Source organism: Cytobacillus massiliigabonensis (assembly GCF_900199725.1).
In the GTDB taxonomy this organism is placed as follows: domain Bacteria; phylum Bacillota; class Bacilli; order Bacillales; family Cytobacillaceae; genus Cytobacillus; species Cytobacillus massiliigabonensis.
This window is the reverse complement of record NZ_LT904902.1, coordinates 639,517-695,440: the sequence shown is the minus strand read 5'-3', so window position 1 is coordinate 695,440 and position 55,924 is coordinate 639,517. Positions and strand designations below refer to the sequence as shown.

Sequence of the window (55,924 nt, the reverse complement as noted above, 5' to 3'; positions counted from 1 at the left end):
TCAGTAAAGAGTCTGCAGATCATGAGGAGGAGGGAGGACATTTGAATGAAACAAATTAATATGTATCTCGATTCATTGTTTTATGATCAAGATCCAGTTTTGGAGGAAGTTCTTACATCCATCAAAGAAAATGGCATGCGCAACATTTCTGTTTCACCTGCTTCCGGAAAACTGTTAACCATGCTGGTGTCACTTTCAGGGGCAAATAATGTCCTGGAAATAGGAGCACTAGGAGGATATAGCGGGATTTGCCTAGCCAAAGGCATTGGAGCGGAAGGAAAGTTAACTTCTCTGGAATTAGATGAAAACTTCGCAAAACTGGCATACAGCAATCTATCTAAAGCAGGCTTTGGTGAGCAAGTATCCTATATGACCGGTGCTGCTTTGCAAAGCCTTGAAAAATTAGTTGAGGATCAGAAACGATTTGACTTTTTCTTTATTGATGCTGACAAAGAAAACTATGAGAATTATTTGCAGGTTTGCATTAGACTGGCTGAATCAGGTGCATTAATTGTTGCTGATAACGTTCTTGCAGGAGGCAGTGTAGCGGACGAAGAGGCTCAACTTAAACGTCACACGGAAATAATGAAGAAATTCAACGAAATGGTAGCTAATCATCCTCAATTAGAAACGATTCTTGTTCCAATTGGTGATGGGATGACCGTTTCTAGAGTTAAGAAATAAAGAGTTAAAAAACGAAAATGCTTAGAGCGTAAACTCCAAGCATTTTTTTAGTGTATTGCAGATTTAAACTTGCTTCCATGTGCTTCCTGCGTATCCATAATCGTTGTAAAGGCATTTGTATCAATCTCACCAATGATCGTTTTCAGTTTTGAGATTTCTAATCGAGTAACGACGACATAAATAACTTCTTTTTCGTTATCTTTAAATCCGCCCTTCCCCTTTAGTTTTGTCACTGTTCGCCCTAAGCGATCAATAATAGCGTCGGAAATTTCTTCATAATGGTCTGAAACGATGATGACTGCTTTTGTATCACCCTCTAGCCCCTGGACGACGGAATCAATCATTTTGGAAGCAATATAATAGGTAATGATTGAATACATTGCTTGCTCCCAGCCTAAAACAAAGCCTGCCCAGCCAAATACAAATACATTAAAAAACATGACAAATTCTCCAATTGAAAACGGCAGCTTCTTTGTCAATAGAATACCTAGTATTTCCGTTCCGTCTAAAGCACCGCCATGACGGATAACCATGCCAACCCCTGTTCCTAATAATAATCCGCCAAATACAGTTGCTAATAACGGTTCGGTTGTAAAGGGAGAAATATGATGCAATTGAGGTTCAATAATTGCTAGTGCCACAATACCGAAAAGAGAGGAAAAGGCAAAGTTTTTTCCGATATTTTTATATCCTGAGTAGATAAAAGGGATATTAAATACGAAGACAAGGATCCCAAAACTAATATCTGTCAGATGATTAATAAGGAGGGAGATTCCGATAATTCCGCCATCAATAATTGAATTTGGGATTAAAAAAAGTTCAATTGCCAGTGCTGCAAGCGTTGCGCCGATTAGCAGCATAATGTAACGATAAATAATATGCAGCTTACTTTCCGATCGATGTTTCTTTTCCATCTTTCACCATCCTAATTTTTGACTCGAAAAAAATAATACCGTTTTGAACCTGTTTTTTCAAATGATAACCCTTAGGTAGTATGTAGTTTTCCATTATTTTAAGAAAATAACAGGAGCATGTGAATATTTTTCTTAATTACTGGAAAAATACAGTCCGAGGTGATTATTTGAAGGTAATGAAGTATATGTTCGTTTTAAATTTCCTCTTGATTACAATTGGCAGCAGTTCTGTCTTTGCGCAAGAGGAAAACAAGCTGGAGATTGATTGTGAACGAAAAAAAGATATCCGCAATAAGGAATATAATGAACAGGTAATGGAAGATATATTTTCTAGCTTCGGTCATAAGTATGAAGAAATTATTGATCAGAGTATGTATTTAACGATGATTGACTTAATGAAATATACAGTTCTTACTGGAAAACAGGTTAAGCAGCTTGAGAGTTTAAAGGATCATGTAAGCGGAGAGGCAATTGGGGAAAAGAGAATTTATTTCTTCCATGGGGATCCGAATACGGCATATATTTTTTATAAAGAAAAAAGCAGTAATAATATAGTTATCCATTTAAAACGTGAAGAAAATAAATGGATTATTCTAGATAAGCAAGTTAAAAAGGGAAAGAAGATCAAATATATCCAGGAAAAATGTGAAGATGATTACTTTATGAAGAGGATGTTTCATAATTTATATCCAGAATAGCTAAAGGTGCCGCAATGTTTCGGCACCTTTTTATCTGTTAATGAATTGATTTCTTCTTAAATCTGCCGCCCCTGACTTCCGAAATATTAGCTACAGCTAAAAAGGCATTCGGATCCAGTTCTTCAACAATTGATTTTAATTTTGCTTCTTCCAGCCTGGTGATTACACAGAAAATAACTTTTTTATCATCACCGGTATATGCACCTTCTCCGTTTAAATAGGTGACACCCCGGCCAAGCCTTGCCAAAATGGCATCGCCAATTAATTTATGCTCTTCACTAATGATCCAGGCAGACTTTGATTCATCAAGTCCTTGGATAACCACATCTATCGTCTTGAAAGCAATAAAATAGGCAAGCACTGAATACATCGCTCGATTCCAGCCAAAGACAAAACCAGCGGAAGCGAAGATGAAAATATTAAAAAACATAATAATTTCTCCTACTGAAAAGGGGAGCTTTTTGTTCACGATAATGGCAAGAATTTCAGTCCCATCGAGGGAACCTCCATAACGGATAACGATTCCAACGCCAGTTCCTAGAATGATTCCGCCAAATACAGTTGCTAAGAGGGGATCTTTTGTAAACACCGGAACATCGTGAAGAAGAATGGTAGAAACAGAAAGGACCGCAATTCCTAATAAGGTGGACAAGGCGAAGGTCTTGCCGATCTGTTTGTATCCAATATAGAAGAAGGGGATATTTAAAATGAAGATAAATATGCCAAGCTTTACATGTGTTAAATGAGACAAAATAATAGAAATGCCTACAATCCCGCCATCTAATATTTTGTTAGGCACTAAGAACTCCTCAATTCCTACGCCCATTAAAATAGACCCAAGAATAATAAAGAAGATGCTCTTTACTAGCTTTGTTTTTGTTAAGCCTTTATGAACGGTTTGGATGACAGTGTGTTCTGTTGATGGTTCAATCATATATAGTTTCCCCCAATTGCTTACTTTTGGATGACAAGAAATACTCTTGTCATTTTTATACTCATTTATTCCTTCTATTATAACATTTTTTCAACTATTTCTTAAAAAGGGAAGCTTAGGAAATGTCAAAAATATCACAAAAATAATAGTAAAAAGGTAATATGTTTTTGTTTATAGAAGGAATTTTGTAATAATATGCAGAACTTTTAACCTATATACAAAAAATAGGAGTTATGAATGATGCAAAAGCAATTAAATGTATTAATTTGTGATGACTCTGCCCTTATTAGAAAGAAGCTGAAAAATATATTAGAAGTTTGTAAATGCGGCACGATAGAGGAAGCGGAAGATGGACTTGCTGCCATCCAAAAGGCTAAGGAAATGAAGCCAGATTTGATTTTCATGGACATTGTCATGCCGGGCAAGGATGGAATGGAAGCTTTAGAAGAGATCATGGACGAAGACCCTAGTTTGAAGGTCGTTATGGCTTCATCTGCTGGAACACAGTCCCATTTGAAAAAAGCACTTGATCTGGGTGCATATGATTTTATTCAGAAGCCGATCACTTTAGAAGCTGTAACAGCCATCATTGAAAAGGTGATGAAAGGGGAAAAGGGGGAGAGCACACATGTTTAGTCAATATTTTGGGCATTATTTATTAAACAATGGGCTGCTTACTGCCGATCAGCTTAAAACTGCACTTGACCTTCAAAAAACAACACATGTGAAATTCGGTGTCATTGCTGTTGATGAAGGCTTGCTAACTTTTAAACAAGTGGAAGAAATTCATGAAAAGCAAAAGCAGCAGGATAAACGATTCGGAGAAATTGCAGTGGACCTTGGGTTTCTATCGAATGAACAAGTAGAACACATGTTATCATCACAAAAGAAAAATCATTTATTGCTGGCACAGGCAGTTGTTGATCAAAATTATCTATCGATTGAAGAATTTACCAATGCCCTTAACGAGTACAAGAGAATACATAGTTTGTCAGATGAAAAATTTGAAGCCATTAAGACCGGGGATGTTGATGCAATCGTTGATAGCTTCATTCATATGAATCATCTAGAAAAAGAAAGATTTGCTGAATATATATCTTTATTTGTAAAAAATATTGTTCGGTTTATCGATGATGAAGTGTTTGTAGAAGCAAGCGAGGCTAATCATATAGAAGCGAAATGGCTCGTTTCTCAAGAAATAACAGGGAAAAAACCATTATGGTCTGCGATTGCTGCTGAAGAAAAAGTGTTTTTAGAAATTGCCTCCGTATTTGCTGAGGAGGAATTAACAGAAGCAGATGATCTAGCCCAAGCATCAGTCAGTGAGTTTTTAAATTTACATAATGGTATTTTCTTAGTGAATATGTCAAACAAAGGAACGGAATTACAGATGAAACCACAAAAGGTAAATCATGATTCTGCCATTTCTGTTCTTAAGGAAAATAGTATATGTGTTACCATCCACACTTCAAAAGGAAAGTTTCAGCTAATTCTTTCTCACCTGCCAGAAAAAGTGGTTATATCTGAAAAATCAATAGAAAATCAAACTGTATAATTCATGAGAAGGCTGCCCATAACTTGGGCAGCTTTTCTTATTGCGAAAATTTAAATAAACGAAATAAATATTAAAATTGACTGTTGATTTTGCCTTTGCTAAAATGATGAACATTATATTAGACTCATATTTACCTGTATATGTTCAGTAATATGGACTGGACGTTTCTACCGAGCTGCCGTAAATAGCTTGACTACATGGGAAAAGTGTATTGTTATTCTATTAAACTAGAAAGCAATCCATTCTCTTATGTAATATTTGGCAGCTTCGCTTATAGCGAAGCTTTTTTATTTATGGCACTTTGGTAAATACTAGTATCAGGAAGCCATTTTTATGTAAGGGGATACTTCAATGTCACAATTTTTTCAGTTCCAGCAAAGAGGGACAACGTATAAGCAAGAAACGATCGCTGGATTTACAACTTTTTTATCTATGGCCTATATATTAATTGTAAATCCAATTATTTTAAGCCAAGCAGGCATGGATAAAGGGGCTGTTTTTACTGCGACAGCCTTATCCATTATTATTGGATCTTTATTCATTGGCTTATTAGCAAATTACCCGATTGGCATTGGTCCAAGTATGGGCTTGAACTCTTTCTTTACCTTTTCCGTGTGCATCGGGATGGGCATCCCATGGCAGACTGCATTAACAGGAGTTTTTGTATCTGGTATTCTATTTGTCATCCTGAGCCTGCTTAAAATCCGCGAAAAAATCATCAATGTGATTCCAAAGGATTTAAAGCATGCGATTGGGGCTGGAATTGGGTTTTTTATTGCTTTTATTGGATTGAAGAATGCAGGCATCGTTATGGGAAGCGAAGCGACATTCGTATCGCTCGGTAATTTAAAGGCACCTGCAACGTTACTTGCCATTTTTTGTTTTATCCTAACGATTATTTTAATGGTGAGAAACATAAAAGGGGCTATTTTCTTGGGGATGGCTATTTCCTCCATCATTGGAATGCTTGTAGGAGTGATTGAAACACCTGAAAAAATGATCGGGGCTATTCCAAGCATGGCGCCTACATTTGGTGAAGTTTTTTCACATCTTGATCAAATCTTTACACCTGAAATGATTGCAGTCATATTTACTTTTTTATTTGTTGCTTTTTTTGATACAGCTGGTGCTCTGATTGCCATTGCAAGCCAGGCTGGGCTAATGAAGAATAATGAGATTCCTAACGCGGGGAAGGCACTGCTTGCAGATTCAAGTGCAACTGTAGTTGGAGCAGTTTTAGGAACTTCTACAACAGCAGCGATGATTGAATCAAATGCCGGGATTGCAGCTGGCGGGAGAACAGGATTTACCTCTATTATTATCTCTGCTTGTTTTGCAGTTGCGCTATTCTTTTCACCATTACTAGGTGTCGTTACTGCTGAAGTAACTTCACCTGCTCTCATTATTGTCGGTGCTTTAATGGCAATGGAAGTAAAGCAAATAGACTGGAGCAAGCTTGAAATTGCCGTTCCCGCATTTGTAACAATCTTAATGATGCCATTAACATATAGTGTGGCAACGGGCATTGCGCTAGGGTTTATTCTCTACCCTGTTACGATGCTTGCTTTAGGAAAAGTTAAAGCTATTCATCCAATTATGTATGGTTTATGTATTGCGTTCATTGCTTATTTTATCTATTTATCCTAATGGGTAAGGCTGTCCAGCCTCTGGACAGCCTTTTAGTATAGTGAAAATCATCGCGTTGGATGTAATCGTAGTTTGAAGTGAAAGTTAGTCCTTTATATCCTCTTTTATTTTTCCCATTAAAGCTTTCATTTCTTCATGAATTTTTCCTTTATCAAGATTGAGGCTTTTCTTAATCTCTTGATAGGACTGGCCGCTCATTTTCATTTTTATGAGCTCCTCAAAGTCCTTGTTGCTTGCCTTTGCCAGCGCTGCTCCGCCAACAATAAACCTTAATGGGATTCCTTCATCAACCCAAGCTTGAATTTGGGCTTCTGTTTTCCCAGTATGTTCTGCCACATTTTCAATGACATCCTCTTTATGCTCTTCAAGGAATTTTTCTTTTTGCTCATGGCATTTGTTCTTTAGCTTTTCCATATCTAAGCCATAATGTGCAGCTGTTTTCTCCCAAGAAGAATCGTTTTCTTTATATGTTTTTAGCACATCATCAATCTTCGTATCTGCAAATTTTGCGATGTGTGCAGCTTTAAGGATTTCCTTTTTCGTATAGCCCTGATCCTTGAGGCGCTTAAAATCGGCTTCATTCATAAAATGACGGTGAGGGATATGAGGATTCTCCAGTTGTTTTCCTTCCTCAGCATTCGTTAATGCAGGTGCTTGATGAAAGCCTGAACCTAATAGCAGGAAACTTAACGCACAAACGATCATTGAGAGTTTCTTCATTATTATGCACTCCTTCTTTTTTGTGGTAGACTTGTCCCGGTTATTAGCATATCCAAAAACAAAAAACACATGAGGAAAAAATTGGGTTTTTCATTAAAAAGTTATTTTTATTGAAAAAAAGGTAGTAGTTCGATTAAATAGAAGCAATAGTAGTTTTAGTTAGGGATGGTGTATGATGAAAATTCTTGTCGTTGAAGATAATGAAAGTGTTTGTTCCATGTTAGAAATGTTTTTTATGAAGGAAGGGTATGAAGGCGAGTTTGTGCATAATGGTCAGGATGGCTTTGACCGTTTTAATAAAGGGAAATGGGACTTAATCATTGTTGATTGGATGCTTCCGATTATGGATGGGGTTACTTTATGCAGAAAAATAAGAGATTTAAGTCAGGTGCCAATCATTATGCTGACAGCAAAGGATAGTGAATCTGATCAAGTGCTTGGACTTGAAATGGGGGCAGATGATTATGTAACGAAGCCATTTAGCCCATTAACTTTAATGGCAAGAATAAAGGCAGTTACTCGCCGCTATCATATGGAAGCAGCGGAGAAGGAAGACGGAAATATGATTTCCAGTCAATATTTCCAGATTAGCAAGGATTCAAGGGAGGTTACCTTTAAAGGGCAAATTCTATCTAATTTAACACCAAAGGAGTTCGATTTGCTTTACTATTTCGTGAAAAACCCCAAGCAGGTTTTTTCTAGGGAACAATTATTAGACCGTGTGTGGGGATATGAATTTTACGGAGATGAGCGGACCGTTGATGTGCATATTAAAAGATTAAGGAGAAAAATTGGCACTCCTGAGCAGCCGTTTATCCAAACTGTCTGGGGAATTGGCTATAAGTTTGATGAAACGGAAGTTAAGAATGAAGATTAAGTTTTTTTATCAAATTCTTATCAGCCATATCAGCATTCTCATTCTAGCTTTTCTTATTTTAAGCTTTTCTTTCTCCCAATTTGTTGAAAATTATATTTTTCAAAATAAAGTGGAGGAATTGGATGATTACGGGGAACAAATCTTAAAGGATTTAACTGTAAGACTCGAGGGAACAGAAAGTTTTTTAGAAGAATATAGCCAAATACTGAAAACTAGGCATATCCAATATATTCTTTTTAACTATGAAGGGAATGTCATTTATCCGCAATTACAAAGTGCGCCTCTTATTAAGTTAACCGAGTCTGAGTGGAAGACCATTTCAAAAGGCAATCGGGTGTCAGTGAAGCATGATATTAAACGCTTTGGCCAGGAAGTGACATATGTTGCTTTGCCATTCATGCAAGGCGACCGCTTAGCGGGAGGGGTTCTGCTGCTGTCTCCCATTACAGGGGCGATGGATATGATCAGGCAATTAAACCGGTTTTTATTGTATACGATTGTGATCTCGTTATCGGCATCCATTTTGATCAGCCTAATTTTATCAAAAAGCATCATTAGGAGAATTAAAAATTTCCGCAATGCCACATCAATGATTTCTGCTGGAAATTATGATGTTCATGTCAGTGATACATATCCAGATGAAATAGGTCAGCTCGCAACTGATTTCAATGAAATGGCTGCAAAGCTGAAAGAATCGAATGAAGAAATTGAACGGCTGGAAAATAGACGAAGAAAGTTCATAGCAGATGTTTCTCATGAAATGAGGACCCCGCTAACAACAATTAGCGGACTCGCAGAAGGAATTAAAGATCAGCTGATTCCTGAAGGGGATATCGAAAAAGGGATGATTCTCATAGATCGAGAGGCAAAAAGGCTGATACGTCTTGTCAATGAAAATCTGGATTATGAAAAAATACGATCCAATCAGCTGAAATTAAATAAAATAGAGCTTGAATTAACCGAGATACTTGAGGTAGTAGAGGAACAGCTAGTTTTACAGGCTGGCGAAAAAAATAATCAGATTGTGATTGACTGTGATGAGGAGATTACAGTTATTGCTGATTACGATCGGCTGATTCAAATTATTGTGAATATCGTTAAGAATGCCATTCAATTCACGGACAGCGGGACGATTGCATTAAGGGGAAAGGCAGGAGAGAACGAGACAATTATTGAAATAGAGGATACGGGTGAAGGAATCGATCCTGAGGAAATTGAATCGATTTGGCTCCGGTTTTATAAAGCAGATCTATCTAGAACGAACCAAGCATATGGGGAATTTGGAATTGGGCTTTCAATTGTTAAACAGCTCGTCCAGCTTCATGATGGAGAAATTGAAGTATGGAGTGAAAAGGGGAAAGGAACGAAATTTACCATTCGCTTCCCCAGAATCAATAATGAATAAAGAAACACCCCAGCTTTGAAGGCTGGGGTGTTTCTATTCGCGCAGGCAACTCTATACAACTTGTGTTTCAGTTATCGGCAGTGTTTGCGGCTGCTGATCATTTTCTTGTACACGTGTGACTTCAACGTATTTAATATGATGATCTTCCATATCGATAATTTTAAAAGCATAGGAGTCAAGATAGATAATGTCACCTTGCTTCGCTTCGTAATTTTCCGTTAGGATCCAGCCGCCGATTGTATCAACGTCTTCATCATCGATATCGATTCCTAGCAGATCACTTACTTCACTTACTAGAATTTTCGAATCAAAGATATAGTGCCCCTCTTTAATTTTGCGAACTTCAGGGATTTCATCCATATCGAATTCGTCACGTATCTCACCGACAATTTCTTCAAGAATATCTTCTACTGTTACTAGTCCAGAAGTGCCGCCATATTCATCCATTAAGATAGCCATATGAATTCTTTCCTTCTGCATTTTTAGGAGAAGATCATGAACTGGAATGGTGTCAATGACACGGATAATCGGACGTGTATAAGAATCAAGCGTATTTGTTGTGATTTCTCTATTCTTAATCAGATCAGTCATAACTTCTTTAATATTAACCAATCCGATGATATGGTCTTTATCTCCATCAATGATTGGATAGCGTGTAAATTTTTCCTCATACACAGTTTGTAAAAAGCTTTCTAGTGTATCGTCTTTTGAGAATGAAACAATCTCCGTTCGAGGTACCATAATTTCTTTTGCAATTCGGTTATCAAACTCAAAAATTTTATTTACATACTTAAACTCTGATTGGTTGATTTCGCCGCTTTCATAGCTTTCTGACAAAATGATTCGAAGTTCTTCTTCAGAATGGGCCAATTCGTGTTCGGATGCAGGCTTTAAGCCAAATAACCCTGTAAGGAATCGTGCAGATCCATTTAATGCCCAAATGAATGGGTACATAATTTTGTAAAACAAAATTAAAGGGCGTGCCGTTAACAGAGTTACTAATTCAGCCTTTTGAATCGCTAGTGTTTTTGGCGCCAGCTCTCCAACAACAACGTGCAGAAAAGTAATAAAAGCAAAAGCAATACCAATGGAAAGAATATGTGATGCAGAACTTGGAATGTCGAGCTGGTTGAAAACTGGGCGCAGCATATGTGCAACTGTTGGTTCACCAAGCCACCCAATTCCTAGTGCAGTTATGGTTATTCCTAATTGGCAAGCAGATAAATACTCATCCAAATGACTAATCACTTTCTTTGCAGGTATCGCACTTTTATTGCCCTCTTCAATTAACTGGTCAATTCTTGAACTTCTAATCTTTACAATAGCAAATTCTGAAGTTACAAAAAATGCTGTCAAAGCAATTAAAATGGCTATAATAACCAAGTTTAATATGTCCAAATAAGTTCCCTTAGCCCGAGTATCGGGTAAGGTGTCACCTCCTGATAATTTAAAAAATGTATTAACTTGTTAAGCTCACAAGGGATTTGATTAATGTTGAGCCTTCCGTATTGAGCTTTCTTGATAAATCACTCATCTGTTCCTTATCAAGATGATTTATAAGCGGCAATAATACAGCAATTTCATTATGGAGCTGCTTAATTTGCTTAGTAACCAAATCAATTTGTTTTTCAACATCCCCAGTGTGCATGTCTGTTTTGGACTTTAATTCTAGCTTTCTCTTAATCTCGTCTAATGGAATATGCATAAGCTTGCATTCTTCAATAAATCGTAAATCTGAAAGAACTTCCTCAGAGTAGATTCGGTAGTTTGACTTTGTACGCTTTGCTTGAATAAGTCCGATATTTGTATAGTAATCAATGGTTCTTTTTGATACATTAGCAATATTCGCTAATTCGCCAATACGATAAACTGCCCCATCTTATCACCCCAGTTTAATGTATTTACACATATTATATGTTAGTTCAAACCATACAGTCAAACGTAACAGTTTGATATTATGAATTACTTCTATATTTATTCTTATCTAAGTACGATTATGCGTTTAGATTTTGGAGAATTTAGAGGGATTGCTTTGTAAGGGCAATACCCTCATTAATTAAGTTTCAGAAGAGATATCTTTTTTAACTTCGATATACGAAATGTGGTGGCCTTCAATTTCTTTAATGATAAATTGAAACCCATCTTGAATGATGGAATCCCCTTGTTCTAAATCAAACTTTTGAGTGAGGATCCAACCGCCCAGTGTATCAACCTCTTCCTCATTTAAATTTGTGCCTAGCAAGTCATTTGTTTCTGATATAAGAAGCTTAGCATCTAAAATATAATGATCTTGATCAATCTTTTGCACGAAAGGAAGCTCATCTGCATCGAATTCATCACGGATTTCTCCAACAATTTCTTCGAGAATATCCTCTGCCGTAACTAATCCGGCAGTCCCACCATACTCATCAAATAAAATGGCCATGTGGGAGCGTTCTTTTTGCATTTTCACTAGGAGATCATGGATGGGAATCGTCTCAATTACCCGAATGATTGGTTTAATATACTGAACAACTGGCTTTTCATCTTCACATTTTTTTCTAATACAATCCGTCAGTATTTCTTTTACATTGATTAATCCGAGTATATTATCCTTATCTCCACCTGTTACAGGATATCTGGTATACCGCTCATTCATAATAATGTCAAGTACTTCTGAAAGGGTTGCATCCTCTTCTAGGCTGATGATTTCTGTTCGTGGAACCATAATTTCCTTTGCAATCCGATTATCAAATTCAAAGATCCTGTTGACATATTTATATTCTGATTGGTTAATTTCCCCGCTTTTTAAGCTTTCAGAAAGAATAATTCGCAATTCTTCTTCAGATAGCGCCATTTCCTGTTCAGAAACAGGCTTTAGCCCGAATAATCCAGTTACAAATCTAGCTGAGCCATTTAAGGCCCAGATGAATGGAAACATAATTTTATAAAACCAAATTAATGGTTTAGCAAAAGTTAATGTTATTTCCTCCGCTTTTTGAATCGCAAAAGTTTTTGGAGCAAGCTCTCCAATAACCACATGCAGAAAAGTAACAACAGAAAAAGCGATGATGAAAGATAGGACATGGGTTAACGATGGCTGCAGGTTAAGCTTGGTAAACAAAGGATTCAGAATCCTTTCAACAGTCGGTTCACCGAGCCAACCTAGCCCTAAGGCAGTAATTGTAATACCAAGCTGACAGGCTGATAAATATTCATCAAGATTTGTGACTACCCTTCTTGCCGCATGTGCACGGACATTTCCTTCTGCAATTAATTGGTCAATTCGGGATGAACGCACTTTCACCATTGCAAATTCTGATGCAACAAAAAAAGCGGTCAAAGTAATTAGTAAAATGAGAAGAAAAATATTTAAGGCCATAGTAATTTCCCTACAAAATATGTAAGGGGCGTTCACCTCCTTTAAAATATACTTTTCCCTTAAATTCTTCTTTTTAGTAATTTTGCTGTACGATAATGGAATAATACCCTTTGACGAAATTTGGAACCTGACATAGACTATAGTCAAATATGTCATATATGCATAGAGACAAATTGTTTTTGGCATAAAAAAAGGGGGGACCAAGCGTGGAGCACGCTGCAGTTAAGGAAGACAATAAAAATGTTTACCGTGTTCAAGGCTTTTCATGAATTAGCTGCGCTCAAAAGTTCGAGACGAACGTAAAGCACCTGGATGGTGTCATTGATGCAGCAGTTAATTTTGGTGCCTCCAAGCTGACCGTATATGGAGATACAACGATTAAGGAATTGGAAAAGGCAGGAGCATTTGAAGGATTAAAGCTAATACATGAAAAAGAAAGGTTTGAAATAAGAAAGGAACCTTTTTATAAAAAAAACGGGCATGTGCTATTGTCGGGATTCTTCCTTTTAGTCGGGTGGATGATTGGACATTTTTTAGGCGAAGGTCACATATGGTCTGTTATTGCTTATGCAGCGTCAATTGTTGTAGGCGGCTATCAGTTGTTTATCACTGGACTAAAGAATTTAATAAGGCTTCAATTTGATATGCGAACCTTGATGACCATTGCAATTATTGGTGCTGTTTTCATCGGTGAATGGGGTGAAGGGGCGACAGTCGTTATCCTTTTCGCGATCAGCGAGGTTTTAGAAGCCTATTCAATGAATAAGGCGAGAGCTTCGATTCAATCCCTTATGGATATCGCACCAAAGGAGGCCGAAATTAGTCGAGCTGGCCAAGCATTAACAGTGCCGGTCAATGAGATAATGATTGGCGACATTATGATTGTGAAGCCCGGGCAAAAAATAGCCATGGATGGCGTGGTTCAGAAAGGGATGTCTTCCATAAATCAGGCTGCAATTACTGGAGAATCTATCCCAGTAGCTAAAGCAATCGGCGATGAAGTTTTTGCCGGTACGATGAATGAAGAGGGGCTATTGGAAGTAGCTGTTACAAAGAACGTGGAGGATACAACATTAGCAAAAATTGTGCATCTTGTCGAAGAAGCACAAGCAGAGCGTGCACCCTCACAAGCCTTTGTCGACCGCTTTGCCAAATATTATACTCCCCTTATTATTTTGATTGCTTTTTTTGTAGCTGTTTTGCCGCCTATATTTTTCGATGGCAGCTGGGAGAAATGGATTTATCAAGGCTTAGCTGTTTTAGTAGTTGGCTGTCCCTGCGCTTTAGTCATATCAACCCCTGTTTCAATTGTTACAGCGATCGGGAATGCAGCAAAAAATGGTGTGTTAATAAAGGGAGGCATTTACCTTGAAGAGGCAGGAGCAATAAAGGCTGTTGCTTTTGATAAGACGGGGACGTTAACGAAAGGGGTGCCAACTGTAACCGAAATGAATGTCCTTCAACATGGAATGGAGGATCATGCATTAATCACTGCAGCAGCTTTGGAGAAGGGGTCTCAGCATCCGCTCGCAACTGCGATTCTTTCGAAGGCGGAACAAAAACATCTATCCTATAAAACGATAGAGGTGAAAGATTTCACTTCCATTACCGGGAAAGGAATTAAAGGAACAATAGAAAGAATCACCTATCACCTAGGCAGTCCAAGACTTTTTGAAGATCATCCTGAAGTTCTTATAGCAAAAGATAAAGTAACGCAAATGCAGCAGCAAGGGAAAACAGTCGTATTGCTTGGAACAGAAGAGAAGATTTTAGCAGTGATTGGCATTTCTGATGAGGTGAGAGAGAGCAGTCATTCTGTTATTGAAAGATTGCATGCATTAGGGATAAAAGCAACAATTATGCTTACAGGGGATAATAGCGGGACCGCACAAGCAGTAGGTGCGCAAGTAGGTGTGAAGGATATTGCCTCAGAATTGCTGCCTGAGGAAAAGTTAGCCTATATTAAGAGACTCCGTGAAAAATATGGCAAGGTTGCGATGGTAGGAGATGGAGTGAATGATGCCCCAGCTCTTGCAGCAGCAAACATAGGCATTGCGATGGGAGGAGCAGGTACAGATACTGCATTGGAAACAGCTGATATCGCTTTAATGGGAGATGATCTTAGTAAGCTTCCTTTTACGATCCAGTTGAGCCGAAAAGCATTGCTAATCATTAAGCAAAATATTATTTTCTCTATTGGAATTAAACTGCTGGCTCTGCTGCTTGTTATTCCAGGATGGCTTACATTATGGATAGCTATATTTGCTGATATGGGGGCCACATTGATTGTAACATTGAATGGTCTAAGATTATTAGGCGTTAAGGATAAAGAGAAGGAAGAAGGCTCCTATTAAGGGAGTCTTCTTTCTGTTCATTTTAATGGTGCAGTCTGTTGGGAGTAAGTTAATTTCCCCAATCGCGTGCTAGCATGCCGTAAACCACTAAATCATGATAATGGTCATATAGAAACTCCCCGTCTCTAATGATGCCTTCTTGAATAAATCCTAATCTTTCTGGTATTGCTCGGCTCTTCGAATTGCCAATTCCGCAGCGTATTTCAACACGATTGAGATTAAGATCTAAGAAAGCATAGTTGAGAAGAGCTTGAACACTCCTCGTCATGATTCCTTTCCCTTCGCAGCCGCTTGCTAAATAATAGCCGATGCTCGTTTGTCTGCTATTCCAATCAATTTGGTGAAAGCCAATGGAGCCGACAAGGATCCCTTTATAGCGAATTCCAGCATTAAACCCGTTGTTATCCATAAACTGCTTCAGCCATGTTGGAATAATTGTATGATACTGACTTGGTGAAGACATACTATCGACCCATGGCAGCCATTCCCTTAAATGATTGCGGTTAGCGTCTACCAAATGATAAAGCTCTTCTGCATGATGCAATTGAAATAATTGCAATTCAATTTCTTGGTCAACTTTTAACGTAAACATAAAAGACACTCCTTTTCTGCATGAATTATTTCTATATAATAAATGGTAATTTAGAAGAAGTACACAGAATTTTTGAAAAAGGAGGAAAATAAAACAAGAGGCCGACTCAATATGGGATGAGCCAGCCTCGTTTTAATTTTTATCAGCTATCGGAAGAGTAATTGTGAATACGGTTAAATCCGCTTGCGTTTCACAAGCCAATCTTCCTTTATGTTTCTCAATGATTTCTCTGCACACGAATAGTCCTAACCCTGTACCGAGTTTTTTTGTTGTTACAAATGGTTCAAAAATAGACTGTATAAGATGTTCAGGAATCATGGGACCGTTATTTGCGATTTCAAGCTTAATCCATTTGTTATCCACGGAGTAGCTCTGTATATCGATTAACGGATGTTTTGTATTTGGATTCAGTACGTCGATGGCATTAAAGACAATATTAATGAGCACTTGGCGTATTTCATCGGCATAACCGTATAGACAAATATCTTCTTCTAATTGTTTCTGGATCTTTACTTTTCCGTCTAAAATACTTGGGTATAAGAAGATAAGAACTTCCTCAATTAGCTCATTTAATGAAAAGGCTGTTTTTTCCTTGCCAATTAATTCTTTTTTCGAAAGCAGGAGGAATTGAGAAATGCGAAAATTCAATTGTTCTAATTCAATTGAAATGATGTCTAAATATTTCATGTTTGGATTTTCAGATTTAAGCAGTTGGATGAATCCTTGAACAGAGGTGAGCGGATTGCGAAATTCATGGATAAAACTGGAAGTCATTTGACCTAATAAAGTTAACCGATCCTTATGGCTCGTATCGATAAATTTGGTTTTTTCCTCAATAATTTGATTTTTTGCATCGCTATAATAGGTGACCGAGAAGTAAAGAAATTGGTCTAGACAATCATGAATACGCTCTGAATGAGCTTGATGCTCTTGCCAGTTCATATCCAATTTTTTTAGATATTTTTGAATGATGGACCGCCCTAAGTTTACATTGTGGACAAACTCACCAATATTCATTCCTGCTTTCACTCGCTGATCGGCAATTGAAATAGAAAACTTGCGAATAACCCCTTCTAAATTTTCCTTTACCCTCGTAAGACTTTGAATGACAAGATAAAAAATAACTTCTCCATTTTCCTCCATACGGTCCTTATAAGGATCTTCTGGGGATACGAGAATATTCTCTCTCCACTCATTCAATAATTGAATTTTTTCCCTCTGCAAAAATTCAACAACAGTTTCACTTATTCTCGTTACCATATTAACCTCCAGACTAGTTAAATAACCTATCATTCATATAAACTTCGCTATATTTTGCAAATTTCCTTTGTCGAAAATGTACGAATAAAAAAACAGTACTTCGAGACTACACAGACCCTGTCGAAAAGGAAACGAGAAAGTATGTGATTTTTATCGCAGAATTTATAAAAAAAACTTGGTATAAATAAAGATAATCATTCTCAATTGAAAAAAATAGAAGAAATCGGGTGGACTTCGTGCTTGGGAAATTAAAAAAAGGCGAAAAGTGCAGAATACTGGATATTTCTCGGATTGATCTTTTAGTCCGGAGAAGATTGCTTGATTTAGGAATAACTGAAGGTACAGAAGTTTGTGTAAAATGCTATATGCCATTTGGCGGTCCTATTATGGTTGAGTCTTGCGGGCAATGTATCGGTATACGCAGAGTAGAAGCCGTCCAAATTGAAGTGGAGAGACTATAATGGATATTGCTCTAATCGGTAACCCTAATACTGGAAAAACATCGCTTTTTAATAATCTTACAGGTTCGTATGAATATGTAGGCAACTGGAGCGGGGTAACAGTAGAAAAGAAGGTTGGACAATTTAAGAATAATAAAGATAAATTAATAGATTTGCCAGGAATCTATTCGTTAAACCCTTTATCGAAGGATGAAGGAGTTGTAACACAGTTTCTATTATCAGAGCATGTGGATAAAATGATCAATATTTTGGATGCATCTCAATTGGAAAGAAACCTCCATCTAACGATTCAGCTTTTGGAATATGGCAAACCTGTAGTTATTGGGCTTAATATGATAGATGTTGCACTGAAACGGGGACTTCAGATTGAACCAAATCAACTTGCTAGTCAAATAGGCATTCCGCTTACACCTGTTATTGCAAGAACAGGGAAGGGATGCGATTTACTGGCTGAAGCTGTTACAAGTGAGAGGATGTCTGAACCAAATGCAAGGATTGTCAATTATGGAACAGAAATAGAAGGTGCCGTTTTAAGGTTTGAGCATTTATTAGACAATCAGTCTAGTCTGTCGACAAGATGGCTTGCTTTACAGATGTTTGAGGGAAACGAATATGTAAAAAAATATGTTCAAAATTATATAGAATCAGATAAGCTTAATCAATTCTTACTTGAGGTTAAGAATGCAGTTAAAAAGAGCTCTGATACGTCAATTGATCAATTCATTTTTCAAAAAAGGAAAGAAACCATTGATCAAATCATTGCCGATGCATATATTAAGCGGGAACAAAAAAATGTGCCTTTATCTGAAAAAATTGATGCAATTGTAACAAATAAAATTCTTGGATTGCCAATTTTCTTTTTGCTTATGTATTTAATGTTTATGCTAACCTTTGATTGGCTGGGGTTTCCACTATCTGATATGCTGGATGGCTTCATAACTGGCCCCTTGTCTAATACGATAGAAAACCTATTACATGCTGCTGGCGCCTCTGCTTTTATCCATTCATTAATTCTTGATGGAATTGTAGCGGGTGTAGGCGGGGTTCTTGTTTTTGTTCCACAAATTTTTATTCTATTCTTTTTCATTTCGCTTCTTGAAGACTCGGGTTATATGGCAAGAGTTGCTCTTGTAATGGACCGATTAATGGAGGCAGTAGGGTTAAACGGCAAGGCGTTTATTCCAATGATGATCGGATTTGGCTGTAATGTACCAGGAATTATGGCTGCGAGAACGATTGAGACACCAAAGGAAAGATTGCTAACGATTCTTTTAACTCCATTAATGTCTTGTTCCGCAAGATTGCCTGTGTATGCATTGTTTGTAGGTGCATTCTTTGTCCAGCAAAAGGCGTTTATTGTTCTATCCCTATATATACTAGGGATTGCGGTAGCACTTGTTTTGGCGAAGCTTTTCTCTTCCACCATTTTAAAAGGGGAGACCTCTTTCTTTGTGATTGAATTGCCTCCATACCGTCTTCCGCAATTTCAAGCGCTATGGAGAAGCACATGGGATAAGGGCAAGGGATTTGTAAAAAAAGCTGGTACATTTATTTTTGCTGGTTCTGTATTTATTTGGCTTTTATCATATATTGGACCAGGTGGGGTAGATGTAGCCTTAGATGATAGCTATTTAGCAGCAATTGGCGGTTTCATTGCACCGCTATTTGAACCAATTGGTTTTAATACATGGCAGGCTGGCGCTTCTCTTATTACAGGATTTTTGGCTAAAGAAGCAATTATTTCGACAATGAACATTATCTATTTTGTACCAGATGAAGCGAGTCTGCAAGGATTGCTGTCAGATTACTTCACGCCGCTGGCAGGCTACAGCTTTATGGTATTCATCCTATTATATATTCCTTGCCTGGCAACTGTTGCAACGATATATAAAGAAACTGGCTCGAAAAAATGGACGGCATTTTCTATGGGCTATGCACTCATTATCGCTTATTTATTAGCTTTTATAATCTATCAGGGCGGTAAGCTGCTAGGATTTATGTAAGTTATTTTACTCTTTTTAGTTTGGAGTGAATGAGATGTTCGTAAACATTATAATTGGCGGTCTTATTTTTGGGTATGCGAGCTGGTCTCTAATAAAATTTATTAAAAAATCAAAGCAAGGAAAATGTGCAGGATGTTCAGTAAAAAATTCCTGTTCTAGCTCCTGTCATTCAATATCTGATGTCTCATTAAAAAAGTGACTTTTAATATAAGGAACTGTTGTCTTTTTTGACAGCAGTTTTTTTAAATTTGCTATGTTTGCTCTTGCTCTTTTATAATTATAAAAAAGTGTAATAATACACAAAATGAATATAGGGAATGAGGAATCCATGACACGTGATGAAATTATTTCTAAAGTATCGGAAAAAATACGCCTGATCCGTACCGAGGCAGGATATACACAGGATAAAATGGCAGAAATCATTGGACTTTCGAAAAAAACACTTGTTCAAATTGAAAAGGGGCGGGTGGATGCTGGTTGGTCTACGGTTGTCGTTGTATGTGCCCTGTTTAGGGAAACAGAAACCGTTCGATTTTTATTTGGGGATGAACCGCTGGAAGTGTTGGAAACAATCGCTCGCGAAGGGATAGACTATCGCAGGGAAAAAACAATGGGCGGGAAAATTTGGTGGAAGGAAATAGACAGGAAAAATGGTCTGCTTTTACAGCAAAATATAATCAGTCAGCACTTTCGGATTATTGATGAGGATCATTTTCGCATATACAGCAGCTTTGATGAAGCTTCTTCAAAGGAACGTTTTATGGAATTAGTGTTTGAAGCAAGGGAAAATAACTGAAAAAATTTTTTTAAAAAAAAATGAACGATTTATATACATAAGCGTCTTATAGTTGAAACAATAGTTAACGGAAATGGGATGATGGAAAGAGAGGAATAGAAGCCATGGAAGAGGAAGAGCTCATAAAAAGCGCAAAAAGTGGAGATAAACGCGCTTTTGCCATGCTTTTTCATCATAATTATTCCTTCTTGGTCAAGTATTTATTGAAAGTAACAATGAATCCTGATACAGCAGAAGAGCTTGCCCAGGAGACAATGGCGAGGTGTGTGGAAAAGATCCATTTATATCAGGGGAAATCGAAATTTTCCTCCTGGCTTATCTCAATCGCGACAAATTTATATATCGACCAGCAGCGGAAAAAGAAAAGAGAAAAAGATTGGCAGCAGCAAGAAGAAATATACAGGAAGCTGAAATGGCAGATTGAAAGCAGGAACGAAGAATGGACTGATGCATTGTCGGCACTAGGAAAATTGGCAGATGATGTTCGCATACCAATTATTTTAAAGCATTATTATGGGTATTCTTATGACGAAATTGGCGAGTTGATGAAGCTTTCTTCAGGGACAATCAAGTCAAGGGTTCATAATGGAATCCTTGCTGTTAGAAAGGAGCTGAGGCTAAATGGATGAACAGAAAGAGAGAATGGAAAACGAATATATAGATGAAAGCTTCCTGACGATTATTAAAGAAATTGAAGATGGTTTGGAATCAGTTGAGCAGCACATACCAGTATACTCCCCAAATCTAGACTGGTTTGAAAACATGGTAACTGAAAAGAAAAAGCAATTAAGAAAAAAACTTATTTTCGATGTATCCATTTTTTCTATTGTTGCCCTCCTAGTCTTAAGTGCAGTCCTTTTTACTTTATATAATATTCCTGCGGTATTCTTTGCTGTACAAGGATTGGTAGCTATTTTCATCATCGGCTACATTTCACTCCGGCTTATTAAGCAGGTGAAAGAAACGTGAATGAAGAGATTCCAGTTCCACTGCTCATCATTGTTGCTGTTATTCTTATAAGCCAAAGTATCTTTCTGTTCATACATGCGAGGAAGTATGGCCATAATTATTGGCTTTGGGGCATTATCGGTCTCATTCAGGCACCGATGCCCACTCTTGCTTATCTCATCTTTGTACGGAAAGTATTTCATAAAAAGAATCCTGAAGGAATGAACGAATAATGGGAATAGTCAAGCGGATTTTCCTTCTTATTGCAGGTGTTGGACAGCTTTTGGCAATCATTTTGCTATTCATTCATTTAAAGGCAGCAATTATTTTCTATCTGATTTATATTTTATTAATAGTTGGTATTTTTATCTTATTATTAATTGAACGGATGAAAGAGAAAGAGGAGGACGATCGAAATGATTATCGTGACTACTGAAAATGTTCCTGGAAAAGAAATTAAAGAATTAAAAGGCTTTGTTAGAGGGAGTACTGTTCAAACAAAGCATATCGGAAAAGACATCTTGGCTGGCCTAAAAACAATTGTTGGTGGAGAAATTGGAGAATATACAGAAATGATGGATGAGGCAAGACAAAAAGCAATTGGCCGAATGGCTGACGATGCGAAAGCCAAAGGGGCAAATGCGATTGTCAGTATGCGCTTGCAAACATCTGCAGTCATGCAAAATGCAGCTGAAATTATTGCCTATGGGACGGCTGTTGTTGTAGAATAAAAAGTTCATAAAATTTTCACCATCCTGTCACAGAATGCAAAGAGTCCTTCCTAACTTGTGTGGTACTTTTAAAGTATGAATTTCATTTGTTAGGAGGCTTTAAAATGGAATTATTATCAGTTACTTTTGCTATTGCTAGTATTATGGTATTAGGATACTTTATTGGCTATACAATTAATAACTACTAAAAACTGCTTGCTTATGCAAAGCAGTTTTTTTTTATAAATAAATTTCTGGTCTGATAAATTGAACAAGCCTATATGTATGAAGTAATAACAAACACAGTGAAATGAAGCAGACCGACATTTGCATACGTGGTTTTGAGCATATGCTCATGTGTGTCTTTTAAAAAAATAAAGTGAATGGATAAAGTTCCCCTTGGAACTATAATTGTTGGCGAAAGAGGGAATAGATTATAGAGAGTTAAAAAGTTGTGAAACAATGTAGAGGAGGTTTGCAATGACTAAATTTCGAATGGAAAGAGATACACTAGGAGAGGTAAAGGTTCCTGCTGGAAAATATTGGGGGGCGCAAACAGAAAGAAGCAAGCAAAATTTTAAAATTGGTTCTGAAAAAATGCCGTTGGAAGTCATACATGCCTTAGCAAAAGTAAAAAAAGCTGCAGCCATAGTAAACAACAAGCTTGGAAAATTAGCTGAGGGAAAGAAAGCGGCCATAATTGCGGCAGCTGAAGAAATTATTCAAGGGAAATTTGATGATCATTTTCCTCTCGCGGTATGGCAGACAGGAAGCGGTACACAAACGAATATGAATGTTAATGAAGTCATTGCAAGAAGGGCAAATGAACAATTGATGGAAGAGGATACTAAAATTCATCCGAATGACGATGTGAATATGTCCCAAAGCTCTAATGATACCTTTCCAACAGCAATGCATATTGCAGCTTATATAGAGGTTGCGGAAACATTAATCCCTTCACTCCAAGCATTGAAAAAAACGATTCAAACAAAGGAAGAAGCCTACAATCATATCATAAAAATAGGCCGAACACATTTACAAGATGCAACCCCATTAACATTAGGGCAGGAGATAAGCGGCTGGCGAGCTATGCTTGATAAGAATGAACGAATGCTAAAAGAAGCAAATTCTTATTTGCTTGATTTGGCAATTGGCGGAACAGCGGTTGGAACAGGGATCAATGCTGATCCAATGTTTGGGGAGAAAGCTGCGAAGGAAATTGCTGCACAAACTGGATTTCCGTTTCGGTCCTCGACTAATAAGTTTCAAGCATTGACGAGTCATAATGAGCTTGTACATGTTCATGGGGCATTGAAAGCATTAGCGGCAGACCTTATGAAAATAGCGAATGATGTCAGATGGCTTGCAAGTGGACCTAGAAGCGGGATAGGCGAGCTTGCCATTCCAGCAAATGAACCGGGAAGCTCCATTATGCCTGGGAAGGTAAACCCTACACAAAGTGAGGCACTAACAATGGTAGCCTGTCAGGTATTTGGGAATGATGCAACAATAGGTTTTGCTGCAAGTCAGGGGAATTTTGAATTAAATGTGTTTAAGCCAGTAATAATTTATAATTTTATTCAAAGTGTCCAATTATTAGCGGATGGAATGAAATCCTTTAATGACAAATGCATAAAAGGCTTGGAAGCAAATGAAGAGGTAATTAATGAACATGTCGAGAAATCCCTCATGCTCGTTACTGCCTTAAATCCGCATATTGGCTATGAGAAAGCGGCAGAAATTGCAAAGCTTGCATTTAAAGAACATACGACTTTAAGAGAAGCAGCTCTGAAAACTGGTTATGTTTCAAATGTACAATTTGATGAATGGGTAAATCCTAAAAAGATGATATAAAATATAGAAATGCGTAATCGCCTTCGGAACAACCTAAATGCAGATTGTTCTTGCGAGGGTTATTCATAGGAGCCTTCCTTAATGCCACCCCCGACAAGCACAAGATGAGCCTCACGGAAAGGTGTACTTTCCCCTACTGGGAGGCTTGGCTTGTGACCTCGAGGAGGTAGGCAATGAAGCTATACAAAATAAATGGCCCCCTGATGAAGGGGGCCAAGCCATATGCTATTTAATTGTTCACTAATTATGATTGAAATCTGCCTGCCATTTGTTGTTGAGCGGATTGAACAAGTCGCTTTGTAATCTCTCCACCAACAGAACCATTTGCACGAGATGTCGTATCCGCGCCAAGGTTTACACCAAATTCATTGGCGATTTCGTACTTCATTTGATCGAGTGCTTGCGCTACTCCTGGTACTAATAATTGGTTTGAGGAATTGCTGTTTGATTGGTTTGCCATTTGCATCTTCATCTCCTCATAAATTTTTTTGGTAATGGCTGGGTTATCCGGAATTGCACCGGTACAAGCTTTCTTGTTACCACTTAAAGGTCTAACCCATTGATGTTAGAAGTTGAAGCGGTTGTTGCTGTGTGTACTCTCTATTATGTTTGTTTTTCGCTTTTATATTCCTGCATTCATAATGGGAATTGTTTCCTAATGATAATTACATAACAAACGGGATAGATACGAACCTTAAGAGTAGTGTCAAGTGAGCTTTTCATTACATATATATGGAGCTGATCGTATGGCTATTTGTCCAATTTGCAATGGATTTGAGGAATTGAAGGCGAATTGCTCATTGTGTGGAAATGAATTAATCGATAGCGGGAGAATCATGGATTATTACGATGATTACAGTGCTTATATGCCCATTGATCAAATGAAAATGGAAGACGGCTACCCAAATGATTATGAAGATAAGGAGTGCCCTCATTTGTTAAAATGCAGTGTTTGCGGGAATGAAGCAGTAAGCTTGATTAAAGAATAAGAAAAAGAAACCCGTTGCATTCCTAAAAAGAGCAACGGGTTTACTTCATTTCACCTATCAATTATCCTAAAAATTAATGGTTATACACATGAAAAAGCATGAGCTCATGTATTTGTTCAATCAGCCTAATTTCATCCTCTTCTCTTGGGGGCTGTGAAGTCCATTCGATCTGCCCGTTTTGATGATAAATTCCATGAAACTTTTGTTTATGAAAATAAAAGGAGATGTTCCATCCAGGTATTTCTGTATTGGCATATAACTTTTTATATTGAAAGTGTGTGAGCATGTCCCTTCCTCCTTATTCTTATTTTACCTGTTCTTCTTCATAAACCCAATAACAAATCACGTGTTTTTTCCTTCAAAAAGGGTAAAAGATATATGTACGGGAATTTAATATGGGAGGGATATAAAGTATGAAACGCAGCAATATGGCAATGACTGCTTTAGCATTAGGAGCAGCCTATTTAATGAGGAATGACAAAGCAAGAGAGAAATTAAAAAATCAATTCCAAGCACTAGGTGGTCCTTCGAAAAGAAGAAGATAATTGAATCTGCCCGGTAACAATTAAGGATTGTTACTGGGCAAATTCTCTCTATTTGCTAGATGAATGAACAGATGGACAAGGCTGCTGATTCTCTTTTTTTCTATACTTATTTCGTCGAACCGCATCGGTTTGGAGTTTATTTCGTATATGACATATTTTCCATCCTCAGAAAGCCCAGCATCGATGGAAAACTCGCCAAAAAAGCCTAATTCCTTTGATAAGATTTTCCCTGCACGTTCGGCAACTAAGGCAAAGAACTGATCATGATCTTCCATTTGAATGTCTTCATAAGGAATAATGCAGCCGCCATTTAGGACATGTGTTGTAATTTCCTGATCACCGGATTGACGGATGCCTGCTCCGGTCACTTGATACCCTTCTTCAGTAAAATGGGCAAGAATTCGAAAGTCATATCGTTTTCCTCTAATAAGTGCTGGTTTTACCGATTCTTGAGCAATATAGTTTTTTTCCAAAAGGGGTTGCTCCCACTCCTTCCAAAAAGTCTGGATATCTTTAAATATGTGCTTATCCTTTAAACTGAACAGTACAACTGTTTGATTATTCTGTTGGCATAGCTTGTAAATGCCGACTCCTTTAGCTCCTTGAGCAGGCTTCAAATAAATGGTTTTATATCTCTCTAAAAAGCGTAAAAAAGCTGTTCTTTCAGTAATCTTGATTGTATCTGGCAAAAAGGGCTGAAGAATGGGATCATGTGAAAACCATTCAAATAGTGAATATTTATCAAGAAATCCTGGATTGAAAAAGGGGATGTTCCTTCTTTGAAAAAATAGAAAGGCTTTATGAAAGGATTCAGTTGATTCTAGGTTTCTTGTCGGCACACGATTAAATACAATATGCGGAATCGGGCAGGTAACTGGTGTCCATTTATCAAGTTCAGGTGAATAGATAACTCCAGCAATTGTTTTTTCTTTTATATCATCAGGAGTGAAAACGACTGAGATTCCTCCATTTTTTAGGATTTCCCTTTGCAGTTCTCTAAAAAAAGGACCATTTCCGATAACGGACTGATTCTTTCCTTTGCCGGCTAATATGCCGATTAGGGGACCATGATGATTCTGCAAGTCAATAGACATCACTTGAAAATCTCCTCTGGCTGTGAGATTGATCTTTCAGTCAAGTAGATGGCAAATGCAAGCGACAGCTTTCGTGTAAGATGATCATACTCCTTCAGCTGAGGATTTGAAAAGATGGACCTTCCTGGTTTAGAGTTCGCTTCAAACAGCCAAACAGCCCCATTTCGGTCGACTCCAAGGTCAAAGCCAATTTCTCCGATTATTCCTTCCATTGTTTCTTCTAACGCTTTGCTTAGTTTTACGGCGGCATCCGCTAATTTCTCTTTTACTTCTCTTTGCTCCTCTACACTAGGGAAGACTTCTTCAATGGTTTTAATAACTCCGCCGCTTTTAACATGAGTCGTTACACTCCCAGCACCAGCAATCTTAGCTGCAATCGCTGTCACCACCCAGTTTCCTTCTGCATCCTTATTTGTATGAACCCTAAAATCAACTGGGCGTTTATCCGTCCGCAGCAAATAAATTCCTTGTTGGATAAGCATGCGATTAAGTTTCTTTCCTTTAAAAATATGCCTCATTAATGATTCCAAGCTGCTGAACTTTATTAGCTTATTTCCTCCAGCGTAATCTCGGTAGCGGCAAAAATAGCTGCCCTCCACTTTATCGAATAGAATTTGGTGTATGCCAAGACCAAGGCTTCCATTTATTGGTTTGATAAAAACATGGCCATATTTTGATAGCATCTGTTCAATGTCTGAAAAGGAAGAGAAGGCAAAAGTCTCTGGTAAGAATGTATGAATATTTTCATGTTGCTGCAGCCGGTCATTTACATCCAATTTATTGAAGAATCCAGGGTTATACCACGGGATCATGTATTCTGTTTGCAGCCGTTCTTTTACGAGCCTTAATGCTTTGTGTCTTTCGCTTTTTCGATTGGGCAGTCTGTCATAAACAACATTTGGAATAGGAACTTCATATGTCTCCCATCCATCCGAATGATAGAATAAACCATTTATCGTACCTTTTTCCCAATTGATATGCTGTTCTCCAAATACAAATGGAAGTGCCCCGACAGATTTTTTAACAGAAAGAAGCTTTGCAAAGAATAGGCTTCTTTCACCAATCGGGCGCAAAAGAAACGGGGTAAATCCAGATGTGAAAACACCAACAAGAGGGCCGATGATTACTGTTTCATTCGTGATAAAAAGATGCATGGGAACTTTTATCGGAGGAATCAGAAGTTTTTCAGCAATATCTTTGCTTAATGTAATTGACTGCCGGTTATGCTGTTCAATCTCCGTTTCGATCATGTGGGTGCCGAACGCAATTTTTGTTAATTTAACATTTGATTTGATGTGACTAGGAATACAAACCTTTTGGGTACTATTATCTAGAATTTCGACTGGAAAATATTTTCTCATCTAAATGGCTCCTTTCTCGCTGATTAACGGGTTGTAAGACTCCTGCTGATTGATGTTTCACTATTTGCAGATTTTAGCGTTTTTCCGTATAGCAGGGGGGCATTAAACAATGTTTCAGTTAGTTCAGGTTTCAGTGTGAGGGCGACTGTTCTGCCGGGCTTTGAATTAATATCAAGTACCCAGATGGCCCCGTTGTCACTTATCCCTATGTCTACTCCTAATTCGAATAAAGGGGGAAATTTCTGTTCCAGTATGATTGGAATCTTTGTTAATACATCATCAAGCTCTTTCCTAATAAATTCCCTTTGTGGCATGGGAAGTTTTTGAATCCATGATTCAAAGCTTGTTATCGATCCGCCTGCACTTAAATTGGAAATAATTCCATCCTTCATTCCTGTTCGAATTCCTCTGCAAATTTCCCGCCAGTTTCCCTTCTCGTCCTTTTGGATAAGTGTCCGTATATCAAAAGGAAGGTTTCCTTCATACCTTAAATTTACATACGGCTGAACAAAATAGTCTTGCCTGCTAGTAAGACTAGTCAACCATGCTATAGCCGATTGGAAGTTTGCAAATGTCCGTGATAAATGAGTATCCTGTTTATCTGTTTGAACATGTAGCTCACTGGATGTTTTCTCAAGCAAGTATATTCCTCTTCCTTGGGATCCGTTTACTGGTTTAATCATGACAGATTGTTGCGGTGATAACGATTGAATTAGCTTTTCACCAGAAGATAGTGGCTTTGAGTGCAGTAAATACGGGGATAAGGAAGTATTGGCAAGGACTTCATATAATTTAAGTTTGTTAGGGAGGCCATGTCCTAGAAATAAAGTATCCTTTCTAGTTTTCAGCCATTTAACAATCGCCTTACAATGAGAGGAGTGGGAATCATTCATGTAAAAGCAGCGGTCATAGATAATCTCTGGTATTGGAAATTCACATGGTTCCCACTTATCCTTTGTCGGGTTGTATTGTTCACCTGTTACTTTTTGGGTGAAAGGGTGAATGGATGAAGGGACAAAACGAAAGCAGCGAATATTGTGGAATTGTGCCCGCTTCGCCAGTTCATAGAAATATCCTTTTTCATTATTTAAGCTCAATGTCATTAAACCGAATGAAAGCATTATTCATATCTCCCTTTATTAAAGGATAGGAATGTACAATATTCCAGCAAGGCTTTTGCCGAAGGGCGAATCTTATTTGATTCTTCCTCAAAATTTTTAGAAGGCTTAGAGTTTATCTCGATAATCCAAAGTTTCCCTTCCTCATCTACCCCAATATCTACACCTAGTTCGCCAATCACCCCATCAGATATTTGGCTGACTAATGAGGAGGCTTCGATGGCGAGCTCTTTCATTAACTTTAGCTGCTGAACGGCCGTTTCCCGATTGGATAGCAAGGAAAGAACATGAACTGGTTTCATTACATCTCCGCCTCTTGCAATATTTGAAACAAATTGCTGGTCAGCAGATAGTCTGGCAACTGCTGAGGTTACTTTCCAAGTGTTTTGAAAGTTTTTATGGCAAAGGATTCGAAAATCTAGCAGCTTCTTTTTATAGGCTATTAATGGAATCGCTTGCTGAATAAGATACGTTCTTTTTTCCAGATGAGGCAGCAGCCATTTATAAAACTGCATGTGATCATTAAACTGAAATGTACGATCTTTATTTGTTCCAGTCGACATTTTTACTTTCAGGACGTCATTTTCTATAAATACTTTGATAATATTCCTGCCTTGACTCCCATGAATCGGTTTAATGAAAATGGAAGAATATTTTTTCAGCATGTCTTGAAGAGAATGCTCGGTAAGCATCCAAGTATCAGGTAAATAAGGCTTCATGTACTCTTCGGAATATAATAAATGATGCACCATTTCTTTTGATAAAAAACGGTCATTGAAAATCGCAATATTTTTCCCCGTTATTTCAGTTTTAAATGTTTCAAACAAACGACTTGCTTCAAGTCTTCGTGAATGAATACGATTATAGATCACATTTGGAAGGGGAACGGACGCTTTTTGCCAATGCTTATTCTGATAATAATAGCCATTTATCGCAGTATCAGTCCAATCAGCTAGTTGAAATACAAAAAGAAATCCGCCGATTTCGGAAACAAGGTCATGCAATTCTTTACAAAAAGCATGTATACTGCGAAAGTGAGGCTCTTTTTCTGTTTCCGTGTATTCGGTAAGAATACCAATGACTGGTCCTAATGTGAGTGTATGATTCATATGTGAAAAGCTGGCAATCCATGGGGATTCTTGTACGGGAATCGATAGCTTCTGAAAAAGCCCCTCCTCGAAAATGATTTCATCTTTTGTAATAGCTGCACCTACAACCATTGCAAATGTTTGGTTTCCACCAACAGAAATGGTTATCGGTTTACTTGTGTCGATATCCCAATAATGAATGAGTGAGTGGCTTATTTTTAAACTTTCATCATTAGGATGAAACGTTTGAGCTGGAATAATCGTAATAGGTAGTAATGAAAAAGTCATGATCATTCCTCATTTATATGGGGTTTATGGTACATTATTATATAGGCAAAAGCTGATTAAGGCATCATATGAATAAAATGATAAATTGGTGCGAAAGCCCAGATGGAAGGTAGATGTAAAAATTTATGCAAATAGCACTGACAATTACGATGATGATCGCAATAGGGGCGATTATCGGAGGCTTTACCAACTATTTAGCGATTAAAATGCTCTTTAGGCCATATAAAACTTTATATATCGGCAAATGGAGAGTCCCTTTTACACCAGGCTTAATTCCGAAGAGACAAGATGAGCTTGCTGAACAGATGGGAAAAGTTGTTACTCGTCATTTATTAACACCTGAAGGAATAAAGAAAAAATTTCTAAACGAGACCTTCCAAAGAGAAATGACTGGTTTTGTTCAGCGAGAGATGGAAAACTTTATTTGTTCGGAAAAGACTCCTGCTGAGCTGCTCGAAACTTTAGGGTTAACAGATATACATGTGAAAGCAGAAGTTCGCATAAACGAAATGATTGATAAAAAATATGAAAGGATAATGGAAAAATATCGTCATCAATCATTAAGGATGATTATTCCTGAAAATATGATTGAAAAGGTGGATGCAAAACTTCCTGTCATTAGTGAATTTATTATTCAAAAAGGGGTCGACTATTTCTCAAGCTATGAAGGAAATCGGCGGATTCAAAAAATGGCAGATGATTTTCTAAAGGAACGAAGCGGTGTTCTTGGAAACATGATGCAAATGTTTATGGGGAATATGAACATCGCTGATAAAATTCAGCCGGAAATCATTAAGTTTCTGAAAAATGAAGGAACTGCAGAAATGATTACAGCTCTCCTTAAAAAGGAATGGAACAATGTCCTTGAATGGGAAGCTGAGAAGATTGAAAATCAGTTTAAAAAAGATGACATCCTCACAATGATTAAAAACAATGTAAGGAAATTGCTGAATTTGGAGCAAGTACTCCAAACGCCTCTGTCCACATTAACGGCATCCTTTCGAACAGAAATCGTTGAAACCGTTGCAAATAATGGTGTACAGTTTTTTATGGAATGGCTGTCAAACCGTATTGATAATTTAATGGAAAGACTTCGCCTCCAAGAAATTGTCCGCCAGCAGGTTGAAACGTTCTCTTTAGAGCAGCTAGAGGAAATGGTCATGACAATTATCAATAAGGAATTAAAAATGATTACATTTTTAGGCGCCTTACTTGGCGGTATCATTGGACTTTTTCAAGGGATTCTTGCCATTCTTATGAACTAACGTGTAATTTCTCGCATTTCGTAACATAGTTTGTTATATTGAAGTCATTCTCGTTTAGAATAAGGAGTGTCATACATGCCAGTTAATTTATACGATTCAGCGTACGAGCTTGAGAAGTCTGTTAGACAAAGTGAAGAATACAGCCTTTTAAAGCAGGCTTATGATGAAGTAAACGCAGACAAATCTGCAAAGGATATGTTTGAAAACTTCCGAAACATCCAATTGCAGCTGCAGCAGAAACAAATGATGGGACAGGATATTTCGGAAGAAGAAGTTATGCAGGCACAAAAATCTGTCGCACTCGTACAGCAAAATGCTAAAATTTCTAAGCTGATGGAAGCAGAGCAGCGAATGAGCATGGTTATTGCCGAAATGAACAAAATAATAATGAAGCCTTTAGAAGAGCTTTACGGATCCGTACAATAAGACAGTTAGCAAAAAACAACCGCTCCACTTAGGAACGGTTGTTTTTTATTTTAGTATAGGTTTATTTAAAATCTTCCGCCAAGCTGCTGTTCAGCCATTTGAACAAGACGCTTTGTAATCTCTCCACCAACAGAACCATTTGCTCTTGAAGATGTTTCTGGACCAAGATTTACGCCAAATTCTGATGCGATTTCTACCTTCATTTGATCAATTGCTTGAGAAACGCCTGGTACTAAAAGCTGATTTGAACTGTTGTTACTTGCCATGTAAATCATCTCCTTTGGTGTTTTAGTAGCTACATTTCTATTTTTAAAATAATAATCACTATTTATGCATTGTTTATAGTGGTAAATTTTTCATAAGAAATTATCCCTTTCGTTTTGATAAGTGGGATACATGAAGTGATATTATTTAAATCGTGTTATTGTCCATGTCCTGTTCTATTCCTTTTTATTTTCTCATAAAAGTGTAGTAGAGATATTTACACCAGGAATAGGGGGCAATGAGATGATCTATCGGCTGTTAGCTGTTAATATTGACGGAACACTCCTTCAATCGAATGGAAGACTTCATAAATCTACAAAAGAAGCCATTGAATATGTGCAGCAGAAAGGAATTTATGTGACCTTAGTGACTGCAAGAAGCTACCCATCTGCTAAAAAGGTGGCAAAAGCATTAAAGCTAAATACACTTCTTGTTGCCCATAGCGGAGCTTATATTGCAGGACAAGAGGAGAAGCCGATATTTGTTAAACGGTTAGCCGAGGATGTTACTTATGAACTTGTTCGATTACTTGAGGGATTTCCAAGCCAAATTCGATTAGTGCATGAGAAATTTGCGTTGGCAAATAAATCGAAGCTAAATCATAATATGCTGGCAAAGACGGTCTTTTCTTCAGGTGATCCGATTTTTTATTCACAGCAATTTGTGGATTCGGTTAGCGAGACAATTCTCGAAGAACCGGTCACACCGCCTAAAATAGAAGTGTATTTTGAGGATAAATCAGATCTCATAGATGCTAAAACAGCCATAAAAGGCATGTTCGGGGAAGTTGACATGATTCAATTAAATGAGCTTCGAATGGATATTATGCCAGCAGGAGTTTCAAAGCTTAATGGATTATTGTATTTAGGCGAACGATTAGGAATTGGCCGCAATGAAATGGTGGTCATTGGTGATGGAGTTGATGACCTGGAAATGATCGAAGCTGCCGGGCTTGGTGTAGCAATGGGAAATGCACCTGCAGAAGTGAAAAAAGCTGCTGACTGGATCACTCGTCCGAATGACCAGCAGGGAGTCACCTACATGGTGAAGGAGCACTTCAGAAAACAGCAGCCGATTGAGTTTTTGAAGAAAATGAATATTTTGAAATAAATGCTCTGGCGAAGGGCTGATCGTAGAGATCGGCTCTTCTTTTGATTTGCCAGTTGATGTTGTCGAAAAATCGATAAGTTATAAATTTCGGAGATAAATCAGCTGTTTTCGTAGATATATTTTAAATTTCGTAGATATATTCTAAATTTCGCATATAAATCGTTAGAATCACAATTATATTTCTGAATTTACCTCCCAGCTATAAACAATTGACCTTGTATAGTCATTTCTGTACACTTAAAGAGGTTTATACACGACATTTAAGCTGCCATCCTCTTAACAAAGATGATGGTAGTTTCATTATATCTAATAAAAGGTGATTATTTTGCATATTTCAATTAAAGGATTAGAAGATGAACGCTTTCAGCGTCCGCTTCAGCTGATCGCGAATTTATTTTTTGAGGAAAGTGAGATATTTTTCGAGCCGCTTGATCAGAAAGATTTAAATATAGAATTTAAAGTGGAAATTAGCAAGACTATTCATGTGAATGGCATTCTTATAGACACAGAGGACAAAAGTATATCAGCTTCTTATGAAAAAGAGCTTACGCCAGCTTCAACAGAAAAAGAGCATTTCAAACAGGTGAAGCATGCTGTTGCCCATGTATATTTGACCGTGCTTCAGGATTGGACTGGCATTACGCAGAAATGGGGAATTCTAACAGGCATCCGGCCGACGAAGCTTCTTCACCGCCAGATGCAAAAGAAAACACCAAAGTCTATTGCCCATCAGCAGCTGAAGGATGAGTACTTAATAACGGATGAAAAAATTCAGCTGATGCAGCAAATCGTAGATCGGCAGCTATCTGTTGTTCCTGACCTTTATGAGCTGCAAAATGAAGTAAGTATTTATATCGGCATTCCGTTTTGTCCGACGAAGTGTGCCTATTGTACTTTTCCCGCTTATGCGATTAATGGGCGGCAGGGATCTGTTGATTCCTTCTTAGGTGGACTGCATTATGAAATGAGAAAGGTTGGGGAATGGCTCAAAGAGAACAACATTAGAATTACAACCGTCTATTATGGAGGAGGCACACCGACAAGCATTACAGCTGAAGAGATGGATATGCTATATGAGGAAATGTATGATTCCTTCCCTGATGTAGATAAGATTCGTGAAGTTACGGTAGAAGCCGGGAGACCGGATACGATAACTCCTGAAAAACTTGAAGTCCTGAAAAAGTGGAAAATTGATCGGATCAGTATTAATCCACAGTCATATACGCAGGAAACATTAAAGGCGATCGGAAGACACCACACGGTAGAGGAGACAATTGAAAAGTTTCATCTAGCACGGGAAATGGGCATGAATAATATTAATATGGATTTAATTATTGGCTTGCCTGGTGAAGGAGTTTCTGAATTAGCAAATAGCTTACATGAAACAGAAAAATTGATGCCTGAATCACTCACTGTTCATACACTTTCCTTCAAGCGTGCATCAGAAATGACGCGCAATAAGGAAAAGTATAAAGTTGCTGATCGGGTAGAGATTGAAAACATGATGAATATGGCTGAAGATTGGACGAAAGAACATGGGTATACACCATACTACCTGTACAGACAGAAAAATATTCTCGGCAACCTGGAAAATGTCGGGTATGCCCTCCCGAATCAGGATAGCATCTATAATATTATGATTATGGAGGAGCAGCAGACAATCATTGGTCTTGGCTGTGGAGCAGCAAGTAAATTCATTCATCCTCAAACAGGCAAGATCACTCATTTTGCCAATCCTAAGGATCCGAAAACATATAATGACAGCTTTGAAAAATATACAGAAGATAAACTGAACATCATAAGTGAACTATTTAATACCGAAGAATCCCTTGCCTAAATGTGGCAGGGATTTTTTTATGCACCATTAAAAAGAAGGTAACCGAAAATCGTAATAGATTGAGATAATCACCACTAAATAAAATCCCTAACGAAAGCATTGTTGATATTTCAGAATCTTCAATAAAAAATAAAGGGTTTTCCTTATAAAAAGAGAATATTGTAGGTACAAATATTCATAAACTTCTTTGGAGATGTAAGCGCTTTTAAAAAGGGAGGAATCAAATATGATGATGCAAACACCTTTGACAATGACGCAAATGTTAAACAGGGCAGAGAGGTTTTTTCCAAAAAAAGAGGTTGTTTCACGAACAGCCAGTGGTATCCAGCGATTTACATACAAGCAAATAGCTGACCGGACTAGAAAACTTGCTGAAGCTCTCCAAAAGCTTGGTGTGGAAAGAGGAGATAAAGTAGGTACACTTGCATGGAATCACCATCGCCACTTGGAAGCATATTTTGCAATTCCGTGCAGCGGGGCGGTTCTTCATACGATTAACATTCGTCTTTCCCCGCAGCATATCGTTTTCATCATTAATCATGCAGAAGATAAAGTACTCTTAATTGATTCGGATATTTTGCCATTAATCGAGGCGATCAAGGACAAGATTCCAGCAGTTAAGGCATTTGTCATTATGACAGATGAGCATGAACTTCCCGAAACGTCACTTTCAAATGTTTATCATTATGAAAAATTACTAGCTGAAGCAACAGGGGAATATGAATACCCGGATGATTTGGATGAAAATTCACCTGCAGGCATGTGCTATACATCAGCAACAACTGGCAATCCAAAAGGAGTCGTTTATTCCCATCGAGGCATTGTTCTCCACAGTATGGCATTAGGAATGGCTGATAGTGCAGCTGTGAGCGAAAAGGATATAGCTATGCCTGTTGTCCCAATGTTCCATGTGAATGCATGGGGATTGCCGTTCGCGGCAGTATGGTTTGGGACAAATCTCGTGATGCCTGGTCCTTATTTTACACCAAAGCTGCTAGCTGAGCTCATTCAAGCTGAAAAGGTTACGATTACAGCAGGTGTTCCAACCATTTGGCTAGGTCTTCTGAAAGAACTGGAAGAAAATACGTATGATATGAGCTCGCTCAGGTCTGTACTATGCGGTGGTTCAGCTGCTCCAAAAGGGATGATCAAAGCTTTTGAGCAAAAGCATAATATTCCTTTTATGCATGCGTATGGCATGACAGAAACGAGTCCGCTAGTCGTTATCTCAACACTCAAAAGCTATCAGGAAGATCTATCCTATGATGAGAAGGCTGAGATTAAAGCGAAGCAGGGAATTCTTGTGCCAGGTCTCGAAATGAAGGTTGTCGGCAAGGACGGAGAGGTCGCTTGGGACGGCAAAGAGATGGGCGAATTTGCCATTCGCGGTCCGTGGATTGCCTCAGAATATTACAAGGATGAGAGAACGTCCGATGCTTTCCGTGATGGCTGGCTATATACGGGGGATGTTGTAACCATAGATGTGGAAGGGTTTATGAAAATCGTTGATCGGACAAAGGATCTCATTAAAAGCGGCGGTGAATGGATTTCATCGGTTGATCTTGAAAATGCCCTGATGGCCCATGAAGCCGTATTCGAGGCGGCAGTTATTGCAGTTCCGAGCGAGCAATGGCAGGAGCGCCCAGTCGCCTGTGTCGTTTTAAAAGAAGCCTATAAAGGAAAAGTAGAAAAAGAAGAGCTTTATGAATTCTTAAAACCACAATTTGCAAAATGGTGGATTCCAGATGATATTCTTTTCCTTGAGGAGATACCAAAAACATCTGTAGGGAAGTTCCTCAAAATGGCATTAAGAGACCAGGTTCATAAAAATTACGCTGGAACGAACTAATATACTAAAAAAATTGACCGTACACAATATGCGACGGTCAATTTTTTGTTTAATATTTAGAATTTTTAAAATAAAACTTTTTAAAAATAATAATATTTTATATAATGGAGAAGAAAGATTAAAGGAGGGAATATTATGACAATTGAATTTAAAACGGATACAGTGCAATTGAATGTAAATGGCCGTGTAGCAATAGTTGAATTAAACAGACCTGAATCATTAAATTCTTTAAATGTAGAAATGCTAAAAGGATTAGCCGTGACATTAAAGGAGATTAGCCAATCCAGTGAGGTGGATATTGTTGTTCTAAGAGGGAAAGGGCGAGCATTCTCCTCCGGCGGAGATATTAAGACGATGCTCCTTGAGGCAAAGGAAGAGGACTTCCCAATTGTAATGGATTGTATTAGTGAAGTTGTTGTCACTCTTTATACAATGCCGAAGCTAACAATTAGTGCCATAACAGGTGCTGCTGCAGGTCTTGGTCTAAGCATTGCTCTAGCAACGGATTACATAATCGCTGATCAAGCTAGTAAGCTAGCAATGAACTTTATTGGAATTGGCTTAATTCCAGATGGCGGGGGTCATTACTTCTTAGAAAAGCGCCTTGGTGAGGATAAAGCAAAGCATCTCATCTGGGAGGGAAAGCCATTATCAGCTGAAGAGGCATATCAGCTCGGACTTATCCATGATGTTGCTGAAGGACTGGATGAAGCACTAGAAATCAAGCTGCAGCAATTACTGAACAGCCCCCTTCAAGCAATGATCCAAACAAAAACAATCCTTGCAGAAAAAAATACGCCGCAATTATTAAGAGTGCTTGAACTAGAGAAAGAAGGCCAGCATAACATGCGTAAGACGAAGGATCATCAGGAAGGAATTCAGGCATTCCTGGAGAAGCGGAGACCTGTTTTTATCGGGAAGTAGATCGCAAAAAAAAGCAAAGAGCGGCCAGTCACTCTTTGTTTTTTTGTGTCATTTATCTGTGAAATAAAATAAGTTTTCCTGCTGGTGATGTACAGCGATGGGTTTTTTCAGATAACCCCTTTTCGCTTAAAAGCTTCTCGCCCATTCCTTTTGCTTCTTCATCATTTCTTGCTTGAAAAGCTTCGTCTAACACTTTTTCCCCATTCGGTTCAAATGCTGTTAATTTATAGGTTTTCATTTCCATTCCCCCAGTTTTTAAAATTCAGATTGTTACTATTATTCTTGCATAATTTTCAACAGAGTGCAAAGAATTATTTTATTGAATGAGCCGCAGGAAAATGAACCTTTTTCCAATGTTATCCGTATAAGTAATTGGTGAAAGAAAGGAGAGTTTACAAATGGGATTACAGCTTGAACATGTAACGAAGCGTTTTGGGAATTTTACAGCTGTTGATAATCTGTCCATCTCGATTCCTGAGAAGGAGATGTTTGGTTTTCTTGGTGCGAATGGAGCGGGGAAAACAACTACTTTTCGAATGATCCTTGGACTGTTAGATGCGAGTGAAGGGAATATTACATGGGATGGAAAAACAATTGATTATTCAACGAGTCCTCTCATTGGCTATTTGCCTGAAGAGAGAGGTTTGTACCCCAAGCTGAAGGTAAAGGATCAAATTGTTTATCTGGCAAGACTTCGCGGAATGCATAAACAAGATGTTCTAAAGGAGCTCGATTATTGGCTAAGCCGCTTTAAAGTGCCTGAATACGCAGATAAAAAAGTAGAAGAGCTTTCTAAAGGGAACCAGCAAAAAATTCAATTTATTACAGCGGTGATACATAAACCGAAATTATTAATTCTCGATGAACCATTCAGCGGTCTTGATCCAGTAAATGTTGAGCAGCTGAAGGATGCCGTCCTAGAATTAAAAAATAATGGGACAACGATTGTCTTTTCATCTCACAGAATGGAGCATGTTGAAGAAATGTGTGAGCATCTTTGCATCATGCATAAAGGAAAGCCTGTCGTTCAAGGGGCATTAAAGGAAATAAAACGAGCTTTTGGCAGAAAAAATTTAGTCATTCATGCGGAGTTTAACCTGGAATTTTTGAAGAGCTATCCGGGGGTTACAAGATCTCGGCAGACGACAGAAGGGATTCATCTGCAAATTGAAGGAGAAGAAATTGCTGAAGGGATTTTAAAGGAAATCGTTGGGAAAGGTTTTATCCGAAAATTTGTTCTCGAAGAACCTTCATTAAATGATATTTTTATTGAAAAGGTAGGTGCTTCTTATGAATAATTTTTGGATTATCCTATGGCATACGTATTTTAGTAAAATCAAAACGAAATCATTTATTATTACTACACTCATAACCTTAGTGCTAATTATCGGTTTAACCAATATGTCAAAAATTATTGATACTTTCAGTGATGATGAGCAGGGTGAAAAAGTAGCTGTAATTGACCAGTCAGGTGAGCTTTTTGCCCCTTTTAAGGAACAGATAAAGACAATTAATAAAGACGTTCACCTGCAGCTTTTTGAAGGTTCCGAGAAAGACGGAGAAAAAGCTGTTAAGAGTGATGAATTTAAAGGTTTGCTCATCCTATCTCTAAACGATGAGAAATTGCCAGAAGCCTCTTATAGAGCGAGAAGCATTGCGGATTCAACCCTTCCAGTTACATTACAGCAAGGGCTGCAGCAAATAAAAACTCAAGCAGCCGCAACACAGATTAATTTATCCCAAGAGCAATTAGGAAAACTATATGAGCCGGTTGCATTTAGTAAAACAGCTCTTGAGGAGAATGCAAAAACAGAGGAAGAATTAAATCAAGCACGAGGACTTGTATACGTTCTGCTATTTGTTATTTATTTTGCTGTTATTATGTATGCAAATATGATCGCAATGGAAGTTGCAACAGAGAAATCCTCACGTGTAATGGAAATTCTAATTTCAAGTGTTTCTCCAATTAAGCAAATGTTTGCCAAAATATTGGGGATTGCCTTGCTAAGTTTAACACAAATGGCTGCATTCCTTCTGATTGGCTATTATTTTGTGAAGCAAAACCTAGAAACAATGCAAGGCGGATTTTTTGAATTCTTCGGTTTTGGGGATATTCCAGTACAAACGATCATTTATGCGGTTGTCTTCTTTATCCTTGGCTATTTATTATATGCAACTTTAGCAGCCTTCTTAGGTTCGCTCGTAAGCCGGATTGAGGATGTCCAGCAGATGATTACCCCAATGACGATTATGATTGTTGCAGGATTTATGATTGCAATGGTTGGTCTAAATCAGCCAGAAACAAGCTTTATTACAATTACCTCATACATTCCGTTTTTCACTCCGATGCTGATGTTTATGCGTGTAGGAATGCTGACATTACCTGCATGGGAGCCGCTGCTTGGTATTGCGATCCTTATTGTTACGATCATTGTGCTTGCCATCTTTGGTGCAAGAGTGTATAAGGGCGGCGTATTAATGTATGGAAAATCAAATTCATTTAAAGATATTAAAAAAGCATTGCAGCTTACAAAGAATAAGTAGAAGGAAGCTCCGGTTTACGGAGCTTTTTTTATTTTATCTTTTTAGGACAAATCATCTTTAAGAACGTGCATTCGCTTTTTAGATGCGTTAAAATGAAGGAAAAGAGTCGAGAGGAAAATGAAATGAAAAAAGTTACATTTATTCATGCTGCAGATTTGCATTTGGACAGCCCAATGGTTGGTTTAAAGCATTTGCCGCAAAATATTTTTCAAAAGCTTCAGGAAAGCACATTTGAGTCATTTTCAAAAATTATTGATATGGCAATTTTGAAAAAAGTAGATTTTGTCATTATTGCTGGAGATTTATATGATGCATCTGATCGGAGCATTCGTGCTCAAGTACGCTTTCGCAAAGAAATGGAAAGGCTGGCTGAAAAGAATATAGCGGTCTATGCTGTGCATGGAAATCATGATCATATGATGGGGAATTGGGCACATCTGCCAATGCCTGAAAATGTCCATATCTTTAATCATGAACCAGAAATGCTGAAATTTACGAATGAAGGAATGACTGTTCACTTATATGGCTTTAGTTACCCAAAAAGGCATGTCCATACTAGAATGATTGATGATTATAAGAAAGTGCACGGAGCTGATATGCATATCGGTATTTTGCATGGTCACTTTGAAGGGAGCAGTGAACATGGAAAATATGCTCCCTTCCGATTATCCGACTTAATTGAAAAGGAATTTGATTATTGGGCTTTAGGACATATTCATAAACGTGCTGAATTAAGCAATGATCCGCCAATTATTTATCCTGGTAATATTCAGGGGAGAAGCAGGAAGGAAAAGGGAAGAAAAGGCTGTTACTATGTCGAATGGGCTGATCATGGAACTGTCTATGAATTCATAGAAACGGAATCGGTCATTTGGGAGGAAGTAGTGGTCGATGCTTCTTCAGCGATTTCCTTTCATGATGTATTAATGGAATGCAAGAGGGCGATTGAGGAAATAAGAATGGACGAAAAAGGGATGTTACTTCACTTAATTTTAGATAACGTATCCCTTTCATCAATCGAGCTAAGGGGAATAGCAAATGGGGAACTATTAGACATTCTCCGGGAAGAGGAAAAGGACGAGCACGCTTTTGTGTGGATATCAGACTTAACGTACCTTGAAAAAACTGCATGGGATCGAACAGAGTTGGGGCAGGAATCTGAGTTTTTCAATGAATTATTTATGCTGTCAGAGCAGCTAGATCCATTGGAAGAGAGTCTTTCCCTTTTATACTCACATCCCTTAGCAAGAAAATTTATTGACGGACTATCAAAAGAAGAAAGAAAAAAGATTGCCGCAGATGCTGAGGATATTTTAGTAGGGCTCCTCTATAAAAATGAATGACTAGGATTGGAGGTGGTACAGTGAAAATTATAGAAATACATATATATGGATATGGAAAGCTATCAGATTTACGTTTTTCTAATCTGGATGATTTTCAGGTTTTTTACGGTGAAAATGAGGCAGGTAAGTCTACTATTATGGCTTTTATACACAGCATCTTATTTGGATTCCCTACTAAGCAGCAATCTGAGCTCAGCTACGAACCGAAGCATGCTTCCAAATATGGAGGAAGTTTAACAGTTGTTTTCCCAGACAAAGGGAGGGCTATCATTGAGCGGGTCAAAGGAAAAGCCTCTGGCAATGTTAGTGTCCTCCTTGAGGATGGGACAAGAGGAGGAGAAGAACTGTTAAAAGTACTTCTTCAAAATATAAATAAAAACTTGTTCCAGTCTATCTTTTCATTTAACTTGCATGGGCTGCAAAATGTACATCAAATGAATGGGGATGAATTAGGAAGATTCTTATTCTCTGCTGGCGCGTTAGGTACGGATAGGCTGCTCTTAGCGGAGAATGCACTCCAAAAAGAGCTAGAAGCCCGCTTTAAGCCAAATGGAAGTAAACCGTATCTTAATGAGAAGCTTAAAGAAATTAAACAAGTCTACCATGATTTAAAAAAGGCGGAACAAAAAAATGATGAATACTGGTCCATGCTTCAGGAAAGGGAGCTGCTCGAAAGGAAGCTTGAAGAACTTCAGTTAGAACGATCGAAAGAGCTTAATAAACTGTCGCGTATGGAAGAATGGGGAAAAGTACAATCCTCTTTTCTTAAGCATAAAGTATTAAAAGAAGAGGCAAGCATTCTTGAAGGCATTCAGTTCCCTGTTGATGGACTTGCAAGATTGGATCGCTTAGAAGACGCGATTCAGCCACTGAATGCACAAAGAAGTAGTTTGTTGTTTAGGATAGAGGAGTTAGGGGGTAAGCTGGCACAGCTGCAGCCGCAAATGGAACTTTTGGATAAAGAGGATGAAATACACGCAGCTATTGAGAGTCTTCCATTACTAGAAAAACTAAAACTCGAGGAAAATGAGCTCACTATGAAGTTGCAGACTCTTGATGAGGAAATAACTCTTTTAGGTGAGAAGCTCCATTTGCCGTTTGAAGAAGAGAGGCTCTTGACCACTGATACGAGTGTATTTATGAAAGAAAGAGTGTCTGCTGTAGAGAGGAAACAGAGAAGACTGCAAGAGAAAAAGCAGATTTTAGATGAACGCTTTGAAGAAGAACGGCAGACACTTTTGGATATTGAAACTAGAATAGAGTCCTTAAATGTGGAACTCCTCTCATTTGATGAAAGGGAAGAGCTTAGAGAAACCATTGAATTTATTCAGGAAAGAAAGCACTTTGAGCGTGAATTAGCAGATATTCAAGAGAGATTTTCTTCTCTTATGAGAGTGAAGGAAAGAAAAAGAGCAGAAAGGTTCACGAAAAAAGGTCAGGAGCGCTTCCAGCTAATTTTGTTTTTTAGCCTTTTTACTATTCTTCTAGGATTTGGTTTATGGAGTTCCAATTGGCTGATAGCTATCATTGGAATGATAGGCATTGCCTTTTCTATCATTACATTTTCTAAAAAATCCCCAAATAAGAATGATGATTATTATATTGAAGAGGAAATCACAGATTTAAAAAAGAAAAAGGACGCTATTCTCAAAAAAATAAATCAGTCGGACATTGGAAATGCCGCTGAAATAGAATCATTGCTGGAAAAGGATGAAGATGTGCAGGCGAATCTTCGCCATAGCGAGTTACTGCTGAAACAAAGTAATGACCAATATGAAAAAATTATTCTCGCCTATGAGGAGTGGGGTGCTGAGGCAGCACAAGTTGAAAGTGAATTAATCGAGATGGGGAATCAGCTCAATTTACCGCAAAACGTGGTTTCTACATATCTAATGGATGCATTTCTGCTTATTGAGAAGCTAAAGTCAATATCTAGAGAGAGAAAGCATCTAAAAGAAAGACAGCATGCAGCTGCAGCCAAGATAAATGAAAAAATCGCAGTAATTAACGAGCTTCAATCTTTATTTCTTGTAAATAAGGGAACAACCATACAGGAAAGCATATTTATGATAAGAAAAAGATTGAAGGAAGAAATAGAAAAACAAATAAAGCACCAGGAATTGCAAATCAAGATAGGTGAACTTGAAGAGGAATATCAGCAATTAGTGAATAAATGTCAGCAATATCAAAAAGAAATTGATCAGCTTCTCACCTTAGCACAGACGATTTCTCTTGAAGAATATCGGGAGAAAGGAATGTTATCAAAAAAGAAAGCTTATCTTGACGACCAGTTAAGGACTATCGAAATGAATCTTAAAATGTCTTCTCTCACTGCTGCTGAAATGGAGAGATTTTCATTAATGAAGGATCTGTCTAATGTGGCCATCGAATCGAAAAAACGGCTAACTGAAATTGATGAAGAGATTCCAAAAGTTCAGAGAAAGCTAGCTGAAGATAACTATGAAATAGGGTTAATTGAAGAAGGGGGAACATACACGGAGCTTCTCCACAAATATAAATTAATGAAAGATGAATTGGAAAGCGATGCAAAGGAATGGGCGAAATTTGCAGCAGCGAAGGATCTGCTTTTAAGAACGGTCGAAAGATTTAAGCAAGAAAAACTCCCAAAAATAATTAGCAAGGCTGAGGAATTCCTTTCATTTTTGACTGATGGGCAATATGTGCGAATATATCCGAAGATGGAAACCAGCGGCTTTCTCATTAAAAGCAGCAGCGGGACATTATTTGAAGCAAGGGAATTAAGTCAGGCAACATCCGAACAAATATATGTATCCCTAAGACTGGCATTGGCTGAAACCGTTTATGAAAAATACTCACTCCCGATTATTATAGATGACAGCTTTGTTAATTTTGACCATAAGCGAACAGAGAAAATGGTAAATCTATTGAAAGGTTTATCGGGAACACAAATATTGTTCTTTACTTGTCACCAGTATCTTTTAAGCCATTTTTTGGAACAGCAGATCATTGATGTAACCAATAAGGAAGCCCATCTATCCAGATGATATGACTAGTGTTTTTTCTGTAAAGTCTTGACGGAATCTATGTTTATTTAGTTAGAGCAATCGCTTATATGGTATACTATTTGAATAAAACTAGCGTGTTCAGTAAGTTTAAGAGTTTCATATCACTTGCTTTTCTGGACATAATGAGGAAGGGGCGGCGAAGAGCGTATGTCAAAGGGAATCATTTATTATGATGTTGGCGAACAAATTGAACTGTTTTTACTTATAAAAAATGCAACGAAAGGAATTGCCAGTAATGGGAAGCCTTTCTTAACTTTAATATTCCAGGATAAAAGCGGAGAAATTGAGGCGAAGCTTTGGGATGTGTCTGACGGGGATGAAAAAAGCTTTAGTCCAGAAACGATTGTTAGAGTGACAGGAGAAATTTTAAATTACCGCGGACGCAATCAGCTAAGAATCCGGCAAATACGGCCAGCATCTCCAACTGATCCAGTAAAATTAGCAGATTTCCTTGAAACAGCTCCTTTAGGTACGGATGAAATGATGGGAAAAATAACGCAATACATTTTTGAAATGAAAAATCCAAATATCCAAAGAATTACACGTCACTTAATTAAAAAGAACCAGAAAGCCTTTCTTGAGTATCCCGCAGCAACAAAAAATCATCATGAATTTGTATCAGGTCTTGCTTATCATGTCGTTTCTATGCTTGATTTAGCTAAAGCAATCGCAGGACTCTATCCGAGCCTTGATAAGGACCTTTTATATGCAGGAGTCATTCTTCATGATCTAGGCAAAGTGATTGAACTATCAGGACCAATATCGACTGTTTATACGATTGAGGGAAATTTATTAGGGCATATCACCATTATGGTCAATGAAATTGGAAAAGCAGCTGATGAACTTTCAATAAATGGGGAAGAGGTGCTCATTCTTCAGCATTTAGTTTTAAGCCACCATGGAAAAGCAGAATGGGGCAGTCCGAAGCCCCCGCTGATTAAGGAAGCTGAGATTCTTCACTATATTGATAATCTTGACGCGAAGATGAATATGCTTGACCGTGCATTAGATAGAGTGAAGCCAGGGGAGTTTACGGAAAGAGTATTCGCATTAGATAATCGCTCCTTTTATAAGCCTTCCTTTCATAAATAGATATTTACAGCCGTTCCTTCAGAAGGAGCGGCTGTTTATTTTTGTGAATAGCAAGTAAAAGGAGAATCATAATTTCCGATTAATGGCATAAATTTTAATAAAGCTAGGACAATCCTTTAATAAGGGGGGATGTGCAGGATGATGACGATTCCAATTTGGGTTTATTTTGTTGTAGTGGGGATCCTTATAAGTGCTTATATGGCTTTCAGAACCGGGACAGAGGAGCGAAAGCTGGAGGATGAAAGCATTGAACTAGAGGGAAGAGTGTACATGGAAAGAATTCAAAAGGAAAAGGAAGCTAGAAGAGGAGTATAAAAGTTAGGTATGCTTCCAAATAGAAAAAAGGTCCCCCAGTTAGGGACCTTTTTTCTTGAAAAGGAAATTACTTTTCATCTCCTGTGCCAGTGCTGCTCTTTAAAATGTCTTTTAAATCTTTATCATTGATTTTTACATTCGCATCTTTCAATTCACGTTCCATTGCTTTCTCAATTGTTGCTCCGTCAAGTTTAGAAACTTTAACTTCATATTCCATTTCTTCTTTCATCTCTTTAAAAGGCTTTTTCTCTTTTTTCTCAGTTGTTTGGATAATATGGTATCCATGCTGTGATTTAACTGGTTCACTGATTTCATTTACATCCAGTGCATAAGCAGCCTCTTCAAATTCTGGAACCATTTGTCCAGCTCCAAACCAGCCAAGGTCGCCGCCATTTGCAGCTGAGCCTGGGTCTTCAGAATATTCCTTCGCTAAATCTTCAAACTTTCCGCCTTCATCTAACTTTTTCTTGACTTCATCTATTTTTTTCTTAGCTGCCTCTTCTGTTGTATCTTCGTCAATCTTTATTAATATATGACGGGCTTTAATTTGAGGCTTGTAATTATCGTAGTATTCTTTAACTTCTTCTTCTGTTACTTTCACATCTTTAATGGCAGCCTTTTCCTGCATTAAACCTGTTTTAAATGTAGCTCTTAAATCTTCCTCATCTTTGTATCCGTATTGTTGAAGAGCAAGCTCGAAGTTAGCACCTAACTGCTCCTTAAGCTCATCAACTTTCTCGTTTAATTCTTTATCTGTTACTTTATATTTTTCTGTAAGAACTTTTTCATAGACAAGCTCTCTAAGTGCTTGTTCACCGTATTTTTCTTTCATCGCATCATAAAGCTCGTCCTTTGAAATATCTCCAGCTTTTGTCTCAACAACCACATCTCCAGATCCATTCGTGCCGTTGCATGCACTCAATCCTAAAACCCCAGCAGTAAGTGAAAGGGTAATAATCCATTTTTTCATGTTGAACACTCCTAATAGTATTTGTTGATATTCAATTTCACAAAACCTACTATACCATAAATGTCAGGCAGAACAAAAACAATAACCCATAATGTGGGCAAGAAAATATGTGTGTTTTACCTATCCTAAGTCATTCGTTCAGTCGTATGATAAAAAGTAACTTTCATTCGAAGGATTTATTGGAGCAAGAATTTTGGATAAGTCGTGATAGATGCCTATTCGCCCGCGGAGGTAATTGAATAGGATATGTTAGCAACATGAAAGGAGGGTGTTCTCATGGGTGCAGGATACGGATACGGCGGAGGTTTCGCGTTAATCGTAGTGTTGTTCATCTTGTTAATAATTGTTGGCGCTGCTTGGCTATAACAAAAGGAGGGAGGAAACATTATGTCTGGCGGAACAGGATATGGAATCGGCGGAGGCTTTGCTTTAATAGTCGTTTTATTTATCCTTCTAATTATCATTGGTGCATCATGGCTGTGAAAATGACAGGGACATAAAGTAAATCCGCCCTGAGAAAAGAATGGGAAGTCGGCTAGCCCAGGTCCGACATGCATAAGAAGCTCTCCAGAGGAAGGCGTACTTTGCCTTCAACTGAGGAGCAGCTTATGACCTCGAGGACCTAGCCGATGAAGCTGGACAAAGAAAAGCGGTGGGATGATTCCCGCCGCTTTTTCTCTGTGCATTTCTCTTTGTCAATTAAGCATATAAAATTTCAACAAACGAGGATATCAAAAGAATGGTCACTAAAATATTTATTGTACGAAATACTTTAGGCTGCCGTTCTTCAGGGATATCCTTTTGAAGGCAAAGGGAATTTGTCATTTTGTTAATATTGTATAAAATAAAAACAGCAAAAATTATAAAAATGGAGATCATAGAAAAATTCCCTCCTTTAAACAGTCAGATGATTTAAGAAATGACATGCAAGTTTGATATGTTATTTACAATAACAAAAATTCCTAAAAAAAGATAGTATTTAAGTTTCCATAAGTATTATTATGAATACATGCTGAATTCTTTTAAACTAAATCAAGAATAGTTGCTCCTTAGCAAAATCTCAAAGCCTTCATCGTTCTCTTCAATATATGAATGATTTGGAGCAGACAGCACATTTTTGGCACAAACAAAATCTGAGAAACATATGCCAACATGAAAAGCTAGTAAAATGGTAGAATAGTGAACATAATGCGGAAAACAAAAGCATGCCAAAATCAATAAACTATTTATCGTGACAAACGGTGTAAATAATGCGATGATAAATTTCCACTTTGCTATTGGTTCATTGACTTTTACATGAATGATTGGTAATAGCCCATATTTCATTGTTCCTATTTTTTTTACTTTATTGCCAAGATGCGCTATCGGCAAATAGTGAAGAAGCTTATGAAATGGGTACATGATCCATAAGCATATAATAAATAATAAGAAATAGTTATCATAAAAAGAAGTTGCCCCAAACAAATATTGAGCAGGAACAAAAATAATAATAAACGTTAGTAACATTGTTAAGGAAGACATAAAGAAAAGTCTTTGTGATCCATAATGTTTGTTAATATTAATTGTCTTCCAGCAATTCATTTAATCATACCTCCACAAGGAGAAAATAAATTTCCATAAAACTTACTAAGATACTGTACGATGAAAAAGAGAAAAAATCAATAGGGAAAAAACATAGATTTTGTCGAAGAAAAATCATGGACATTCAGTATTATAAATAGGTCTGAGTGATAACTAAATGGAGGAAAAAGGTGGATATTTACATATTGATGGAGAAAATCAACAAACTGGAATATCAGCAAAAGCTGCTTTTAAAGGTGATTGAAAATCCAAACAATTCCTTTTATAAATTAGCAGTTGAAAAATCACTTGCAGAAAAGGACGTAAAGGCATTCAAACAGCTTTGTGAAGAAATGAACATGAAATGGGAAGAACAGAAAGCGGAAGGGTTTGTTTATTTTCATCCGCTTTATAAAGAATTTGAGAAGCGTTTACATCCTAATTTAAATGCAGTTGATGTTATTCATGCCTGTATAAAACAGAAATTATTCCACTCTCTAATGGAGGAACTAAGAAGGCATCTTTAATTTAAACACTCTCCTCTAGAGTATACTCCTTTTTACTTAGCTTGCCTTCTTCCTCTACAAAGTCATTTTCCAGGTTTGCGAATGATTTTTCAAAGATTTCCATAAAGTCATCGCCGTATATATTCCTGACAATCGCCATTATCTCAATAATGTCAGGGAATTTTCCATAAAGGTCGCGCAACGGCTTAGCACCCGAATATACGGAGTTTTTATCAGGATCATAAGTTTCCATAAGACTTAATAAAATACTTTCACCTGCAGGAGTAAGTTCGATATACGTATTTCTCTTGTCACTTTCCTTTTTAGAAAACTTAAGTAACCCCCGTTCCTCAAGTTTTTTGGAAAAGTTAAATGCAGTTGATACGTGCATTACCCCAAATTTAGCTACATCAGAAATAGAAGCCCCTTTCAAATGGTAGGAAATCCATAAAATATGATGTTCATTAATATTTAAATCATACGGTTTGATCCACTGCTGCCAATCTTTTTCAATCGTTTTCCACAATGCTTTACTTAATTGAGCAATCCTTTGGCTAAAGATCATTGCTTCCTTTATAGAATACAATTTATCGTTCATATTCAATAATCACCTTCTTTTTAAGTATGTAATAACATTATGCCAATAAAACAAAAATTAATAAAGATATAAATTTACAAAATTTTTAGAAATTGATTCATATAATGATTTTTATAATGGGTAAAATCGGATAATATGTATATGCATAAAAGGAGATCAGCAAGAAATTAAACAACTAAATAAATCCCCGGCTATGACTGTTTCACTTTATTAATATATTTGTTTTCTGCTTTAAAAGAAAAAATCCTTCTTTTTTTTATTAAAGAAAGGATTTTTTTTCAACAAAAGCGGAAAATGATAAAAATCTTAGGCTTTCTTATTATTTATCGCAGATTAACGAGTAGTAGGACCTTACTTAAAACTAATTAAAGGTTCACTTTATATTTTTCTCAAGCTCGTGGATTGCGATTTCAATGGCTTGTAATTCTTTCTGCAGTTCTTGCTGATGGGGGAGGATATCAGCCTTCCATTGATTAATCGATTGTTTAACATCAGAAGAAAAAGCTAAAATTTCTTTTTTTCCCTCTTTTGATGCAAGAATTGTTGCATCCTTTACACGAATAAATTTCCTATTTAATTCTATCAATTGATTTTGTATGCATTCTATCTTTTCTTTTATTTTTTTTCGGGAGTCTCTGCCGGATGCTGGTGCGGATAATAAAGTGCTTATTCCAGCCACAGCTCCACCAATAATAAACCCAATGAGCAGTGATTTTGCTTTCATGATTTTTCCCCTCTCACTTTTCTATATAAATAGATTTTACTACAAAGTAAAGAAAAATCCTTCATTAAAATATGAAGGATTTTTCGAAAATCATATATGGGGTTATCTTGAGGTGTCAAGAGTATCGTTCATATTTGCATGAAAACAAGCATACATTTAAATAATTGTACAAACGTGGATTTACTAAAAAAGGTGGGGACGAAAAATGTCAGGGTTAACGACAGGCATATTTACAATTGGGGCTTTATTAATTGCTGGAGGTGTTCATTTCTATCTAGCGATAAAGAGACCCGTCGTATACCCTCCTAAATATATATTAAGAAGGAGAGCAGCTGCATTAGCAGCAGGTGGGATTGGATTTTTGCTTATTGGGGTAATTATGCATAGTTTTAAATAAAAAATGAAAAACCCGCGGCAGCGGGTTTTTTATTATTATTGCTTTACAGCAGCTGATGATTGATTTGTTAGCTTCGTCCGTTTCATAATGGATTGTGCAATCGGATAAAGGATAACCATTGTAATTGTGTTGACGATGGTTGCTGGCAGTACAACTGCACCGAATAATGCAGCAAATGGACCAGGCAAACCAACAATGAAATAAGCCGATGTTAAAAAGACAATCCCAGAAATAAGTGTCCCAATAGCAGTTAGAACAGAAGCGCTTATAATTGATTGATGAAACTTCTTTAATAAAAGGAAAAGCGCGAAGAAAATTGCAGCAGTAATTGGTTTATCTATGATGTTTGGGAAGAGACCGCCAGGGAATGTAGTAGTTAGCCCTGATAAAAGTCCAGTTGCTAATGATAAAAGTAATACACTTTTCCGATCAGGAAAAAGGATAATACCTAAAAACATCATTGTTAACATCATATCTGGTTTCATACCAGCACCAAAGCCCGGCATAACTGCATGCAATACCGCTCCCATTCCCACTAAAAGGGATAGGGCTACAAGATTTTTCGTATTCATTTCTCATCTCTCCTATTCTCGACTCAACTAATTTTTGTTCCTCCTGCAGTGCGCTCTATGCCTGCAGCGAAAAACTTGTAATTATTATAACATAAAACAGCTGAAAAAGAAGAAGTAATTTTCAGTTATATTCTCTGAACTTTTTCATGAATCCTGCCAGCTGTATAACATGCTCAACTGGCATTGCATTGTAAATGGAAGCACGGAACCCGCCAACAGACCGGTGTCCGTTAAGACCAATAAAGCCTTCTTCTTTTGCCTGATGAAGAAAACTCTTTGCACTTTCTTCATTATGAAGATTAAAGGCTATATTCATTTTAGATCTGCTTTCCTTTTCGGCATGTCCTAAAAAAAATCCTTCGCTGCAATCAATCACATCATAAAGGATCTTTGCTTTCTCCTCATTCCTTTTTTCAATAACCGGTAATCCTCCTAATCCCTTTGCCCATTCGAGGACAAGCTTAAGTAAATAGATTGCAAGTGTTGGAGGGGTGTTATAGAGTGAGTTGTGGTCTGCGTAAGTATTATAATTAAGCATGGTCGGCAAATGACTGCGTGATCTTGATAAAAGCTCCTTTTTCATAATAACGACCGTTACTCCAGATGGACCAAGGTTTTTTTGTGCTCCAGCATAAATAAGATCAAAATTCTCAATATTTACCTTTCTGCTTAATAGATCACTAGACATATCTGCAACTAATGGAATCCTCTCGTTAGAAGGGAACTTCTGCCATTGAGTGCCATAAATGGTATTGTTACTTGTTATATGAAGATAGGCTGCATCTTCTGATGTCTCTATATTTTTTGCAGGGATCGTTTTATATCTTTGATTTTTACTTGAAGCTGAAATGAAAGTTTTTCCAACCTTTTCTGCTTCCTTTAGTGCTTTTTCAGCCCATACACCTGTTAAAACATAGTTGCCAGCTTTCCCTTCTGTGAGGAGGTTCATAGGGACCATCGAAAACTGCAGGCTGGCTCCGCCTTGAAGAAAGAGAACTTCATAGGTGTCTGGAATGGATAGGAGTTCTCTCAATAACAATATGGCTTGCTCATGAATGGTTTCATATTCTTTGCTTCTATGGCTTAGCTCCATGACAGCCATACCAGTTTGATGAAAGTTTAACCAGTTCTTTTCAGCCTCTGCTAATACTGCATCCGGTAAAACTGCGGGACCTGCATTAAAATTAAGAGCACGATTCATCATTTTCCCCTCCAAAAGTATCTGTCATACGGTAATGAAATAAAGATAATCCTATGGTAACAAATAAAATTCATTTGTACAGATTTAATTATGAATATTGCGAAAAAATATAGAAGAAAAATCCTGCTGTTAAATGGGAAGTCCTTAATGTAGTTTTATAAAAAGGATCGATTGATAAGTTCCAGTTTCTTTTGAAGACATGTTAGAACCTAATATATAGTAATAATTCAACTATAATTGGAAAAAATAATGTAAAAGAAAGGAGGGTTTGCGAATGTTTGTGAAAAAGTGTTTAACAGGATTGGCAGTTTTGCTTGTAATGATGGTGGTTGAGAATACTGCATCCTCACTCGGCGTACTTGCCAAAACCGTTGCCGTCACACAACCAATGGAGATTATGAAAGATATAGAGGTCGAATTGAACGATGATTACTTTAATCCGAAAGTCATTACAATTTCCAATGATAGAACGACAACGTTAATTTTAAAAAACAAAGGAAAGAAAGAACACACCTTCACTGTGGAAAAGCTTGGAATAGATGCAGAAGTCCAGCCAGGAAAAGAAACAACAATTACAGTAAAACCGAAACAGCCAGGTACATATGAACTGATATGCAGGTACCATTTCCAGGAAGGAATGGCAGGGAAAGTAATAGTTAAATAGCAAGAAGGGCTAAAAGGGAGCTGCAGAAGCAACTCCCTTTTTATTGTATTAACTATATCTTGGATTAGGGGATAATTTCAAAAATGCTCCCTTGGTTAAAATCTGTCACTTTCATAGAACCATAAACCCCTAAATAAAGTGTGGACTGATTCAGATTCGTTCCCAAACTAACATAATAAGCTGACTCGGTCCCAAAAACATAATCGGCTTCAATAACACTAAAATCGTTTAGTTTACAGTCTGTTCTTATCCTAGTATAAGCTAAAACTCCTCTAGCAGGAGCATCGGATTCTTCTTTCCGGGCAAGATCGGTAAACACAACACTTCCTGATAAAGCGGGGATTCTATTCCCCATATAGGCTTGCACTCCTGTAAGTGCCGTTCCTCCAAATTTATCGGGCCTTTGATCTTTATGGAAATAACTGGTTACCGGGTGGAGACGCCTTACAGAAACTTTTACTGCTTCATCATAAAAAGCCATTGATTTCTCATCCAAAGTGGGGTTTTCAGAGCAATCCCTTATAATCGGAGTAGGGAAAATGCCTTCCCATCCTCGCCAGCCAAAGTTAATAAATCCTTTTTGTTCAACTTCTGATTTCATTAAAAATGCTTGAACAAGCAGGGGGACCGGTATTGGTTTATTCTGGGTGAATGAAAAAATGGACTCGGCTAAATCCTGTCCGACATTTCCCACATATTTGATATATTGATTAGAATACCTTTGAAATGAAATACCCGGTATATTCCGTACCCCTTTGGCAATCACCGTAAGTGTTTCCTGAATAGGTACGGGAAGTTCATGAAACCGTGTGACTGCGGGCGGATTCTGAATAAATGTATGTTTAACAACATCAATCTCAATTATTTTACCGGCGATTTCCATATCATTCTGGCTTAAATTAAATGGATCATAGCCTGATCCGCCATCCCCGGTGGTTAAAATAAGTTTTCCTGTTTCAGGTGAAAAGTTTAAACTATTGACCCCATTATGATTAGAAAATGGTCTTCTTAAGTTAAGTAATGTCCGCCGTTTTTGAGGTTGACCATTAGTAGATAAAATCCACTCTTCGATCGTATCAATATGATCATATTGAGTTCTTCTATTTATCCACTTAAGGTTTAAAGTTTTAGGATCACATGGGTTTGGTGAAATAGATTCAGGTAGAGCACCTGGACCTTGTGTTCCACTTACCGAATAATGAAGGTAAAACAGACCGTTATAATAAAATTCCGGATGAAACGCTATCCCTAGCAATCCCCGTTCATCATAGCCTCCACCAGAAGCACCTAGTTTTATAATGCGCGGGCGAATATCTAAAAAAGTCCGTAAACTTCCGTCTCTTATGTAATAAATCTCTCCAACCTGGGTTGCAATAAATAATGCTTCCATTGAGTCACCTGGAAGTATAGCTGTCTTCAAAGCGGTCGGTAAATTTATCCTGCTTACAATGGGCCGTAAACGAACTTTAACTTTTCCCAACAAACTTTCACACTCCTTCTCAGGTTTCTTTTAAAGCATATGATCGGAACGGTGTTATTAATACCAATGAAGGGCAGAGGACTTTACCGGGGAAATGACCGTATTTCTCTTCAATGCCGGAGGACTGGCAGCAATATTAAATAGTACTTTGATTTTTAAATCAGGGTCCAAGATCGGGAGCTGTCATTATGCCAGCTTTTGGAGTTAGCAAGTAGTTTGCTTTCAAAGGAAGGATAAGTGGTATTAATCGAGAATATGTATTTAGCTTACTTATTAGAGAGAGTTAGCCTTTTGATGTATTTTGGTTTTGATTATTGAGCAATAAACTATAAGGAGTTCGTTAAGTCATGAGTGTTATGAAAAAAATTAGAGAAGAGTATGTCATTTGGCATGCAAATCGTATTAAATTTCCAGCGTTTGGTTCAGGTACGATCATTAGAAAAAAAGTTATTTTTTCGGGAAAAGTTCAAAAAGTAGGATTTCGCTTAGAAATACATTGTATTGCTCTAAGGATGAAATTAACTGGATGGGTGAAGAATTTAGAAGATGGAAGTGTTGAAGCTGAAATACAAGGGGAGGAATCCAAAATTAATTTTCTAATTCATTGCATGCAGTCATTGAAACGGGCATCTGTAAAAAAAGTGACTATGATTGATGTGCCTATTAAGGATGATGATAATTTTACAATAGTGAGATAGTGCACTCTACAATTAAAGAAAACCGTCATTTTGAACGATCCTTTTTCAAAATAACGGTTTATTTGCTGCTCCATATGGTTTTGAAGAAAAGTTTTGTTACCAACCCAATTTTAAGCTGCGTTTAAATATTATTAGATATGTTTTTTGATCCCGGCAGCAATTTCTTGCAAATCAGAAGGCGTATAATCGGATTGATGAGATTTCCAAACTGCGCCAAAGCCATCTCCGCTGCCATATCTAGGAATTAGGTGCATATGGTAATGGAAAACGGTTTGTCCAGCC

General features: G+C 37.5%; 64 protein-coding genes and 1 riboswitch (2 of these 65 running past the window's edge). Of the genes, 39 read left to right on the top strand and 25 right to left on the bottom strand.

Annotated elements, in window-relative coordinates; genetic code table 11:
* Together C1726_RS03875 and C1726_RS03870 are read left to right on the top strand one after the other, a co-directional pair.
* A protein-coding gene (locus tag C1726_RS03875; RefSeq protein ID WP_102271965.1) for a hypothetical protein crosses the window boundary here: on the top strand, positions 1-59 show its final stretch. It extends 286 nt beyond the left edge of the window; only the last 59 of its 345 coding nucleotides appear in the window; its start codon lies beyond the left edge, outside the window; it ends in the stop codon at positions 57-59.
* Complete coding sequence (locus C1726_RS03870) at positions 46-684, top strand: O-methyltransferase (protein ID WP_102271964.1); 639 nt, start codon at positions 46-48, stop codon at positions 682-684. The genes C1726_RS03875 and C1726_RS03870 overlap by 14 nt, the downstream gene beginning before the upstream one ends.
* Before the next feature lie 47 nt (positions 685-731).
* On the opposite strand, the gene C1726_RS03865 is transcribed toward C1726_RS03870, so the two are convergent.
* On the bottom strand, positions 732-1,598 hold the full coding sequence (locus C1726_RS03865) for a YitT family protein (protein WP_102271963.1): 867 nt from the start codon (positions 1,596-1,598) through the stop codon (positions 732-734).
* 185 nt (positions 1,599-1,783) lie between these two features.
* Here C1726_RS03865 and C1726_RS03860 point away from each other — a divergent pair, with 185 nt between their 5' ends.
* Positions 1,784-2,296 (top strand): hypothetical protein, encoded by a 513-nt coding sequence (locus tag C1726_RS03860; protein WP_216629059.1) that lies wholly within the window; start codon positions 1,784-1,786, stop codon positions 2,294-2,296.
* A 37-nt stretch (positions 2,297-2,333) separates the two neighbouring features.
* On the opposite strand, the gene C1726_RS03855 is transcribed toward C1726_RS03860, so the two are convergent.
* Positions 2,334-3,230: a YitT family protein gene (locus tag C1726_RS03855; protein WP_102271961.1), complete on the bottom strand. Its 897-nt coding sequence runs from the start codon at positions 3,228-3,230 to the stop codon at positions 2,334-2,336.
* Between the two features lie 240 nt (positions 3,231-3,470).
* Between C1726_RS03855 and C1726_RS03850 the strand changes: the two genes are divergently transcribed.
* From C1726_RS03850 to C1726_RS03840, 3 genes are all read left to right on the top strand, one after another.
* On the top strand, positions 3,471-3,866 hold the full coding sequence (locus C1726_RS03850) for a response regulator (protein ID WP_180968088.1): 396 nt from the start codon (positions 3,471-3,473) through the stop codon (positions 3,864-3,866).
* Positions 3,859-4,785, top strand: coding sequence for a hypothetical protein (locus C1726_RS03845; RefSeq protein WP_102271959.1), 927 nt, complete (start codon positions 3,859-3,861; stop codon positions 4,783-4,785). The genes C1726_RS03850 and C1726_RS03845 overlap by 8 nt, the downstream gene beginning before the upstream one ends.
* 114 nt (positions 4,786-4,899) lie before the next feature.
* Positions 4,900-5,001: riboswitch (purine riboswitch) on the top strand.
* Positions 5,002-5,136: 135 nt separating this feature from the next.
* The gene (locus C1726_RS03840; protein ID WP_102271958.1) at positions 5,137-6,432 is read left to right on the top strand and encodes an NCS2 family permease; all 1,296 of its coding nucleotides are present in this window, start codon (positions 5,137-5,139) and stop codon (positions 6,430-6,432) included.
* 84 nt (positions 6,433-6,516) lie between these two features.
* Here C1726_RS03840 and C1726_RS03835 read toward each other — a convergent pair whose 3' ends face one another.
* Entirely contained in the window at positions 6,517-7,152 is a 636-nt protein-coding gene (locus C1726_RS03835; protein WP_102271957.1) for a hypothetical protein, read from the bottom strand.
* Positions 7,153-7,327: 175 nt separating this feature from the next.
* On the opposite strand from C1726_RS03835, the gene C1726_RS03830 reads away from it, so the two are divergent.
* Together C1726_RS03830 and C1726_RS03825 are read left to right on the top strand one after the other, a co-directional pair.
* Complete coding sequence (locus C1726_RS03830) at positions 7,328-8,029, top strand: response regulator transcription factor (protein WP_102271956.1); 702 nt, start codon at positions 7,328-7,330, stop codon at positions 8,027-8,029.
* On the top strand, positions 8,019-9,434 hold the full coding sequence (locus C1726_RS03825; protein ID WP_102271955.1) for a sensor histidine kinase: 1,416 nt from the start codon (positions 8,019-8,021) through the stop codon (positions 9,432-9,434). The genes C1726_RS03830 and C1726_RS03825 overlap by 11 nt, the downstream gene beginning before the upstream one ends.
* A gap of 51 nt (positions 9,435-9,485) precedes the next feature.
* Here the strand turns inward: C1726_RS03825 and C1726_RS03820 are convergent, their stop codons facing one another.
* From C1726_RS03820 to C1726_RS03810, 3 genes are all read right to left on the bottom strand, one after another.
* On the bottom strand, positions 9,486-10,832 hold the full coding sequence (locus C1726_RS03820; RefSeq protein ID WP_102271954.1) for a hemolysin family protein: 1,347 nt from the start codon (positions 10,830-10,832) through the stop codon (positions 9,486-9,488).
* A 61-nt stretch (positions 10,833-10,893) separates the two neighbouring features.
* On the bottom strand, positions 10,894-11,295 hold the full coding sequence (locus tag C1726_RS26735) for a MerR family transcriptional regulator (RefSeq protein ID WP_102271953.1): 402 nt from the start codon (positions 11,293-11,295) through the stop codon (positions 10,894-10,896).
* 195 nt (positions 11,296-11,490) lie between these two features.
* On the bottom strand, positions 11,491-12,795 hold the full coding sequence (locus C1726_RS03810) for a hemolysin family protein (RefSeq protein ID WP_102271952.1): 1,305 nt from the start codon (positions 12,793-12,795) through the stop codon (positions 11,491-11,493).
* A 206-nt stretch (positions 12,796-13,001) separates the two neighbouring features.
* On the opposite strand from C1726_RS03810, the gene C1726_RS03805 reads away from it, so the two are divergent.
* Positions 13,002-15,149 (top strand): heavy metal translocating P-type ATPase, encoded by a 2,148-nt coding sequence (locus tag C1726_RS03805; protein WP_102271951.1) that lies wholly within the window; start codon positions 13,002-13,004, stop codon positions 15,147-15,149.
* Positions 15,150-15,198: 49 nt separating this feature from the next.
* Here C1726_RS03805 and C1726_RS03800 read toward each other — a convergent pair whose 3' ends face one another.
* A complete protein-coding gene (locus tag C1726_RS03800) occupies positions 15,199-15,741 on the bottom strand; it encodes a GNAT family N-acetyltransferase (RefSeq protein ID WP_102271950.1) in 543 nt (180 codons plus the stop codon).
* A gap of 132 nt (positions 15,742-15,873) precedes the next feature.
* A complete protein-coding gene (locus C1726_RS03795; RefSeq protein WP_102271949.1) occupies positions 15,874-17,001 on the bottom strand; it encodes a histidine kinase N-terminal domain-containing protein in 1,128 nt (375 codons plus the stop codon).
* Between the two features lie 236 nt (positions 17,002-17,237).
* Between C1726_RS03795 and C1726_RS03790 the strand changes: the two genes are divergently transcribed.
* The 10 genes from C1726_RS03790 (at position 17,238) to fumC (ending at position 23,773) form a co-directional block, all read left to right on the top strand.
* Positions 17,238-17,462 (top strand): FeoA family protein, encoded by a 225-nt coding sequence (locus C1726_RS03790; RefSeq protein ID WP_102271948.1) that lies wholly within the window; start codon positions 17,238-17,240, stop codon positions 17,460-17,462.
* Positions 17,462-19,465: a ferrous iron transport protein B gene (gene feoB / locus C1726_RS03785; protein ID WP_102271947.1), complete on the top strand. Its 2,004-nt coding sequence runs from the start codon at positions 17,462-17,464 to the stop codon at positions 19,463-19,465. Before C1726_RS03790 ends, feoB begins: the two co-directional genes overlap by 1 nt.
* A 34-nt stretch (positions 19,466-19,499) precedes the next feature.
* Positions 19,500-19,664, top strand: coding sequence for a FeoB-associated Cys-rich membrane protein (locus tag C1726_RS03780; protein WP_102271946.1), 165 nt, complete (start codon positions 19,500-19,502; stop codon positions 19,662-19,664).
* Between the two features lie 129 nt (positions 19,665-19,793).
* Positions 19,794-20,261: a helix-turn-helix transcriptional regulator gene (locus tag C1726_RS03775; protein ID WP_102271945.1), complete on the top strand. Its 468-nt coding sequence runs from the start codon at positions 19,794-19,796 to the stop codon at positions 20,259-20,261.
* 104 nt (positions 20,262-20,365) lie between these two features.
* Positions 20,366-20,890: an RNA polymerase sigma factor SigY gene (gene sigY / locus C1726_RS03770; RefSeq protein ID WP_102271944.1), complete on the top strand. Its 525-nt coding sequence runs from the start codon at positions 20,366-20,368 to the stop codon at positions 20,888-20,890.
* Positions 20,883-21,230 (top strand): YxlC family protein, encoded by a 348-nt coding sequence (locus tag C1726_RS03765; RefSeq protein WP_102271943.1) that lies wholly within the window; start codon positions 20,883-20,885, stop codon positions 21,228-21,230. Before sigY ends, C1726_RS03765 begins: the two co-directional genes overlap by 8 nt.
* Positions 21,227-21,442, top strand: a complete 216-nt coding sequence (locus tag C1726_RS03760; protein WP_102271942.1) for a sigma-Y antisigma factor component — start codon at positions 21,227-21,229, stop codon at positions 21,440-21,442. The genes C1726_RS03765 and C1726_RS03760 overlap by 4 nt, the downstream gene beginning before the upstream one ends.
* The gene (locus C1726_RS03755; RefSeq protein WP_102271941.1) at positions 21,442-21,645 is read left to right on the top strand and encodes a hypothetical protein; all 204 of its coding nucleotides are present in this window, start codon (positions 21,442-21,444) and stop codon (positions 21,643-21,645) included. Before C1726_RS03760 ends, C1726_RS03755 begins: the two co-directional genes overlap by 1 nt.
* The gene (locus C1726_RS03750; protein WP_102271940.1) at positions 21,626-21,940 is read left to right on the top strand and encodes a YbjQ family protein; all 315 of its coding nucleotides are present in this window, start codon (positions 21,626-21,628) and stop codon (positions 21,938-21,940) included. Before C1726_RS03755 ends, C1726_RS03750 begins: the two co-directional genes overlap by 20 nt.
* Before the next feature lie 459 nt (positions 21,941-22,399).
* On the top strand, positions 22,400-23,773 hold the full coding sequence (fumC, locus tag C1726_RS03745) for a class II fumarate hydratase (RefSeq protein ID WP_102271939.1): 1,374 nt from the start codon (positions 22,400-22,402) through the stop codon (positions 23,771-23,773).
* Between the two features lie 244 nt (positions 23,774-24,017).
* On the opposite strand, the gene C1726_RS03740 is transcribed toward fumC, so the two are convergent.
* Positions 24,018-24,233, bottom strand: coding sequence for an alpha/beta-type small acid-soluble spore protein (locus C1726_RS03740; RefSeq protein WP_102272351.1), 216 nt, complete (start codon positions 24,231-24,233; stop codon positions 24,018-24,020).
* Between the two features lie 250 nt (positions 24,234-24,483).
* Here C1726_RS03740 and C1726_RS03735 point away from each other — a divergent pair, with 250 nt between their 5' ends.
* A complete protein-coding gene (locus C1726_RS03735; protein ID WP_407642007.1) occupies positions 24,484-24,762 on the top strand; it encodes a hypothetical protein in 279 nt (92 codons plus the stop codon).
* A 73-nt stretch (positions 24,763-24,835) separates the two neighbouring features.
* Here the strand turns inward: C1726_RS03735 and C1726_RS03730 are convergent, their stop codons facing one another.
* Positions 24,836-25,048, bottom strand: a complete 213-nt coding sequence (locus tag C1726_RS03730) for a YheE family protein (RefSeq protein WP_102271937.1) — start codon at positions 25,046-25,048, stop codon at positions 24,836-24,838.
* A gap of 127 nt (positions 25,049-25,175) precedes the next feature.
* Here C1726_RS03730 and C1726_RS26730 point away from each other — a divergent pair, with 127 nt between their 5' ends.
* Positions 25,176-25,307, top strand: coding sequence for a hypothetical protein (locus tag C1726_RS26730; RefSeq protein ID WP_268876995.1), 132 nt, complete (start codon positions 25,176-25,178; stop codon positions 25,305-25,307).
* Between the two features lie 20 nt (positions 25,308-25,327).
* On the opposite strand, the gene C1726_RS03725 is transcribed toward C1726_RS26730, so the two are convergent.
* The 4 genes from C1726_RS03725 to C1726_RS03710 are packed head-to-tail and all read right to left on the bottom strand — an operon-like array spanning position 25,328 to position 30,256.
* Positions 25,328-26,401, bottom strand: coding sequence for a YheC/YheD family endospore coat-associated protein (locus C1726_RS03725; RefSeq protein WP_102271936.1), 1,074 nt, complete (start codon positions 26,399-26,401; stop codon positions 25,328-25,330).
* Positions 26,401-27,762 carry a YheC/YheD family endospore coat-associated protein gene (locus tag C1726_RS03720; RefSeq protein ID WP_102271935.1) on the bottom strand — a complete coding sequence of 454 codons (1,362 nt, stop codon included), beginning with the start codon at positions 27,760-27,762 and terminating at the stop codon, positions 26,401-26,403. Before C1726_RS03720 ends, C1726_RS03725 begins: the two co-directional genes overlap by 1 nt.
* Positions 27,763-27,785: 23 nt before the next feature.
* Positions 27,786-28,883, bottom strand: coding sequence for a YheC/YheD family endospore coat-associated protein (locus C1726_RS03715; protein ID WP_102271934.1), 1,098 nt, complete (start codon positions 28,881-28,883; stop codon positions 27,786-27,788).
* On the bottom strand, positions 28,883-30,256 hold the full coding sequence (locus tag C1726_RS03710; protein ID WP_235822690.1) for a YheC/YheD family endospore coat-associated protein: 1,374 nt from the start codon (positions 30,254-30,256) through the stop codon (positions 28,883-28,885). The genes C1726_RS03715 and C1726_RS03710 overlap by 1 nt, the downstream gene beginning before the upstream one ends.
* Before the next feature lie 125 nt (positions 30,257-30,381).
* On the opposite strand from C1726_RS03710, the gene C1726_RS03705 reads away from it, so the two are divergent.
* Positions 30,382-31,521 carry a DUF445 domain-containing protein gene (locus tag C1726_RS03705; RefSeq protein WP_102271933.1) on the top strand — a complete coding sequence of 380 codons (1,140 nt, stop codon included), beginning with the start codon at positions 30,382-30,384 and terminating at the stop codon, positions 31,519-31,521.
* Positions 31,522-31,596: 75 nt separating this feature from the next.
* Positions 31,597-31,947 (top strand): YlbF family regulator, encoded by a 351-nt coding sequence (locus C1726_RS03700; RefSeq protein ID WP_102271932.1) that lies wholly within the window; start codon positions 31,597-31,599, stop codon positions 31,945-31,947.
* A gap of 65 nt (positions 31,948-32,012) precedes the next feature.
* Here C1726_RS03700 and C1726_RS03695 read toward each other — a convergent pair whose 3' ends face one another.
* A complete protein-coding gene (locus C1726_RS03695) occupies positions 32,013-32,213 on the bottom strand; it encodes an alpha/beta-type small acid-soluble spore protein (protein WP_053475138.1) in 201 nt (66 codons plus the stop codon).
* 241 nt (positions 32,214-32,454) lie between these two features.
* Here C1726_RS03695 and C1726_RS03690 point away from each other — a divergent pair, with 241 nt between their 5' ends.
* The 4 genes from C1726_RS03690 (at position 32,455) to C1726_RS03675 (ending at position 37,931) form a co-directional block, all read left to right on the top strand.
* A complete protein-coding gene (locus C1726_RS03690) occupies positions 32,455-33,321 on the top strand; it encodes a Cof-type HAD-IIB family hydrolase (RefSeq protein ID WP_102271931.1) in 867 nt (288 codons plus the stop codon).
* 325 nt (positions 33,322-33,646) lie between these two features.
* A complete protein-coding gene (locus tag C1726_RS03685) occupies positions 33,647-35,158 on the top strand; it encodes a coproporphyrinogen III oxidase (protein WP_102271930.1) in 1,512 nt (503 codons plus the stop codon).
* A 229-nt stretch (positions 35,159-35,387) separates the two neighbouring features.
* Entirely contained in the window at positions 35,388-37,007 is a 1,620-nt protein-coding gene (locus C1726_RS03680; protein WP_180968120.1) for a long-chain fatty acid--CoA ligase, read from the top strand.
* Positions 37,008-37,142: 135 nt separating this feature from the next.
* The gene (locus tag C1726_RS03675) at positions 37,143-37,931 is read left to right on the top strand and encodes an enoyl-CoA hydratase (RefSeq protein WP_102271928.1); all 789 of its coding nucleotides are present in this window, start codon (positions 37,143-37,145) and stop codon (positions 37,929-37,931) included.
* Between the two features lie 52 nt (positions 37,932-37,983).
* Here C1726_RS03675 and C1726_RS03670 read toward each other — a convergent pair whose 3' ends face one another.
* On the bottom strand, positions 37,984-38,169 hold the full coding sequence (locus tag C1726_RS03670) for a YhzD family protein (protein ID WP_102271927.1): 186 nt from the start codon (positions 38,167-38,169) through the stop codon (positions 37,984-37,986).
* Positions 38,170-38,329: 160 nt separating this feature from the next.
* On the opposite strand from C1726_RS03670, the gene C1726_RS03665 reads away from it, so the two are divergent.
* The 6 genes from C1726_RS03665 to C1726_RS03640 all read left to right on the top strand — a co-directional run bounded on the left by C1726_RS03665 (position 38,330) and on the right by C1726_RS03640 (position 46,272).
* Positions 38,330-39,229: an ABC transporter ATP-binding protein gene (locus C1726_RS03665; RefSeq protein ID WP_102271926.1), complete on the top strand. Its 900-nt coding sequence runs from the start codon at positions 38,330-38,332 to the stop codon at positions 39,227-39,229.
* A complete protein-coding gene (locus tag C1726_RS03660; RefSeq protein WP_102271925.1) occupies positions 39,222-40,475 on the top strand; it encodes an ABC transporter permease in 1,254 nt (417 codons plus the stop codon). Before C1726_RS03665 ends, C1726_RS03660 begins: the two co-directional genes overlap by 8 nt.
* A gap of 122 nt (positions 40,476-40,597) precedes the next feature.
* Entirely contained in the window at positions 40,598-41,818 is a 1,221-nt protein-coding gene (locus C1726_RS03655) for a metallophosphoesterase family protein (protein ID WP_102272350.1), read from the top strand.
* A gap of 20 nt (positions 41,819-41,838) precedes the next feature.
* On the top strand, positions 41,839-44,844 hold the full coding sequence (locus C1726_RS03650; protein WP_102271924.1) for an ATP-binding protein: 3,006 nt from the start codon (positions 41,839-41,841) through the stop codon (positions 44,842-44,844).
* A 168-nt stretch (positions 44,845-45,012) separates the two neighbouring features.
* On the top strand, positions 45,013-45,957 hold the full coding sequence (gene yhaM, locus C1726_RS03645) for a 3'-5' exoribonuclease YhaM (RefSeq protein WP_102271923.1): 945 nt from the start codon (positions 45,013-45,015) through the stop codon (positions 45,955-45,957).
* Between the two features lie 138 nt (positions 45,958-46,095).
* Entirely contained in the window at positions 46,096-46,272 is a 177-nt protein-coding gene (locus tag C1726_RS03640; protein WP_102271922.1) for a sporulation YhaL family protein, read from the top strand.
* 67 nt (positions 46,273-46,339) lie between these two features.
* Here the strand turns inward: C1726_RS03640 and C1726_RS03635 are convergent, their stop codons facing one another.
* Positions 46,340-47,242: a peptidylprolyl isomerase gene (locus C1726_RS03635; protein WP_102271921.1), complete on the bottom strand. Its 903-nt coding sequence runs from the start codon at positions 47,240-47,242 to the stop codon at positions 46,340-46,342.
* Positions 47,243-47,518: 276 nt separating this feature from the next.
* Here C1726_RS03635 and C1726_RS03630 point away from each other — a divergent pair, with 276 nt between their 5' ends.
* Both C1726_RS03630 and C1726_RS03625 read left to right on the top strand, forming a co-directional pair.
* Positions 47,519-47,608, top strand: a complete 90-nt coding sequence (locus C1726_RS03630; RefSeq protein ID WP_075209110.1) for a YjcZ family sporulation protein — start codon at positions 47,519-47,521, stop codon at positions 47,606-47,608.
* 21 nt (positions 47,609-47,629) lie between these two features.
* The gene (locus C1726_RS03625) at positions 47,630-47,725 is read left to right on the top strand and encodes a YjcZ family sporulation protein (RefSeq protein ID WP_102271920.1); all 96 of its coding nucleotides are present in this window, start codon (positions 47,630-47,632) and stop codon (positions 47,723-47,725) included.
* Positions 47,726-47,941: 216 nt separating this feature from the next.
* Here the strand turns inward: C1726_RS03625 and C1726_RS26495 are convergent, their stop codons facing one another.
* Together C1726_RS26495 and C1726_RS03615 are read right to left on the bottom strand one after the other, a co-directional pair.
* Complete coding sequence (locus C1726_RS26495; RefSeq protein ID WP_102271919.1) at positions 47,942-48,121, bottom strand: hypothetical protein; 180 nt, start codon at positions 48,119-48,121, stop codon at positions 47,942-47,944.
* A gap of 153 nt (positions 48,122-48,274) precedes the next feature.
* The gene (locus C1726_RS03615; protein ID WP_102271918.1) at positions 48,275-48,823 is read right to left on the bottom strand and encodes a DUF3267 domain-containing protein; all 549 of its coding nucleotides are present in this window, start codon (positions 48,821-48,823) and stop codon (positions 48,275-48,277) included.
* Between the two features lie 170 nt (positions 48,824-48,993).
* Here C1726_RS03615 and C1726_RS03610 point away from each other — a divergent pair, with 170 nt between their 5' ends.
* A complete protein-coding gene (locus C1726_RS03610; RefSeq protein ID WP_235822689.1) occupies positions 48,994-49,329 on the top strand; it encodes a DUF1878 family protein in 336 nt (111 codons plus the stop codon).
* A 1-nt stretch (position 49,330) separates the two neighbouring features.
* Here C1726_RS03610 and C1726_RS03605 read toward each other — a convergent pair whose 3' ends face one another.
* Both C1726_RS03605 and C1726_RS03600 read right to left on the bottom strand, forming a co-directional pair.
* Positions 49,331-49,906, bottom strand: a complete 576-nt coding sequence (locus C1726_RS03605; RefSeq protein WP_102271917.1) for an HTH-type transcriptional regulator Hpr — start codon at positions 49,904-49,906, stop codon at positions 49,331-49,333.
* A 373-nt stretch (positions 49,907-50,279) separates the two neighbouring features.
* Positions 50,280-50,630 carry a YtxH domain-containing protein gene (locus C1726_RS03600; protein WP_102271916.1) on the bottom strand — a complete coding sequence of 117 codons (351 nt, stop codon included), beginning with the start codon at positions 50,628-50,630 and terminating at the stop codon, positions 50,280-50,282.
* A gap of 205 nt (positions 50,631-50,835) precedes the next feature.
* Between C1726_RS03600 and C1726_RS03595 the strand changes: the two genes are divergently transcribed.
* A complete protein-coding gene (locus C1726_RS03595; RefSeq protein ID WP_102271915.1) occupies positions 50,836-51,027 on the top strand; it encodes a hypothetical protein in 192 nt (63 codons plus the stop codon).
* Between the two features lie 35 nt (positions 51,028-51,062).
* Here the strand turns inward: C1726_RS03595 and C1726_RS03590 are convergent, their stop codons facing one another.
* Positions 51,063-51,599: a tryptophan transporter gene (locus tag C1726_RS03590; protein WP_102271914.1), complete on the bottom strand. Its 537-nt coding sequence runs from the start codon at positions 51,597-51,599 to the stop codon at positions 51,063-51,065.
* Positions 51,600-51,720: 121 nt separating this feature from the next.
* Complete coding sequence (gene serC / locus C1726_RS03585) at positions 51,721-52,800, bottom strand: 3-phosphoserine/phosphohydroxythreonine transaminase (RefSeq protein ID WP_102271913.1); 1,080 nt, start codon at positions 52,798-52,800, stop codon at positions 51,721-51,723.
* 274 nt (positions 52,801-53,074) lie between these two features.
* Between serC and C1726_RS03580 the strand changes: the two genes are divergently transcribed.
* Positions 53,075-53,464: a cupredoxin domain-containing protein gene (locus tag C1726_RS03580; RefSeq protein WP_102271912.1), complete on the top strand. Its 390-nt coding sequence runs from the start codon at positions 53,075-53,077 to the stop codon at positions 53,462-53,464.
* A gap of 64 nt (positions 53,465-53,528) precedes the next feature.
* On the opposite strand, the gene C1726_RS03575 is transcribed toward C1726_RS03580, so the two are convergent.
* On the bottom strand, positions 53,529-54,944 hold the full coding sequence (locus C1726_RS03575; RefSeq protein WP_102272348.1) for a PQQ-dependent sugar dehydrogenase: 1,416 nt from the start codon (positions 54,942-54,944) through the stop codon (positions 53,529-53,531).
* A gap of 347 nt (positions 54,945-55,291) precedes the next feature.
* Here C1726_RS03575 and C1726_RS03570 point away from each other — a divergent pair, with 347 nt between their 5' ends.
* Positions 55,292-55,642: an acylphosphatase gene (locus C1726_RS03570; protein WP_102271911.1), complete on the top strand. Its 351-nt coding sequence runs from the start codon at positions 55,292-55,294 to the stop codon at positions 55,640-55,642.
* A 131-nt stretch (positions 55,643-55,773) separates the two neighbouring features.
* Here C1726_RS03570 and C1726_RS03565 read toward each other — a convergent pair whose 3' ends face one another.
* On the bottom strand, positions 55,774-55,924 hold the final stretch of the coding sequence (locus C1726_RS03565; protein WP_102271910.1) for an HIT family protein. It continues 269 nt past the right edge of the window; the window shows 151 of its 420 coding nt (coding positions 270-420); its start codon lies beyond the right edge, outside the window — the gene reads right to left on this strand; its stop codon occupies positions 55,774-55,776.

Excerpts from the sequence above, each read along its gene's own strand:
- C1726_RS03720 (WP_102271935.1), bottom strand. The coding sequence starts at position 27,762 with ATGAGAAAATATTTTCCAGTCGAAATTCTAGATAATAGTACCCAAAAG.
- C1726_RS03640 (WP_102271922.1), top strand. The coding sequence starts at position 46,096 with ATGATGACGATTCCAATTTGGGTTTATTTTGTTGTAGTGGGGATCCTT.
- C1726_RS03595 (WP_102271915.1), top strand. The coding sequence starts at position 50,836 with ATGTCAGGGTTAACGACAGGCATATTTACAATTGGGGCTTTATTAATT.
- C1726_RS03750 (WP_102271940.1), top strand. The coding sequence starts at position 21,626 with ATGATTATCGTGACTACTGAAAATGTTCCTGGAAAAGAAATTAAAGAA.
- C1726_RS03635 (WP_102271921.1), bottom strand. The coding sequence starts at position 47,242 with ATGAAAAAATGGATTATTACCCTTTCACTTACTGCTGGGGTTTTAGGA.
- C1726_RS03570 (WP_102271911.1), top strand. The coding sequence starts at position 55,292 with ATGAGTGTTATGAAAAAAATTAGAGAAGAGTATGTCATTTGGCATGCA.
- C1726_RS03740 (WP_102272351.1), bottom strand. The coding sequence starts at position 24,233 with ATGGCAAACCAATCAAACAGCAATTCCTCAAACCAATTATTAGTACCA.
- C1726_RS03795 (WP_102271949.1), bottom strand. The coding sequence starts at position 17,001 with ATGGTAACGAGAATAAGTGAAACTGTTGTTGAATTTTTGCAGAGGGAA.
- sigY (WP_102271944.1), top strand. The coding sequence starts at position 20,366 with ATGGAAGAGGAAGAGCTCATAAAAAGCGCAAAAAGTGGAGATAAACGC.
- C1726_RS03765 (WP_102271943.1), top strand. The coding sequence starts at position 20,883 with ATGGATGAACAGAAAGAGAGAATGGAAAACGAATATATAGATGAAAGC.
- C1726_RS03705 (WP_102271933.1), top strand. The coding sequence starts at position 30,382 with ATGCAAATAGCACTGACAATTACGATGATGATCGCAATAGGGGCGATT.
- C1726_RS03810 (WP_102271952.1), bottom strand. The coding sequence starts at position 12,795 with ATGGCCTTAAATATTTTTCTTCTCATTTTACTAATTACTTTGACCGCT.
- feoB (WP_102271947.1), top strand. The coding sequence starts at position 17,462 with ATGGATATTGCTCTAATCGGTAACCCTAATACTGGAAAAACATCGCTT.
- C1726_RS03630 (WP_075209110.1), top strand. The coding sequence starts at position 47,519 with ATGGGTGCAGGATACGGATACGGCGGAGGTTTCGCGTTAATCGTAGTG.
- C1726_RS03715 (WP_102271934.1), bottom strand. The coding sequence starts at position 28,883 with ATGCTTTCATTCGGTTTAATGACATTGAGCTTAAATAATGAAAAAGGA.
- C1726_RS03615 (WP_102271918.1), bottom strand. The coding sequence starts at position 48,823 with ATGAATTGCTGGAAGACAATTAATATTAACAAACATTATGGATCACAA.
- C1726_RS03725 (WP_102271936.1), bottom strand. The coding sequence starts at position 26,401 with ATGTCTATTGACTTGCAGAATCATCATGGTCCCCTAATCGGCATATTA.
- C1726_RS03655 (WP_102272350.1), top strand. The coding sequence starts at position 40,598 with ATGAAAAAAGTTACATTTATTCATGCTGCAGATTTGCATTTGGACAGC.
- C1726_RS03830 (WP_102271956.1), top strand. The coding sequence starts at position 7,328 with ATGAAAATTCTTGTCGTTGAAGATAATGAAAGTGTTTGTTCCATGTTA.
- yhaM (WP_102271923.1), top strand. The coding sequence starts at position 45,013 with ATGTCAAAGGGAATCATTTATTATGATGTTGGCGAACAAATTGAACTG.
- C1726_RS03825 (WP_102271955.1), top strand. The coding sequence starts at position 8,019 with ATGAAGATTAAGTTTTTTTATCAAATTCTTATCAGCCATATCAGCATT.
- fumC (WP_102271939.1), top strand. The coding sequence starts at position 22,400 with ATGACTAAATTTCGAATGGAAAGAGATACACTAGGAGAGGTAAAGGTT.
- C1726_RS26495 (WP_102271919.1), bottom strand. The coding sequence starts at position 48,121 with ATGATCTCCATTTTTATAATTTTTGCTGTTTTTATTTTATACAATATT.
- C1726_RS03690 (WP_102271931.1), top strand. The coding sequence starts at position 32,455 with ATGATCTATCGGCTGTTAGCTGTTAATATTGACGGAACACTCCTTCAA.
- C1726_RS03845 (WP_102271959.1), top strand. The coding sequence starts at position 3,859 with ATGTTTAGTCAATATTTTGGGCATTATTTATTAAACAATGGGCTGCTT.
- C1726_RS03665 (WP_102271926.1), top strand. The coding sequence starts at position 38,330 with ATGGGATTACAGCTTGAACATGTAACGAAGCGTTTTGGGAATTTTACA.
- C1726_RS03605 (WP_102271917.1), bottom strand. The coding sequence starts at position 49,906 with ATGAACGATAAATTGTATTCTATAAAGGAAGCAATGATCTTTAGCCAA.
- C1726_RS03800 (WP_102271950.1), bottom strand. The coding sequence starts at position 15,741 with ATGTTTACGTTAAAAGTTGACCAAGAAATTGAATTGCAATTATTTCAA.
- C1726_RS03580 (WP_102271912.1), top strand. The coding sequence starts at position 53,075 with ATGTTTGTGAAAAAGTGTTTAACAGGATTGGCAGTTTTGCTTGTAATG.
- C1726_RS03700 (WP_102271932.1), top strand. The coding sequence starts at position 31,597 with ATGCCAGTTAATTTATACGATTCAGCGTACGAGCTTGAGAAGTCTGTT.
- C1726_RS03670 (WP_102271927.1), bottom strand. The coding sequence starts at position 38,169 with ATGAAAACCTATAAATTAACAGCATTTGAACCGAATGGGGAAAAAGTG.
- C1726_RS03600 (WP_102271916.1), bottom strand. The coding sequence starts at position 50,630 with ATGAAAGCAAAATCACTGCTCATTGGGTTTATTATTGGTGGAGCTGTG.
- C1726_RS03710 (WP_235822690.1), bottom strand. The coding sequence starts at position 30,256 with ATGACTTTTTCATTACTACCTATTACGATTATTCCAGCTCAAACGTTT.
- C1726_RS03695 (WP_053475138.1), bottom strand. The coding sequence starts at position 32,213 with ATGGCAAGTAACAACAGTTCAAATCAGCTTTTAGTACCAGGCGTTTCT.
- C1726_RS26730 (WP_268876995.1), top strand. The coding sequence starts at position 25,176 with ATGAAACGCAGCAATATGGCAATGACTGCTTTAGCATTAGGAGCAGCC.
- C1726_RS03860 (WP_216629059.1), top strand. The coding sequence starts at position 1,784 with ATGTTCGTTTTAAATTTCCTCTTGATTACAATTGGCAGCAGTTCTGTC.
- C1726_RS03835 (WP_102271957.1), bottom strand. The coding sequence starts at position 7,152 with ATGAAGAAACTCTCAATGATCGTTTGTGCGTTAAGTTTCCTGCTATTA.
- C1726_RS03865 (WP_102271963.1), bottom strand. The coding sequence starts at position 1,598 with ATGGAAAAGAAACATCGATCGGAAAGTAAGCTGCATATTATTTATCGT.
- serC (WP_102271913.1), bottom strand. The coding sequence starts at position 52,800 with ATGAATCGTGCTCTTAATTTTAATGCAGGTCCCGCAGTTTTACCGGAT.
- C1726_RS03850 (WP_180968088.1), top strand. The coding sequence starts at position 3,471 with ATGCAAAAGCAATTAAATGTATTAATTTGTGATGACTCTGCCCTTATT.
- C1726_RS03755 (WP_102271941.1), top strand. The coding sequence starts at position 21,442 with ATGGGAATAGTCAAGCGGATTTTCCTTCTTATTGCAGGTGTTGGACAG.
- C1726_RS03675 (WP_102271928.1), top strand. The coding sequence starts at position 37,143 with ATGACAATTGAATTTAAAACGGATACAGTGCAATTGAATGTAAATGGC.
- C1726_RS03780 (WP_102271946.1), top strand. The coding sequence starts at position 19,500 with ATGTTCGTAAACATTATAATTGGCGGTCTTATTTTTGGGTATGCGAGC.
- C1726_RS03775 (WP_102271945.1), top strand. The coding sequence starts at position 19,794 with ATGACACGTGATGAAATTATTTCTAAAGTATCGGAAAAAATACGCCTG.
- C1726_RS03660 (WP_102271925.1), top strand. The coding sequence starts at position 39,222 with ATGAATAATTTTTGGATTATCCTATGGCATACGTATTTTAGTAAAATC.
- C1726_RS03840 (WP_102271958.1), top strand. The coding sequence starts at position 5,137 with ATGTCACAATTTTTTCAGTTCCAGCAAAGAGGGACAACGTATAAGCAA.
- C1726_RS03730 (WP_102271937.1), bottom strand. The coding sequence starts at position 25,048 with ATGCTCACACACTTTCAATATAAAAAGTTATATGCCAATACAGAAATA.
- C1726_RS03590 (WP_102271914.1), bottom strand. The coding sequence starts at position 51,599 with ATGAATACGAAAAATCTTGTAGCCCTATCCCTTTTAGTGGGAATGGGA.
- C1726_RS03625 (WP_102271920.1), top strand. The coding sequence starts at position 47,630 with ATGTCTGGCGGAACAGGATATGGAATCGGCGGAGGCTTTGCTTTAATA.
- C1726_RS03680 (WP_180968120.1), top strand. The coding sequence starts at position 35,388 with ATGATGCAAACACCTTTGACAATGACGCAAATGTTAAACAGGGCAGAG.
- C1726_RS03855 (WP_102271961.1), bottom strand. The coding sequence starts at position 3,230 with ATGATTGAACCATCAACAGAACACACTGTCATCCAAACCGTTCATAAA.
- C1726_RS03870 (WP_102271964.1), top strand. The coding sequence starts at position 46 with ATGAAACAAATTAATATGTATCTCGATTCATTGTTTTATGATCAAGAT.